We start from the raw sequence: 57,671 nt of genomic DNA, 5'->3' as shown, positions 1-57,671 counted from the left end.
TCCAATTCTAGTTTGCAGGCGCTACCGCCTCGAAGGTCGGGACATAGGGTGCAAACCTTGCGCCGGACAGTGCGCGTTACGCGCGGCGCAACGGGCCTGTCCTGCCTCATCAGCCGCACCCACAATGCCTCGAAAAAATGGACATTATGCGGCTTCTTCCCGACGCTGATGCGACCGGACGAATTCCTGCAGCATATCGAAGATCGGGCCCTTCATATCCTCCCGCGCCAGCGCGAAAGCGATATTGGCCTGGATAAAGCCCTCCTTCGAACCGCAGTCGAACATGCGGCCGTCGAAAGGCTGGGCGAAGAAGGCTTGCGTCTGTGCGAGGCGCACCATCGCGTCGGTCAGTTGGATCTCGTTGCCGGCGCCGCGTTGCTGGCTGCCCAGCAGCGAGAATATCTCGGGCTGCAGGATGTAGCGGCCGTTGATGTAAAAGTTCGACGGGGCGTTGGCCGGAGCCGGCTTTTCGACCATGGCCGTCACCTCGAAGCCAGTGCCGACATCCGCGCCGCGGCCGACAATGCCGTACTTGCTGGTCTCGGTCGGATCGCAACGCTCGACGGCAATGACGTTTGCGCCGGTCTGTGCATAAAGATCGGCGACTTCGGCGAGACAGCCGCGCCCGCCAAAGGACACCATGTCCGGCAAAAGCAATGCAAAGGGCTCGTCGCCGATGACTTCGCGCGCGCACCACACGGCATGGCCGAGGCCCTGCGGCGACTGCTGGCGGATGAAACTTGTCGCGCCGGCGACGGGAAGCAGGCTTTCGAGCGCTTCAAGCTGCTCCTTCTTGCCGCTCTGCTCCAGGGTTCCGATCAGTTCAGGATGCAGGTCGAAATAGTCCTCGATCACCGCCTTGTTGCGGCCGGTAACGAAGACGATGTGCTCGATGCCTGCCTCGAACGCCTCATCCACCGCATATTGCACGACAGGCCTGTCGACCACCGGCAGCATTTCCTTCGGCATGGATTTGGTCGCCGGCAGGAACCGCGTTCCAAGCCCTGCCACCGGTATGACTGCCTTCCTGACTTTTTTCATTGCATATTCCTTCTGATCGATTTCAACCCGTCGCAGGCGGCGAAAACTGTCTTCATTCGCCCGCAGCCCTTCACCTCCCCGCCACTACGGCAAACTGTGCCGCCACCCTTCGCAGCCGGACGGCGATCGGCATGCTCATATGCCGAACCGCCGCCGGATCGCTGAGCGCCGTCCATATCGCCTTGAGTGGGGACCGCGCCTTGATGTGCTGAACCAGCGACAGGAATGACGCCGCCCGCCGCAGGCTGCGAGCGCGCCTGGCAAACGCCGCCGCGGCCGCAGCATCCATGGAATGGGTTCCGGCGAATATGGCATCGGCCCTTCGCATCGCCTCGACGTGATGAAGCTCCAGCACCCGGGAAATGGAGCCGGTGCGGATGTGGTAGACATAGCCTGTCGTCGGTTCGACCACGCATTTGCCGCCTTTGGCCAGAGCATTGGCCAGGAGGATATAGTCTTCGCCGATGATCAAGCTTTCATCGTAGCGGAGCCCGTTTTCGTTCAGGAACCGGCGCTGGAAGATTGGCTTGAGATAGCCGAGATTGAATCTCGATTCGAAGACCACATTGCCTGCGATGTAATCCGCCAGCGAGATTTCACCGAGCCCTTCCAGATAGTCGGCCGGGAACATCGTCTCATCGGCAACGCCGTCCTCGCGAACGACCTGCAGATTGTCGACCGCGATCTCGGCGCCCGCCTTCTCCGCGCGTTCGATCATGGTGCAGCTTCGCCCGGGATAGACCGCGTCGTCGGAATCGAGGACCGCGACCCATCTGCCGCGGGCAAGTTCAAGGCCGGCGTTCCTGGCGCCGCCGGGGCCACGGTTTTGCTCAAGCGCGACCACGCGTACGATGCCTTTGGGGTAGGATCTCGCCAGATCGAGCGTCCGGTCGGCCGACCCGTCGTCGACGACGATGACCTCGACACTGACATTGCGCTGGGCAATGGCGCTGGCGATCGCCCGATCGATGGTCGCCTCGGCATTGTAGGCGGCAATCACGAAGCTCACGTCAGGCTGCACGCTTGCCCCCTTGCTGCGGCGAAGACAGGCCGTATTGGCGGATTTCACGAACCCCGACGAGGCCGCTGACGACGCCGACATGCATAATGCCGCGAAGCAGGCTGCGGTTCCGGCGCACGGGGTCGATGGCGACCGGAATTGCCGACAGGAAGCTGTAGGCGGCCTTTGCCGCGGCAATGCCGACCTGCTTGAGCCGGGCAAGGCCGTGTACGTTGCGCCCCAGAAGATGACCGTGCGTCTGCCCGACGCGGAACCGGCGGCGGCCGAGCCAGTCGAATGCCGCCCTGGCAGGTGGCACCGTTTCGTCGACCCAAGCCTCCGGCGAAAAGGCGATGCGGCCGCCGGCCTTGACCATCTGGTCGAAGAATTCCGTATCTTCGCCGCCGGTCTGGCCACGTGCCAGGCTGAAACGCCGGCCGCGCAGGCTCTCAGCCCCAATCCTGAGCAGGACGTTGCAGGTATAGCCGGTGCGGATCTCGCCGCGGACCCAGACCGGTAGGGTCGAGTGGAAATCACCCTTGCGCATCCAGGCGGGCGCATCCGCCCGGTAACGGGCTTGCACCGGCCCGAGAACGGCCGCAGCACCAGTAGCTTCCGCCGTCGCCACCAGTTCGGCAAGCCAGCCGGCGGTGGCCGTCTCGTCGTCGTCGATAAAGGCGACGAAATCCCTCGCACTGGCATCGAGGCAAGCGTTGCGCGCGATCGAGATGTTGCGGGCCGGGGCGTGCCGGTAGGTCACCGGCAGCTTCAACTCGGCCGCCAGCCTGGCGACCAGCGTTTCGGCCGTCGGCGTATCGTCGTTGTCCGCAATGATGACACCGACGTCGAATCCCACGGGCATATCCATGGCCGCTATGGAGCGAAGCGTGTCGGCCAGCTCCGGCCGGCGAAATGTGCAGATGCAGATATCGATGCTTCGATTTTTTCTGACCGGCTCCATCACGCTACCTCGCGCTGCGGTCGCGGTGCGAGCAGTTGCAGCCAGAAACCGACCGACCAGCCGAAATGCATAACCATTGCCGAGACCCCGGCAAGCGCAATGTCGGGTTTGCGCTGGCTGACGGCGGTCCAAAAGCCGTAGCCGAGGCAGACCGACGCCCATAGCAAAAGCGGCACGGCCGCCAGCCAGTGGACGAAGGAAAAGGCGGCGAGAAGAACCACGGGGAACACCAGAAGCGGCACCATTTGCCGGATCTTCGGGATCATGCGGTGCTTGAGAACGTTCTTCGCCCGGCCACGGCCATAGCCGAGATACTGAAAATAGAGGCCCTTCAGCGAGGAGCGCGGGTAGTAGACCATCTGCGTCTTGCCGGTCATCCAGATGCGGTAGCCGGCCTGGCGGAGCCGATAGTCGAGTTCGGCATCCTCATTGTGGCTGAACGTCTCGTCATAGCCGCCGACCGCGGTGAAGGCCGATATCCGCATCAGCGCATGGTGGCCATGATCGACCCATTCCCCCGCCGAAAGGTGCCGGTGCTTGGAGCCGCCGGTGCCGAGCCTGGAATTCTGCGCCGCTGCCGCTGCTTTCTGAACCATGCCGCTGCCACTGGTCAGCATCGAGACGACCACCGAATCCGCGCCGGTGGCCTGCGCTTCTTCGATCAGCCGGTCGCAATAATCCGCGGGATAGCCGCCGTGCGCATCGATGCGAATGAGATAGTCGACGCCTTCCCCGAATCTGGCGACGGCGAGATTGATCGCCGCGCTCTGCAAGCGCTTTTCATTGTGCAGCAGGGTAACCCGCTGATCTTTTGCGGCGATATCCGCGACGATCGTCCGGGTGCCGTCCGTACTGCCGCCATCGGCAACGATGATCACGGCGCCCAGCCTCTCGGCCGCAGGGCGAAGCTCTCGAAGCAATGCGCCGATATGGGCCGCTTCGTTCAGGCACGGAACCACGATCATGCAGGATGGAATGTCGGTTTGCGTCATCGGCAGTCCTTCTATGCCAATGCTTCGGCAGCATATGGACCGGGAGCCACAGTCAGCCCGCGGAGCTTTTCGACAAACGCCCGGCAATCGGCGCGATCGTGGCTCCAGGTGCGCGGATTGCGGGCGAGAACACGCGCCCTCAATGTCTCGAACCGATGCTGCTCCATCGTGCCGACGGCGGCTTCGAGCGCCTCGGGCGTGGCATCTGACAATAGAACCCCGATGCCTTGCCGGTCGAGGAACCGGCCGGTTTCGGTGGTTCCCATCGAAATCGGCACAGCTCCGAAGCGGCAGCCTTCATAGAGCCGGTTGGGCAGCAGCCATTCGGAGTTCAGGCCCTGCTCAAAAAAGTCGATGGCCCAGGAAAAGTGAACCTCGTGGTAGATCGCCGCCATATCCTCGGGATTGCGGTAGGGCCCGCCAAACGACAGCCAGGGTTCCGATTGAACAAAACCATGGAAATCGGGAAATTCGGACAGCGCCGGCCGGCCTCTGAGGACGATTTCAAAGCGGCCGTCGAGGCGGCGCGAAAATTCGGCCAGAAGCTCCAGGGAGCGACGGCAGCGGAGCGCACCGAACCAGCCGATTCGCCACGGCGGCGCAACGGGATTCTCCGCCGTAATGCGGTCATCCAGCGAAGCTGCGGCCGGCTCGAAATGCTTGTTTTCGAGCAGTTCGACCGGGGCGGCAACCTGTCCGAACGGCTTGAAATAGTTGGCGATGAAGGCCGGAGAGCTAGTCACCAGAAGCTTCACATCCCTGGCCAGGAAGCGTTCCGCACCGCGCATCGCCCAGCCCAGCGGATCGTCGCGAAGCAGCAGGCGATGGATGTCCAGGCACTCGTAGACGATCGGCACTGTTGCCTGGAAAGCCGACCTGGCGCGGCGGGCAAGCGCCAGCATTTCCAGATTGCGCGCGATAATGAGGTCGGGCCGTGGCATTGAGCCCAGCTTCGAGCCGGTCGAGACCACCGCCTTCATGATCGCGGCCAGACGTTGGGCGAATCGGCCATCACGAGTCGGGCCGAGATCGACCGGCTGCAAGCCCTCGACATCAGCAACTGCGCTTGCCGTACGACGAAAGCCCGCCAGCGTAACCTGGGCGCCGCCGGCCTTGAGCATTATGATCCGCCGGCGCACTGCCGGGTCGGAGACGTCGTGTACCAAGTACAAGACATGCAGCATGAAAACTCGACCGCTGTTGGCCCGCCCGCGACGATGCTAGTACACCTCTTGCTGCATCGCAACATTTTTGGTTGCAGCGTAGCAAAGATCCACGTTTTTTGTTGCACTGCAAAATCGATGGGTTAATCTCGCTCTGCTTGGGCCGCATGGACCGCGCGCTGGCCTGCCATCGGACTGCGCGCCAATAATCACGACGCGAGGACCATCCTTGGCGTGCAGCATTTTCGGCCAACCCGCCTGCAATTCGCCCCTTCGCGCCCGTCGATGGAAGCACGGGACTACTCACGAAATGAGGTCATTCCATGAAGATCGCGGTTGAAAACACCGTCTGCCTGAATACCGGGGATGCAGCGATTCTCCTGGCGATTCGCCATGTTTTCAAGACGATCGTGCAGGACGACATCCAGTTCTACGTCTTCGACAGCCAGCCGGAGGTGGCGGCGAGGCTCTACACGAAGAAGGACTATCCGGACCTCGAATTCCACAAGCTGCTGTCGGAATCGCTGTTCCGCTACAAATACGGCAGCGGGCTGAAGAACCTGTTCAAGCCGATCTACAATCGGCTCGTCCTCAATGCCCTGCGGCGGTTCGGCATCCGCGGCCTTGTTGGGCGTTTGTTCAGCTCAAGCAATCGCCGTGGTCTCGAGATCTACAAAGACGCCGATCTCGTGGTCACGACAGGCGGAACCTATCTCGTCGAGACCTACAATCTGGAGCGGCGCCTCAATCAATTCAGGATCGACGCGATTCTGGGCAAGGACCCGGTCTTCTTCACACAATCGCTCGGCCCGTTCAACAAAAGTTACAATCGCCAGGAGTTGAGCCCGATCTTCGACCGGAGCCCGCTCATCCTGCTGCGCGACGAACGTTCGCGGGGCCACATTGTGGACATGGTGAAAGACCCCGGCAAATGCCACGTCGTGGCCGACGCCGTCTTTGCCCTGGCCGATACTGACAGGATCGGAACAATTCTGGCCTCCGGCCAGTCGGCGACCGTCACCGGCCGCGTCGCCATTTCCGTCCGTCACTGGAACTATGTCAGCGACGGCGAGGGCGGCATGCGCCGCTACATCGACTCGATCCGCGAGATCGCGACTATCCTGGTCAGGGACCACGCCAAGGAGGTCACCTTCGTCTCCACCTGCCAGGGCGTGCCGGAATACGCCCATGACGATTCCAAGACGGCGAGGGCGATCGTTGCCGAACTCGATCCGGAGATCGCCAAGCATGTCAGCGTGGACGCTTCGTTCCACACGCCGGAGCAATTGATGGCCCTGGTGAAAGGCTTCGACTTTGTCGTCGCAACACGCATGCATATGATGATCATGTCGCTCTGCGTCGGCACGCCGGTGCTGCCGATCGCCTATGAATTCAAGACCAAGGAGCTTGCCAAGCGGATCGGCGTCGCCGACCTGCTGCTCGACATCGATACGGTGACGCCCGAGGAAGCGAGCGAGAAGCTCGGCAGACTTACCGCCAATCTCGACCTCTATCGCAGGACGAGCCTTCAGGCAGTGCTTGAGGAGCATGCGTCGGCGATGTCGGCAGGTGAGCTTTTGAGGCCGGTGATCGCTCGCCTAGCGGGCGTTGCGCATGGCGCTGGAAAGCGTGGTGAACAGGGCGCTGCGCGACTGGCGAAGGGCAAGCATGAGGATCAGGCCGATCGAATAGTTGAGGGCAACCGCCAGGACCACCGCGAGCAGGTCTGATTGGCCGGTCAGCGATGCCGGCAACTCGCGGTACACGGACCAGGCAAGCAGCGACGATACGATGAAAAGCCCCTGCATGATCAGGAAGTCGGCTGCGGTCACCGGGCCGACCCGGTGGACCAGGACGGCAAGCACCGGGACGCGCAGCACATAGCCGCTGATTGCATAGGCCGCCGCGACACCGACGGCCCCCCAGTGCAATCCGATGATGAAGGCGGCGACCGTCGTCAGCGACGAGTAGATGCCCCAGTGGAACATGGTCTTGGTCTTGCCCTGGCAGATGAAGATCCATCCCGTGGTGCTCGAGACGGACTGGATCAGGCTGGCGATGCCCAGCCAGGCGAAAATCGGCGCCACCGCTGCCCAGCGCTCGCCGAAGAGAAGCCCCACCACCTGGTCCGACGTCAGCGTCAGCGCCGCGATGCCGGGCATGGTGACGGCCGCCAGCATCCAGTTGGTTCGCACATAGATGTCGCGAAACCGCGCCTTGTCCTCATGGATGCGGCTCAGCAGCGGCACCATCACGCGTGTCAGCGGCTGGTTGATGTTCTGCAGCGGGAACAGCAGGAGCTTATAGGCGCGGTCATAATAGCCGAGCTCGATCGCGCCCGAATATTTTCCGATCAGGATGTTGTCGAGATTGCGCGAGAAGAAGTTGGCCAGATTGAAGCCGGTCAGATTGGCGCCGAAGGACAATATGTCGGTGTCGACCTTCAGGTCCGGCCGCGACGGCGTCCAGCGCGCCACCTGCCATGCCGCGGCCAGCGCGACAACAGCCGATACCGCCGGGCCGATGACCAGCGACCAATAGCCCAGTCCCGCATAGGCGGCGATTGCGGTAGTCGCAAGTCCGGCAGCGGCGGTAATCACGTCGTTCAGCGCGAGCTGGCCAAAGCGCAAGTGACGGTTCATCAGCGCCAGCGGCACCGCGGCGAGGCTGCCAAGCAGCAGCGGCAAGGCAGAGCCGATGGTGATCCCGACCATGCGTTGATCGCCGTAGAAGGCGGCGATGGCGGGCGCCAGGCATGCCACCATCGCGGCACTGCCCAGCCCAACCAACGCACTGATCCAGAATACCTGGTTGAGCTGCTCCGTGCTGATATCCTTGCGCTGGACCACAGCCTGCTGCAGGCCAAGGTTTTGAAGCAGCCCCACAAAGGCCACGATCGGACCGACGGAAGCCACCAGGCCGAAATCCTCGGGCACGAGCAGACGCGCAAGCACGATGACGGAGAGAAACTGGATCGCCATCTTGAAGCCTTGCGCGCCGATCGTCACCACGCCGCCGCGCAGGGCGACACGACCGAACTGGGGGGGCGGGTTGGCGTTCATGCCGGGCGCCTGGCTTCGGCCAGCTGGACAACGATCTGCGCAAAACGTTCGTTGAGCACGTCCGCGTTGAAATCCTGCTCGATCTTACGGCGCGCCGCACGTGCGATGCGCTCGCATTTGTCCGGGTTCTCGGCCACCCAGACAAGCTTGCGGGCCAACGCCGTAACGTCTCGCTCCGGCGCGAGGAAGCCTGTCTCCTGATCTTCGATCAGTTCGGGAATGCCCGAGTGATAGGTACTGACGACGATCAGCCCGGCGGCCATAGCCTCCATCAACGCCACCGGAATACCCTCGAGATCGCCGTCTCGCGCGGCAACGCTCGGCAACAGGAATACGTGGGCGTCGCGCAGGCGCTGCTTGACCTCGGCGTGCGGACGCGGCCCGAGGAAAGTCACCCGGTCGGCAATGCCGAGATTTGCGGCGAGCTTCTTCAACTCTTCCAGCAATTCGCCGCCGCCAATCACCGAATAGACCCAGTCGCGCCGCGGCAGGCTGGCGAGCGCCCGAAGGGCGAATTCGATGCCCTTCTTTTCGGTCAGCCGGCAGACCGAGATGAAGGACAGTGTGTCCCGTTCCCAGGAACGCCAATGGTAGCCGATCTCACCGGGCCGCACGCCCATATGGTGAACCATGACTTGCGCCGGGGGTGCTCCGACGCCGATCAGGGCATCGCGGAAAAACGCGTTCACCGGGAGCTGGAGAACGCCCTTGTCGAAGACAACCTTATAGCGCGTGAGCGTGTTGTCATGCAGCGGTTCCCCCACGTCGCGGCCGTGGAATATGGTCACCAAAGGAGCGGAAATCCGGCCTCGTTTCATGGCGCGGGCGACGCGCATGCCGTTATTGCCGAAATGCGCGACGATCACATCGGCGTTCTGCAATTTGCGCGCAAAAGCGATGTCGACAGCGGTCGAGAGCTTATCCCAGAACCTGCCCGACCATTTCCTGAGCGTCGGGCGAAAGCGCCCCAGCCCGCCCCACCAGCAGACGACCTTGCCAGGGAGAGCCTGCCAGTGGCGATCGTCGGTGTTGCTGTCCTTGCCGAAGGACGTCTCGTTGCAGACGACGCCGACTAGCATGCCGCGCTCGAGGCACCCTTCTATCTGGTCAAGGACGAAGGTCTCCGACAAAGAGGGGAACTTATCAACTACGAAGCAAATCTTCATCGAATGGACGATCTTTCGAGGCCGGTCGGCGATCTGCTCGCACGGATGAGGGCTGACGCCCGTCGCCGCCGTGCGAGGCGCTTCAAGCGTCTGGTGTTGTGCATGTTGTTGTCCCAAAGCCGCTCACACCCCGGTCAGGCGCAAAAGCGGGCTGTTGGGCGACATAAACGATTTTGGACGAAATGCATCAGGCGGCACGCTCCAGCGCGCCTTGCCTGGCGTTGTCGAGAACGCCGAGGAAGGTCGTGAACTGACTGTCGGGGTTCATTTGCGGCCGCTCCGAAAACAGCTGCGCCGCCGCCGACAGCCGATCGTACTCGGCCTCGTCGCTCCATAGTCGCCTGACCGCGGCGACCCAGTCGTCGAGCGGTGCGTCATAGTCGAGCACAACGCCGCCGGCGCCAATCGCTTCCGGCAGGCCGCCGCGGCGGGATCCGACGACTGGAATGCCGCTGCAATGGGCCTCGGATGCCACCCGCCCCCAAGCTTCTTCCCATTTGCTGGGCGCCAGCAGGATCTTGGTGCGGCCATAGACGGTCTTCATGTCGCTGGTGCGGCTTTCCAGCCTGACGTTGCGTAGCGGCGCGATGATCCGTTCGATCTGCGCCCGGTGGTCGTCGTCGAGCTTCCAGCTTTCGACGAACAGGAACGGGATTTCGGGGCATTGGCCGGCGATGCGCACGGCGAGTTCGAACCCTTTTTCATTGTAAGGATTGATCAGCGTGACGAATTCGCCGGTGGTCGGCGTGCTGTAGAGCCCGGGATTGATGGTCGGCGGGATTACGGTCGAGTCGATGCCGAACTTTTCCTTATAGGTGCGCGCGGTGAATTCGGAGTTGGCGATATAAAGCGCCGAATGCAATTCGCGCAGGTCGCCGGCCAATTCGTGGAATTCGACGTTCCGCAGATAGACCACCAGCGGCACGCCGAGCGCCTGCAGCGCCTTTCCGATCGGCACCGATTTGTGGCACTGCACGACGGCGACATCGGGATCGAGCCGTTCGACGGCGAAGCGGGCCGCCTCCCAGGGAAACCACGCCCGCACGACAGGATAGCCGGGATAGCTGTCGATGACCGCGCGCTGGCGAAGGAGCTTCATCTTGGCGCGCGCCTTGAAACCGAACATGCCGTCACCGAATAGCGCCGCCAGCACCGAGGCGTCATGACCGTGCTCGCGCAGCTGCTCGACCAGATGGTGCGTGCTCGACTGAACGCCACCGCTGAACTGCGGTGTGTAGCCGTTGCCGCCTGCAAACAGAACTTTCATGGACCTGGCTCCTTGCTGGACCGCCCTGGCGTCACGCCGCCATTCTGCCGATGCTGTGGTATTCGATGCCGTGGCGGGCAATGACCTTGGGGTCGTAGAGATTGCGTCCGTCGAAGATGACGGGCCTGGTCAGCGCGTTCTTCAATGCATCGAAGGACGGCGCGCTGAAACTCTTCCACTCGGTCACGATCAAGAGCGCGTCGGCGCCTCGCAGCGCGGCCTCCTTGGTGCCGCACAGTTGCAGGTCGTCGCGCAGCCCGTAGATCGCCTGGCATTCCTGCATCGCCTCCGGATCATAGGCCTGGACATTGGCACCGGCGGCCCAGAGCGCTTCCATCAGCGTGCGGGCCGGGGCCTCGCGCATATCGTCGGTATTGGGTTTGAAGGCCAGGCCCCACAGCGCAAAGGTCTTGCCTTTGAGATTGCCCTTGAAATAGCGGTGCACCTTCTCGAACAGGACCGACTTCTGCTGGTTGTTGCGCTCCTCGACGGCACGCAGCAGCTTGGCGTCGAACTTGACGGCCTCGGCGGTCTTGATCAGGGCACGCACATCCTTCGGGAAGCACGAGCCGCCATAGCCGAGGCCCGGATAGATGAAGTGGTAGCCGATCCGCGGGTCGCTGCCGATGCCCTTGCGGACCTCCTCGATGTCGGCGCCCAGTTGCTCGGCCAGGTTGGCCATTTCATTCATGAAGCTTATCTTGGTCGCCAGCATGCAATTGGCCGCGTATTTGGTGAACTCGGCACTGCGCACGTCCATCACGATCATCTTTTCGTGGTTGCGGTTGAACGGCGCGTAGAGCTCGCGCATCACCGCCTCGGTGTCCTCGTTGCTGGTGCCGACGATAATGCGGTCGGGCTTCATGCAGTCGCTCACAGCGGACCCTTCCTTGAGGAATTCCGGATTGGAGGCGACGTCGAAAACCAGATCCTCGCGCCCGCGCGCCTTCAGCGTCTCGGCGATCCTGGCCTTTATTCTTTCGCAGGTGCCGACCGGCACGGTCGACTTGCCGACGACGATCTTGGGCGCGTCCATCTCACGACCGATGGCCTCGGCGACGGCCAGCACATATTTGAGGTCTGCCGAACCATCCTCGCCCGGCGGCGTGCCGACGGCGATCATCTGGATCTGTCCATGTTTGATCGCCGCCGCGGCGTCGGTGGTGAACTTGATGCGGCCGGCGGCATGGTTCTCCTTGACCATGTTTTCGAGCCCGGGCTCGAAAATCGGGACATGGCCCTGGTTGAGCCGTTCGACCTTTTTTGCATCGATGTCGACACAGACCACCTGATGGCCGACTTCGGCAAGCACCGCCGCCTGTACAAGACCGACATAGCCGATTCCAAAGACAGTCAAATTCATTCGGTTTCATTCCTGTTCAAGGCTTCGGGCCTGTTCAAGCTTCGGTTTTCCGACCACCTTCGGCCCGGCCGGTTCAGATGCGCTTCTAGTTTGTGTTGCATGCCAGCGATTCCGGGAATTGGCAGGGCTGGCCGAGTGCGGTGAACGCAACGCGATCCACCTGCATGGTGAGCTTGCGGCCCGGATCCGAGAACGGCCCCATCCAGCCCTTCATCGTATCGCTGCCCCACAGGCTGAAATAGATCCTTTGCGAATGGGTGGGCAGCTTCGCCGGATCGGTGATCTCGTGGACAAGCTTGCCGTTGACGTACCAGCGCAGCCGGTCCTTTTCCCAGACGAAGGCGTAGTCATTGAAGGCCTTGTCGGTGCCACCGGCGACGTCGACCAGTTTCTCGTTCTTGCCTTTGCCGGCTATGTAGGCGTTGACCTGAACCTTGGACGTGTCCTTGGTCAGCACCTCGAAGTCGATTTCATCATGCGGCTGCTTGTCGGCATCGCCGACGAAGCTGAAGAATGCCGCGTTGACGCCGGAGCCCGTGTCGGTCTTCATCCGCGCCTCGTAGGTGCCGTAGCCGAAGCGCTGCTTGGTCTGGATCTCGGCGCAGGCGAATTCGCGATCCTTCAGCTTGCGCTTCTCGAAACCGAGCGTCAGCATGCCGTCGGAAAGCCCGATCAGGTTTTTGGACCAGGTGCAGTTCTGATGCTTGCCGTTCGTCCAGCCGTCGGAAATGTACCAGCGCGCGCGACTGAGGCTGGTGAAATCATCGACAAAAGACGGCGCGGTTGGCAGGTCCTGGGCACGGACGGGCACCAGGCCCGCAACCAGGCTGACGAGAACGATCAGCAGAAACGCGCCGTCTGAACGGAGCGGCCGCAGCTTGCCTGAGATCGGGCGCGTGAACGGGGTGCCGCGGGGTGCCGGGGCGGACGTGCTTTTAAGATCTGCATTCATATCAAAACTCACCTTGTGCTGTGCGCCCCCAAAGCGATCGTTCGAACCGTGACGAAACAACCTGATCTTGACCTCTGTCGCTCCCAAGCTCCGTGTTGTGCCTAAACCATTGCGCCGACCCAGGGTGTTCGCTCAGCCCGTGCCGGAATCGGCGGGCTTCACAAAATCAGTCCTCATGTCGGGACCGTTCTGCCGCTTCGGCTCGAAGATTTCATCCAGCGAATGACGGAGATCCTTCATCATCTGCATCTGGCGCGACAGCGCTGCGATGCGCCGCTCGCAATTCAGAATCGACCTGGTCAGTTCGCCGACTTCGGAAGACCTGCGCGAGGAGACCGAACCGTTCTCCATCGCCTCGACCAGAAAGGCGGCATTGGTGGCCGTTGTCCTGTAGCGGTTCTCAAGTCCGCTCTTCTCCGCCTCGACTTCGGCCGCGATCTGGTCCAGCAGCTTTGCCAAGCGATCGAGGCGCGAGGTGTCGGTCTGCGTGTCGCGCGCCGGATCTCTCGATCGGAAGCGAAAGATCGAGGCCATGTAGTCAGCGCCCCGTCATCGTCGAGTTGGTGAACGGCCTTAGAGCCCGTCCACATTCAAAAGACATTTCTTGCATCGTCCAGCTCCTCCGACAGGGTATGTCTCGGGCCAGTTCGGTTGGCCGTCCAAAATTGCTGCACCGCAACATAGATTGCCATTCCCGGCGCCCATAGGCAACCACCTAGATCGTAAACTCATGAATCTCGTTGAAATGGTGCGAGCCGACCTAAGGGTAACGCAGTGGCTACCGCCATCGCATGTTGACGGGCCTAGCTATCGCTGGCCGTGCTGGTTCCGGCCATGAGGAAGCGCAGCGGCGGCAGATGCTGACGCTTCGCGGCGAGGCCAGCGCGGCGAAACAGCGCATCCAGCTTGTCGGAGGCGACGCCGCGGACAACGGCTGTGAGGTTGGACGAGTCGGCCAAGGCGTAGGCCGCGGCCGGTGCCAACCCGCGCTCAGCCTTCACGTCTAAAAACTTCCGCAACCGGTATTTGTCGCGGATGTGCCGCTCGTGCCTTCTCAGCGCAGCCTTCGATGCCTCCGGCAAACTGTCGATCGCAAGCAGTGCCAGGTCGGCATCGGCCAGATGCTTCAGGTCCTGGGTCTTGTGCCGTCCGCTCAGCGAATCGGCGCGCACGATCGCGCCGTAGCCACAGGATTTGATGACCTTGAAGCGCGCGCCATGGGCAACCGCGCGCGCATAGAGTTCATAGTCTTCACCCAGGCGCAGCTTCTCGTCGTAGCGCAGCCCATGCCGATCGAGGAAGGCGCGGCTGATCACTGGCTTGAGGAAGCCCAGTTCCCCGCGTTGCACGCGGCGCCTGGAGATATTGCCGTCGACGAAGCCCTCGAAATCGAGGAATTCCGGCTCGGGCGAGAACGGTGGAGCAACAATTTTCGAAACGTCGGTTGCCGCGTCATCCCTGACAAGCATGATGTTGTCTGCGGCGAAATCCCACTCGGTGCTGGCGAACAGTCTGTGAAACCTGCCTTCGAAAAAGAAATCATCAGCGTCCAGAATGCTGATGAACGGCGACCTGGAACCGGCTATCGCGGCGTTGCGTGCAAAGGAGGGGCCGCGATTGACGTCAAAGCGGATTACGGAAAGGCGGCCGGTGCCGTCGCCGGCTGCGTGGGCGACTTTCGCCGTATCGTCGGTGGACGCGTCATCGACGACGACAACTTCCGCAACCTCAGGTTCGCGTAATGCCGACGCAATGGCAGCCGGGATTGTCCGCGCCGCATTGCGTGCGGCGATGATCACGCAGACCTGGAATGATGTCATGGACATGCCTCTCGTTTGCAGAAGTCGTTGCGGATTTCCTCGCCCCGTCAGCTCAATGCCACACCGCCATTCTGAAATGCATCGGCCCAAACGCCTATGCTGCAAGTGCGAAGCAAGCATCGCCAAAATCATCGGCGCCGTCCAGTTTTTCATTTTGCTGGGTGTCATGGCCCGGCTGGGCAGGCGGCGAGCCTCAATCGGGATGGCTCCAGAAATGCGCCGCTTGGCAGAGCCGTTCCTACACGCTCCATCAGAGCGCTCGACTGGCGGAAAACCAGTTGCTGGTCCTGGCCGACCGGACTGCGGCGGGGCGGAGCGAGCGCGTCGAGGCCCGCAGTGTCAAGGAAACGAAAGAACAGGAATGCCGACTGCCGGTGTTGTTGAGGCGAGCAATTCGTCAGAGGCCCGGCAAGCTTAACCACAGGTCACATGGACATCGCAGACCCGGCCAGGGCCGAAATCAGTGAAGGCCTCTCCTTGCGCTGAACTTCTCGCCTTCGGCCGCCTCGTTCGAACTCAGCTTTCGTTCAGCGTCGCGAATTTTGTCGGCCGGGGTCGGGGCATTTCTGGCGACCATGGCAAAGACCAGTAGAAAATAACCCATTTGGATGACTATGGCACAGCCGATGACGCGAAACAGCGTCGTGCCGAGCGAGGCGCCGCCCAAATAGGACCAGACGATCACGATCGCCAGCGCAAAACACATTCCGATAATGAACTTTGGCAGTGACATACCCGATAGCCCACCCACCGGCTCGGGAAAAAATGTCGACAAGCCCACCCCGAGCACCTCCCTTAAACTCTGCGAGCTTATTTAGGTTGCCCGCTTCTGGCCGGTTGCTTCCGGCCTAGCCCAATCTGTCTAGTCCGACAGAAACAATTTGCAACTCTATTGAGCCGCGCAATAGCCGGCAAGGGCAGCTGCGGAATAAATTTTAAACGAATCCTCGGGATCGACTCTGCCATGGTGCAATGCACACGTCGGCATCACCACTGATTGCCGGAATATCGACTCGCTCCAGTAAAATTTACGATATCGACTAGTATTTTATTGCAACATCAGTCGTTACTTTGAAATTCTAAATGACGACAAAGCTCCACAGCAGGGTATAATGAGCGATTCGCCTAAAATCAGCCTCAAAATTGGACTAGCTTTTCCAAAATCGCCCATAATCCGTCTCTTTTGCGACATAAAGGCGAAATTTTGTGCAGGACGAGTTTATTATTTAGTCAGTTCATGACGCGACTATTACAGCCGTCTGGGAAATTGTGTGTTGCGCTGCAGCATTTTTTTGGTATCGTGCGGTAAACCATCCGTTCAACGTATGGAGTTTACGCATGAGGGACGTAGCCAAGCCGGCCGATGCGGATTTTTCGCAGGCCGGTGTCGATTTTCCGCCACCGATCGGCGGCCTGCTCAAACGCAGCTTCGATATTGCCGGTTCGCTGATCGGCCTGGTCGCTCTCAGCCCGCTGTTCGTGATGATAGCGCTGCTTGTCAAGTTTTCCGATGGCGGGCCGATTTTCTATGGTCATAGCCGGATCGGCCGCGGAGGACGGATTTTTCCGTGCCTCAAGTTCCGCACCATGGTTCCAGACGGCGAGCGGGTGCTTGCTGCCTATCTCGCCGCGAATCCGGAGGCCAGCGCCGAATGGATCGCGACCCGCAAGCTGAAGAACGACCCGCGGATCACGCGCGTCGGAGCGGTGCTGAGGAAGCTCAGCCTCGATGAGTTGCCGCAGATCATCAACATCCTGCAAGGGGATATGAGCCTGGTCGGGCCTCGTCCCGTGGTGCGCGATGAGCTGGAGATCTATGGCAATTCGGCCGTCTATTACCTGAAATCGCGCCCCGGCCTGACCGGGCTATGGCAGGTCAGCGGACGCAACGACGTTTCCTACGACAGCCGCGTCGCGTTCGACAGGCACTATGTCGAGAACTGGTCGATGTTCGAAGACATTCGCATCATCATCAAGACCGTACCTGCGGTCTGGATGTCGCGAGGCTGCTACTGACGGCCGCTTGCTGGCCGTGCATCGAGGAGCAACTGTCCAGAATTCGGGCCCGGAACTCAGGCCCCTAACTCAGGCATCGGCAGCTCATCGGGCGGGGCAAACCAGATCGGAAACGCTCAGTTGAAAGCAGATATAATCGATATTTTTTGCACCGGCATTCTCTCCAGACGCATGCGGCGAGTACGACTTTTGACGACTTGCCTTACAGTGGCGACCGGCCTGACGCTGTCGCTGGCCCTGCCACAGTTTGCCTTCGCCGACGACTATCGGCTTGGAGCACAGGACAAGCTGACCATCCGCGTGGCGGAATGGCAGACCGTCGAAGGCACGTTCCGCGACTGGTCGGCCATCAATGGAGAATACACGGTCGGGCCCGCTGGAACCTTGTCGGTTCCCTTCGTCGGCGAGATGCCCGCATCCGGCAAGACGACTTCGGAGATCGCCGCATCGCTCGGCGAGGCGCTGCAGCGCAAGCTCGCTCTGGCCGACAGGCCGGAGGCTTCCGTCGAAATGGCGCAGTACCGGCCATTCTACATCTCCGGCGAGGTGCAAGCGCCTGGCCAGTATCCTTGTGTGCCTGGGTTGACCGTGCTGAAAGCGATGAGCATTGCCGGCGGAGCCCGGCGGACCCCGGAGAGCGGACAGCGCTACGATCGCGACCTGATCAACGCCAAGGGCAATTTCGACGTACTACAAGACCAATTGGTCAGGCTGACCGTCAAGCGCGCCCGCATCGAGGCGGAACTGGCGGACAAGCCGACATTCGCGGTGCCGAAAGAGGTGGCCGACGATCCGAAGCTGCCCAGCATCGTTGCCGATGAGACGGCGATCCTGGCGGCCGACCAGAAGAAACTCAAGCTGCGCTTGCAGGCGCTCGACGATTTGAAGGCGCTGCTGCAGAGCGAGATCGACTCGCTGCAGAAAAAGATCATCAACCAGCAGAAGCAGGTTGATCTGGCGAAGGAGCAGCTCAACGGCATCGGCTCGCTGGCGCAAAAGGGCCTGGTCGTCAACACGCGGGTTTTGAACTCGCAGCAAACCATCGCCGACCTTGAGGGCCAGATCCTGGATTACGAAACGGCGATTCTCACGGCCAAGCAGTCGATCAGCAAGGCCACCCAGGACGCCATCGATCTCGAGAACACCCAGAACTCCAGCCTCGCGACCGACCGGCAACAGACGGAAGCCGATCTCAACGAGGTGACGCTGAAGCTGAACATGGAAAAGGCCCTGATGTCCGAAGCCTTGTCGGGCAGCCCCATGCCGCAATTCTATGGCAACAACGAACCAGCGGCCTTGTCTTTTTCCCTGGTGCGGGTGGTCGACGGCAAGACCAGCGAAATCACCGCCGATGAAGACACGCCGGTGCTGCCAGGGGACGTGATCAAGGTCAAACCGGCGCCCCTGGCCATCCAGTAGCTTCTTTCCACCGGAGCGAAGCACCAACCCCGTGGGCAGCGGTCTGCGGGGTTTTTTGCCGTTTGGGATCGGCCCGCTCTAGCCTCGCACGGCGTCCGGTTCCTCCAGATGATTCACGGCGTTCCACCGGGAAGGAGCGACGGCCGGCACCCTCACCAGCTTGAAGTAGCTATAGTACAGCAGGAACGATCCCATGATGTAGGGATTGAGGGTCTCGACCTCGACGAAGGATCGGATGAACAGAAGCACCATGACGCCGGCAAGAATCACGGAGTCGGCTTGCCATGTCCTGAATATCAGCGCCGAGACGTGACCCCAGAGCGTGCGCAGGATAATCAGCGAAAGCAGTGTCGCGCCGACGAAGCCGAGTTCCACCAAGGTCTCGATGTAGGTGTTGTGGAAGTGGAAGCCGCTTCGCGCGGCGATGTAGAATTCGTTCCACAGCCGCTCGGCCTCGGAGAAGCCCTGCACCCAATAGGCCGCGTAGCCGACGCCGAGCACGGGCGATTGCTGCGCGGCATTCCAGCCCTGCTGCCAGAGGTAGGTTCGTCCGGTGAGCGTCGAATCCTTGCCGAAAAGACCAAGGACAAAGTCCATCAGCCCGAGATTCAGCGCAATCACGGTGCAGGCGACCAGCCCGCCCGCACCGATCATGAAAATCACCCGGCGATGGCGGAGCGAAAGCACCTTGCCGATGGAAAGCAGGGCGACCAGAGCGAGAACCGCCGGGGTCGATGCCATCGAAGTGGCCGAATGCGACACGACCAGTAGATAGCCCGATAGAAGGACAATCGGTACGATCAACAAAAAGCTTGTCCGGCCCCGCCTGAGAAAGGCGAGGTAGACAACGCAGAAATAGATGCCAAGCGATGCGACAAAGCCGATCTGGTTCTTGGAGCTGAACGCGCCGACGAAATTGTACGTCCCATCGAGAACGTCGTAGGAATAACTCGCGACCTTGAGCGAGTAGAGCAGGACGACGAAAATCCCGATCAGGGCGCCTATGGTCAAGGTCCGAACGCTGACGGTGCGTGCGGCAATGTAGGCGCAGGCGATATGGGAACAATATTGGACGGCCGTCCTTGCCGTGGTGCCGGGGGCTGCCGACCAGAACACCGAAAAGCAGACATAGGTTGCAAAGGCCAGCGGAAGCCAGGCGCTGGAAGCGTGCCTTAATATCTTGCGGTAGTCGACCAGGATGAGCGGCAGCCAAACTGCATAGTAGGCCAGGATCATGGCCTGGCCGAAAATGGTCGAGTAGGAGAACGCCCAGATCGAGACGGCAACGGCAAAGCTGCCATAAACCGTGTTCTTGTCCGGATCGATCAACAGAGATTTTGGAATCTTCATCTCGGTATCGGTTTTCCGTCCTTGCAGCTCAATGCCGATTCATGGGCCGATTTCATGGGCGATTCATCGGATCGATGGGAGCCTCGCCTGCAGGCGCTCGCATTGTGCAGTGCAATATAACGCATCCGGCACCGCCTGTCACCCAAATGCCAACTGGGCGCGTCGCTCCTGCAGTTCTCGCAATACCGGACGAGACGATTTGGCCAGGAGGCAGTGCCGTCCAATTGCCCGGTGCTGGCCCATCACAAGCTGTTCTAAGGCTGCGAGTCCGTGCTTGAACTTGTCCGCCGTTGACTTCACATTCGCCGCCGATTGGGAGGAGGACGAACATGTCGATGAGTTTCGCGGGACGATTTGCCGGACGATCTGCTGTTATCACCGGCGGCGCCTCAGGCATCGGCCTGGCCGTCGCGCAAAGGATCACTGACGAAGGCGGACGTGTTTCGGTCTGGGATCGCGATGCCGCCCAGATCGAACAGGCCAAGGCCATTGTTCCAGGCCTGCACAGCGTCACCCTCGACGTCGCCGACCCCATAGCGGTCGAAGCCGCCGCCGGAGAGACTATCGAAGCGCTGGGCGCGGTCGATATCCTTGTCACCAGTGCTGCCATCACCGGGCCTAACATGACGACCTGGGAGTATTCCGTAGAGGATTGGCGCCGGGTCATCGACATCAACATCAACGGCGTCTTCTTCTGCAACAGGGCGCTGGTCCCGCATATGCTCGAACGCAATTACGGCAGGATCGTCAACATCGCCTCGATTGCCGGCAAGGAAGGTAACCCGAACGCCTCGGCCTACAGCACCTCCAAGGCGGCGGTGATCGGCATGACCAAATCGCTCGGCAAGGAACTGGCCAAGACCAAGGTGACGGTGAACTGCGTCACGCCGGCGGCTGTGCGCACCGCGATCTTCCAGCAGATGAGCCAGCAGCACATCGACTTCATGCTGTCCAAAATACCGATGGCGCGATTCGGCGAGGTCGGGGAGGTGGCGGCGCTGATTTGCTGGATCGCCTCCGAGGAATGCTCGTTCACGACGGCTGCCGTCTTCGACGTCTCCGGCGGCCGGGCGACCTACTGAGACCGGCCCGACGCAAACCGCCCGACCGCATCGCGGCGCCTCAGTCGTGAAGCTCCCGCGAGATCGGCGGGCCGATCGAAAAATCGCTGAATGTCACTTCGAAACCCTCGCGCTGCGGCGAACAGCACATCATGCCGACATCGACCGTTTTCGACGGCGGGAAATAGGCAAGCCGCACCGGTTTCCAGTGCTTGTCGGACGCGTCCAGATACTGGACGCGGATCGTCTCGGCATGGCGGGTCAGGCGGATCCTGACCCCGTCGGGGTCGGCGGGAATGCTGGCCAGCGACCAGTCGGAGGCATCGTTGGTGACGACGACGGAAAAATACATCAGCCCGTCGGTGTATTCGATGCCGGCCTTGATCCAGTGCGTCTCGCTCAGGCGGACCATAAGCCCGGCCTGATCGTAAAGCACCTCATAGTGCCCCTTGACCGTGACTTCGGCGCTGAAATCGCCCTCGACCTCACGATAGAGGAAATGGCCATTGTCGCGCCAGAAGCCGTAGAACGTCTCGCGCCAGAAGTCGGTCTCCTTGCCGGTCCGTACATGCACCGTATTGTTGCCGAAGGCGTGGTGCGGCGGCGGATTGAGCCAGGTCAGGGCCGTATTCTCAGATGTCATCGATTTGCTCGCCTGCCTGGCTGGTCTGCCGTCTTTTCTTAGCCGGCAAACGTGTAAGCGGTCTTCACCGTGGTGTAGAACTCTGCGGCATAGCGGCCCTGCTCGCGCGGGCCGTAGCTCGATCCCTTGCGTCCGCCGAAAGGCACGTGGAAGTCGACGCCGGCCGTCGGCAGGTTGACCATGACCATGCCGGCTTCCGAATTGCGCTTGAAGTGCGTGGCATGCTTGAGGCTCGAGGTGCAGATACCGGAGGTCAGGCCGAACGGCGTGTCGTTGGCCACCGCCAGCGCCTCGTCATAATCCTTGACGCGGATGACGTTGGCGACCGGTCCGAAAATCTCCTCGCGCGAGATGCGCATGGCGTTGGTGGTTTCGGTGAACAGCGCCGGCTGCAAATAGAAGCCGCGGGTTTCACGATCGAGCCGCTCGCCACCGAAGGCAAGGTCCGCACCTTCCTGACGGCCGATGGCGATATAGTCTTCGTCCTGTTTGAGCTGGCTCTGGTCGACAACCGGCCCGATCTGGGTCTTGGCATCGAGAGCGTCGCCGACGACCAGCTTGGCCATGCGGTCCTTGAGCGCCTCGACGAAGCGGTCGTGGATGCCGTCCGTCACCACCAGCCGGGACGACGCCGTGCAGCGCTGGCCGGTCGAGAAGTAGGCACCGTTGATAGCGCAGTCGACGGCGACGGCAAGGTCGGCATCGTCGAGCACTACAAGCGGGTTCTTGCCGCCCATTTCGAGCTGGAACTTGCGCATGTGCTCGACGCTGGCGGCGGCGACGCGCTTGCCGGTGCCGACCGATCCGGTGAAGGTGATCGCGTTGAGGTCAGGACTGTCGAGCATGGCCTGGCCGACCACCGAACCTTTGCCCATGACCAGATTGAGCACACCCTTGGGCAGCCCGGCGCGGTGCAGGATGTCGACAATGGTCCAGGCGCTCTCCGGAACGAGTTCCGCCGGCTTGAAGACGATGGTGTTGCCGTAGGCCAGCGCCGGAGCGATTTTCCAAGCCGGAATGGCGATCGGGAAATTCCACGGCGTGATGATGCCGACGACGCCGACCGCTTCGCGGGTGATCTCGACGCCGACGCCGGGCCGCACGCTCGGCACCAGCTCGCCCGAAAGACGCAGCGTCTCGCCGGCGAAAAAATCGAATATCTGGGCGGCCCGCACGGTCTCGCCGATGCCCTCGACCAGCGTCTTGCCTTCTTCGCGCGCCAAGGCCCGGCCGATTTCATCTTTCCGCGCGGTGATCTCGTCCGACGTCTTCCTCAGCACCGCATGGCGGGCCAGCAGGCCCGATCGAGACCACGCCGGAAATGCCGCTTTCGCCGCCGCGATGGCCTGCCGAGCGTGCTCCGCGCCCCCCGATGCATATTCGCCGACCACGTCGTCGAGATTGGACGGGTTGATGTTGCGGGAGCCGGCATCGCCTACCCACTCGCCATCGATGAGGTTCTTTCGAAACGGGATCATGTCGCTGTCTTCCTTGTCGTCTTTCGATCGCCGTCTATCTGGACCACCGACCGCCGCACCGCAAGGCCGAAGAAGGCAAACTTCTCCTTCTCGACAGGCATGTGATAGGTGTCGGGGCGGGAAAAGACGATTCTAGTATGGTGCGACGCGGATCGCACGGGAGGTGAAGTATCATGTCCGACAGCGCCTTGCCCCTGGTGATCAGCGCACCCGAACCGCGCACGCTCGACCTGATCTTCACGCCGGCCGCGCTGGCGAACTTTCGATCGAAATACCGCATCGTCGAAACATCGCCCGAAGCGGTGGCGGCGCTGCCGGCCGATATCCTTGGCGAGGCGCGCTACATCGTCGGCCAGCCACCTATCGCGCCGGAGACGCTGGAAAAAATGAAGGCGCTGCGCTGCATCTTCAATGTCGAGAGCAACCTCATCAACAACATGCCCTACGAGACGCTGTTTTCGCGCGGCATCCATGTCGTCACCACCGGGCTGGTGTTTGCAGAACCGGTGGCCGAACTCGGCCTTGCCATGGCGCTCAACCTCGCCCGTGACATCGTCGACGCCGACCTCGCCTTTCGACAGGGCAAGGAGCGTTGGGGCGGCGACGGCAACCGGACGGCGCGGCTTCTTTCCGGCGCGGACGTCGGCATTATCGGCTTCGGCGATCTTGGCCGTGCGCTCAACCGGCTGCTGTCAGGCTTTCGCACGCGGACAAAAGCCTTCGACCCGTGGCTGCCGCCGTCGATCCTGATCGAAAACGGCGTTGAGCCGGCCTCTCTCGACGACGTTCTGTCGAACAGCGATTTCGTCTTCGTCGTCGCTTCGGTGACTAGCGAAAACCAGGGCTTCCTCGGCGCCGAGGCGTTTGCCAGGATGCGCAAGGGAGCCGCTTTCATCCTGCTCAGCCGAGCGGGCGTGGTCGATTTCCCGGCACTGATGGACGCCGTCCGCAGCGGCCATATCGTCGCCGCCAGCGATGTTTTTCCTGAGGAGCCGCTTGCCCAGGATCACCCGGTCCGCACATTGCCGGGGTTCCTGCGCTCCGCCCACCGGGCCGGTGCGCTCGACATCGCTTTCAAGCGGATGGGCGACATGGTGCTGGAAGACATGGACCTGGTCGACCGCGGCCTGCCGCCGATGCGTTCGAAGCGGGCCGAGCGTGAGACCGTTTCGCGCATGCGTTCGAAGCCGGTCGACAAGAATTAGGCCGTCTGCCCGACGGGTCGCACATGCTCAGACGGTGAAGGACCAAAACAGGCAGGCCAGTGTCGCTACGGCGAAGACGACGAAGAACAGGCTTCGCAACAGGATGTTGCGGCGCAGCTCGTTGATGAAGAGATTGCATCCGACGATGGCTGCGACAAACAGGAACCGCCAGTTCAGCAGTGCCGGGAGCACATCGCGCTGACCGAAAGCAAACCTCGCGGCGAGACATCCAACGATGACCGCAAACAACACGATGACCGTCCAGAAGATCGCATCGGCGGCATGTGTCAGGACGATGCCGGCGAGCCTGATCGGCAGAACCATCATCAGGAGTGCGCTGAAAAAATAGACCGCCGCGAGCGGAATGAACGTCCCCGCATCGGCAACGTCGCTCAGGCGCTTGGCGCCGATCGCGCCATAGGGATAGCCATGCCTGGCCACCGTCAGGCTGAGCGCCATCAGCAAGGCCGTCAGCACGGCGGCAAGCGCGAATGAGGTCAGGGCTTTGCTCATGAGGCTCCCGTTCCGAGCGAATCGAAGTCAGAACGTTGGTAGCCCATGGCTTGTAAATTGCTAGTAAGCATCATGCAGCGGCGCGGCAGAGTTCCTCGGCGCATCACTCCGCAGCTTGCAGACGCCGCCCGTCGATAATGGTCTTGATCTCGGCGCGGCAAGAGCCGCAATTGGTGCCGGCGTGAAGGGCGGCGCCGATTGCCGCGACGCTGGTACAGCCGCCGCGTACCGCTTCCGCGATCTGGTTGGCACCGACCCCGAAACAGGCGCAGACGATGGCACCGCGGTCGACGCTGTTGCCGCCCGGCCGCCCGGCGACAATCGCCAGCCGCGCCTGCCGATCGGCATGGTCAGCACCAAGTTGTTCGACCGCCCAGCCGCGCGACACCGCTACCGGCGTAGGCGCAAGATAGAGCGCGCCGACCAGCCGATTGCCTGCGAAACGGGCGAAGCGATGGTGCCCGCCGGCGATGTCGTGATAGGCGAGCGTCTCGCCTTCCATGCCTAACAGCGCGGCGGCCAACCCGGTCCAGTCGCGGCTGTCCTGCAGCGCAATTTCAAGCCGCCAGCCGGCGGGGCTGCGGGCGAGGCTCCAGTAATCGGCGTCGATCGATGCGGGCCGTTCGGCAAGCACGGCGAAGCCGAAGGCTGTGGCGGCGAACCGCTCGATGCGAGCGGCAACATTCTTTGAGGCCGGTTGGCCTGAAATCGCATCGGTCGTCGGCGCGACCAACGCATCGACACGCGCGCGGGCGGAGAACTGATCGGTCCAGTGCATCGGTACGAATACAGAGCCTTGGCGTTGACGCGCCGTCACCAGGGCGCGGACCAGCACCTCGCCATGGGCAGTCGAGACGCGGACGATCTCGGCATCGCCGATGTCGAAGTGCTGCGCATCCGACGGGTGGATTTCGACGAACGGTTCGGCCATGTGCTGCGACAAGCGCGTGCTCCTGCCGGTCCGCGTCATGGTGTGCCAATGGTCGCGCACGCGCCCGGTGTTGAGCACCAACGGGTAGTCCAGGCTGGTGCGGGTCTGTGCGGCTGGGCGGATGGCAATGAAGCGCGCCTTGCGGTCGGGCGTGTAGAAATTGCCGTTGGCGAAGAAGCGGGTGGTAAGTGAGGCTCGTCTTGCCTGAACCCCCAAGTCTTTTTCACTTTCAGCCTGAGCACCCCCCTCTGGCCTGCCGGCCATCTCCCCCGCAAGGGGGGAGATTGGCAGCTTTGGCGCCGGCTCTCCCCTTGCGGCATTGGAGATTAGCGAAGGCCGTGATGATAGCCGATCTCCCCCCTTGCGGGGGAGATGGCCGGCAGGCCAGAGGGGGGTGGCTTGGCTCGGCGCTGGCCACTGGAATGGCGCCAACTCCTCATAGGTCTCTGCATCCACATCGGCATAAGCGCCGATGTCGAAATCGCGAGCACTATCATTCTCGAATGCCGACAACGCCGCGTGCTCGGCGAAGATGTCGGCCGGCGACACATGCGAAAACGCCTCGCCAAAACCCATCCGCTTGGCCACTTCGGCGATGATCCACCAGTCGGCTCTTGCCTCGCCGGGCGTGGTCAAAAAGGCGCGCTGGCGCGAGATGCGGCGTTCCGAATTGGTGACGGTGCCGTCCTTCTCGCCCCATGCCGCCGCCGGCAGCCGGACATGGGCGTGGCGGACCGTGTCGGTCTCGCCCAGCACGTCCGACACCACGACAAACGGGCAGGCCTTGATCGCCGCTTCGACGGCATCGGCATCCGGCATCGAATCGACTGGGTTGGTCGCCATGATCCACAGCGCCTTGATGCGTCCGTCCGCCACCGCCTCGAACATCTCGACCGCCTTCAGGCCGGGTTTTTCGGCGACAGCCGGCGCGTTCCAGAAGCGCTGCACGCGGTTCCGGTGCTCGGGGTTTTCGAGCTCCATGTGGGCGGCCAGCATGTTGGCCATGCCGCCGACCTCACGGCCGCCCATGGCGTTGGGCTGGCCGGTCACCGAGAATGGCCCGGCGCCGGGCTTGCCGATGCTGCCGGTGGCTAGATGACAGTTGATGATAGCGTTGACCTTGTCGGTGCCCGAAGACGACTGGTTCACGCCCTGGCTGTAGACGGTCACCGTCTTCGCCGTCGCGGCAAACAGACTGTAGAAGCGGCCCAGTTCATCCTCGCCAAGGCCGGTGGCTGCGGCGATGCCGGCCAGGTCGAGCGCCGAGGCGGCGAAAAGCGCTTGCCCGAAGCCGGTGGTGTGCGCCGTGATATAGGTGCGGTCCAACGCGTTGTGCTGGCCGAGATAGGCGAGCAGGCCGGTGAACAAAGCAACGTCGCCATCGGGCGCGATCGCCAGATGCATGTCGGCGATGTCCGACGTCATGGTGCGGCGTGGGTCGATCAGCACCACCTTCATCTCGGGCCGCTTTTCCCGGGCCGCCGCGATGCGCTGGTAGAGCACCGGATGGCACCAGGCGAGATTGGAGCCGACCAGCACGATCAGGTCGGCAAGTTCCAGATCATCGTAATTTCCCGGAACGGTGTCCGAGCCAAAGGCGCGGCGGTGGCCGGCGACGGACGATGCCATGCACAGGCGCGAATTGGTGTCGATATTGGCCGAGCCGATGAAACCTTTCATCAGCTTGTTGGCGACGTAATAGTCCTCGGTCAGCAACTGGCCGGAGACGTAGAGGGCGACCGAATCGGGGCCGTGTTCGGCAATGGTTTGCGAGAAAGTCGAAGCGACAAGGTCGAGCGCTTCGTCCCAGCCGGCGCGGCGACCGTGGATTTCCGGATGAAGCAGCCTGCCTTCGAGATCGGTGGTCTCGGCCAGCGCCGAGCCTTTGGAGCAGAGCCGGCCGAAATTCGCCGGGTGGTCCGGGTCGCCACGAACGGTTATTTCACCGTCCGCGGCGACCTTCGCCAGCACGCCGCAACCCACCCCACAATAGGGACAGGTGGTCCTCACCTCGCGCGCTTCATTAATCTGCATGGTTCACGCCGCGCGGCTGGCCAGCGCTTCCAGCGCAATGAACAGCCGCTCGCCGTCGATCCGCACCGCGATGGTGCGCACCGCGCCCTCGTCGGCGCCAAGCGCCTTGCCTGTCTCCAGCGAGATCACCCAATTGTGCAAGGGACAGGTCACAGCCGTGCCATGGACGATGCCCTGGCTGAGCGGCCCACCTTTGTGCGGGCAATGGTCATCGATGGCAAAGACCTGATCGTCAGCCGTACGAAAGACGGCGATCTTGCCTTCGGGCGTTGCCACGCAGCGCGCACCGCGACGCGGAATGTCAGACAGGGAGCCGATCGATACCCAATTCATGTGGCCATTCCTCTTTTGCGCGTATTCTTGTCCGAAAACCGCATTCCACTTTTCGGGGACACGCGCCTACTCCGCCGCCTGCGCAAAACCGACCGAAGCCATCGGCCGGAATTCATGCTTGTCCTTGCCGGAAGCACGTTCCGACCACGGGTCGACCTGCGCGAATTTCTGCGAAAAGACGAATCGGTCGAAATAGGCCTTGCGCTTCTCGCCATCGTCCATGATCTGACGCTTGATCTCGGCGATGCCGATGCGCTTGGCCCATTTGTAGATGCGCTCGAGATAGCGGCCCTGCTCGCGATACATCTGCGTCAGCGCCACGATATGCTCCAGCGCCTCGTCCTCGGTCTTGACCAGGCCAAGCACTTCGGTGCCCTTGATGTCGAGGCCGGCGGCGCCGGCGAAATGGATCTCATAGCCGCTGTCGACGCAGATCACGCCGACATCCTTGCAGGTCGCCTCGGCACAGTTTCGGGGACAGCCCGACACCGCCATCTTGACCTTGGCCGGCGTCCAAGAGCCCCACATGAATTTTTCGATACGGATGCCCAAGCCGGTCGAATCCTGCGTGCCGAAGCGGCACCAGTCCGAGCCGACGCAGGTCTTCACCGTGCGCAGTCCCTTGGCATAGGCGTGGCCGGAGACGAAGCCGGCCTGACCGAGATCGGCCCACACTGCCGGCAGGTCTTCCTTGCGGATGCCGAGCATGTCAATGCGCTGGCCGCCGGTGACCTTGACCATCGGAATGTCGAACTTGTCGACGACATCGGCGATGGCGCGCAATTCGGCGGCGTTGGTGACGCCGCCCCACATGCGCGGCACTACCGAATAGGTGCCGTCCTTCTGGATGTTGGCGTGGACGCGCTCGTTGATGAAGCGCGACTGGTAATCGTCGGCGTATTCGTCGGGCCAGTCGCAGACGAGATAATAGTTGAGCGCCGGCCGGCATTTGGCGCAGCCGCAAGAGGTCTTCCACTCCAGCTCCTGCATGACGGCGGGAATGGTCTTCAGGCCCTTGGCCTTGATCAGCCGGCGGACCTCGTCATGGCCAAGCGAGGTACAGCTGCACATCGGCTGGACCGCCGCGGGGTTGTATTTGTCGCCGATGGTCAGCACCATGAGCTTTTCGACCAGCCCGGTGCAGGAACCGCAGGACGCCGACGCCTTGGTGTGGGCGCGCACATCGTCGAGCGAGGTCAAGCCCTTGGCCGTGATCGCGCCGGTGATCTTTCCCTTGCATACGCCGTTGCAGCCGCAGATTTCCGCATCATCCGGCAAGGCTGCAACGGCCGCCATAGGGTCCAGGGGGGCGCCTCCCTGGTAGGACTGGCCGAAGATGAGCGTGTCGCGCATCTCGGATATGTCGGTCTGCTTCTTCTTGAGGTCGTTGAACCAGGCGCCGTCCGCCGTCTCGCCATAAAGCACGGTGCCGATGATGCGGTCGTCCTTCAGCACCAGGCGTTTGTAGACGCCGGCGGCGGCATCGCGCAGCACGATCTCCTGGCGGTCCTCGCCCTCGGCGAAGTCGCCGAGCGAGAACAGGTCGATGCCGGTGACCTTGAGCTTGGTCGGCGTGTCCATATGGACGAAAGCCGCCGTCTCGTTACCAGCCAGCTGGCTGGCGGCGACGCGCGCCATCTCATAGAGAGGCGCGACCAGCCCGTAGACCTGGCCGTTGACCTCGGCGCATTCGCCGATTGCGTAGATGTCCGGGTCGTTGCTGCGCATGCCGGCGTCGACGACGATGCCGCGATTGACGGCAATGCCGGCTTCCTTCGCCAGCACCGCGTTCGGCCTGATACCCACCGCCATGACGACGAGCGTTGCGGGAATGACGGTGCCGTCGGCAAGCTCCACCCGCTCGACCTTGCCGTTGCCGGTGATCGCCTGCGTGTTGGCCTTGGTGATGACCTTGATGCCGCGCTGCTCGACGGCACGCTGCAGGAGATAGCCTGCGGCCGGATCGAGCTGACGCTCCATCAGCGTCGGCATGACGTGCAGCACGGTGACGTCCATGCCTTGCGAGTTCAAGCCCGCTGCCGCCTCGAGCCCGAGCAGGCCGCCCCCAATGACGACAGCCTTGGCCCGCGACTGGGCGGCAAGCATCATGGCCCGGACGTCGTCCAGATCGCGATAGGTGAGCACGCCCGGCAGGTCATGGCCGGGCACCGGAATGATAAACGGCACCGAGCCGGTGGCGATGACGAGTTTGTCATAAGGTTCGGTCACGCCATGATCGGAGGTGACGGTCTTTGCCTGCCGGTCGATGGCGACGATCTTGTGGCCCTTGTAGAGGGTGATGCCGTGCTTGATGTACCAGCCGTCGCCATGGATGATGATCTCCTCATAGGCCTTTTCGCCCGACAGAACCGGCGACAGCATGATGCGGTCGTAGTTCACGCGCGGCTCGGCGTTGAAGATGGTGACCTGGTAGCGCCCAGGCGCCTTTTCCAGGAGATGCTCCAGCATGCGCCCGGGGGCCATGCCGTTGCCGATGATGACAAGTTTTTCGGTCATGTCCTGATCCACTCCGCTCTCACTCAGCCGCGTAGGAAAGGCCTGAAGCTTCGGCAGACGCCGTGCGCTCCATCCGCCGGATGGAAAAATGCATCCAGGCAAAGCAGGTGGCGACGATGACGAAGAGCAGCATGAAGCAGCTCGACCAGACGCCGGTGAGGTCGTTGAGCACGCCGAAGGCGATTGGCAGGATAAAGCCGCCGAGCCCGCCAATCATGCCGACAACGCCGCCGACCGCGCCGACACTCTGCGGATAGTAAACCGGGATGTGCTTGTAGACGGCGGCCTTGCCGAGGCTCATGAAGAAGCCGAGCACACAGGCCACGGCTATGAAGGCGAGCGGGCCGATCTCGAAATGGAAGGCGATCGGCCCGCTGATACCGCGCACGACGTAGTCTGCCGAGGGGAGAGACAGAACGAGAGTCGCGACGGCACTGACAGCGAAGGTGCAGTAGAGCACGGTGCGGGCGCCGATCCGGTCGGAAAGCACGCCGCCATAGGCGCGGAAAATACTTGCCGGAATTGAATAGGCCGCGCCGATCATGCCGGCGGTCGCAAGCCCGAAGCCGTAGACGCCGATCAGGTAGCGGGGCAGCCACAGCGACAGCGCCACGAATGCACCGAAAGCGAAGAAATAATACAAGGCGAAACGCCAGACCTGCAGGTTCTTGAGCGGCGCGAATTCCTGCAAGAAGCTTCTCGCGGGCGCTGCCTTGCCGGCGCGGCGCTCGCGAATGACCGGATCGTCGCCGGTCGTGACCCAGAAGACGGCGGCCATAACGACGAGCGCTGCCGCCCAGATCAGCGCGACCGACTGCCAGCCCCAGGAGAGAAGCACGAACGGTGCCAGGAACTTGGTGACCGCGGCGCCGACATTGCCGACACCGAAAATGCCAAGCGCCGTACCCTGCTTGCCGGCCGGGAAGAAGCGCGAGACATAGGCGACACCGACGGCGAAGGAACCCCCGGCGAGCCCAACGCCTAGCGCGGCGACCAGCATCTGCCCGTAGGTGTGCGCAAACGCGAGCAGGAAGGTCGCGACTGCCGCCGCGAGCATGGTCGCGGTGTATACCAGCCGACCGCCAAAACGGTCGGTCCAGACACCGAGCACCATACGCACGAGCGAGCCGGTGAGGATCGGCGTGCCGACGAGCAGGCCGAACTCCGTCTCGTTCAGCCCCAGCTCCTGCTTTATGCGCACGCCGATGATTGAAAAGATCGTCCACACCGCGAAGCAGACGGTGAAGGCGATGGTGGACATCACAAGCGCCTGCCGGGGGGCAGTGTCCTGGCTGCGCGCGGCTGGGAGATTTGCGGTCATTTTCTGGCTCCGGTCTGCGGCGAGGGAGGCACCGCCCTTGGCTGTTCGTTCGCGACTGTCAGCGGCGCGGCATCGGCGAACTGGTTGAAACCGAGCTGTGCACGGTCACTTCGACCTTTGCCGTCAGTCTTGACGCCAGCGGGAAAGAGGACGAGCGCGGCGGTGAACAGCGCGCTGCTGGCCAGAAAAATGGCGGCGCGTGAATTCGGCGAGGCACGCGCCAGTTCCGATCCGTTTCGTCATCGTCGTCTCCGGTTGGCGCCGCTTGGGACCAGCGCCGTCGATTGCGTCAAAACAAAAAAGCCGCCGGCCAGGTCTTCGCGTCCGGGATTCCGGGAGCGCGTGTGGACCTGAGCGGCAGCTTTGCCTGTGGCGCCCGCCATTGGACGCCGTGTCACTTGGCCCTTACGGGCCCTACATTTTGGAAAGCAGGAAGCGTGCCAATTCGACAGCGCTCTTAATTATCGAATGAAATCAATGTGAACCGCAGCCGCGCGACTTTTGACCAAGCTCGGCAGCGGATCAAAGATTAGTCAAAATGCCTTGCACAGCAGCATAATATTTGTGCAATGCGGTAGATTGCCCATTGCCGATGCAGATTGCCAATGATGATGACGCGTTTTCCCGTTATGGCCTCACTCCGCGGCTTCGACGAAGCGGTGGCGTTCGTAGAGGAATTTCAGCACCGCCTCGCGGCAGCGCAGGAAGGTGCGGTCGGAGGAAAGCTCGATGCGCCGACGCGGCCGGGCCAGCGGCACGGGAAGAACCTCGCCGATGGTGGCCGCCGGCCCGTTGGTCATCATGACGATGCGGTCGGACAACAGCACCGCCTCGTCGACATCGTGAGTGATCATGATCGTCGTCGAGCCGAGTCTGGAATGGATATCCATCACCGCGTCCTGCAGATGCGCACGGGTCAGCGCGTCGAGCGCCCCGAACGGCTCGTCGAGCAAAAGAATCTTCGGCTCCATGGCGAGCGCGCGCGCAATGCCGACGCGCTGCTTCATGCCGCCCGAAATCTCCGCTGGGCGCTTGTCTTTCGCATGCGCCATCTGCACGAGATCGAGATTGCGCATGATCCAGTCATGCCGTTCGGCCCGGCTCTTTTTGCCGCCGAAGACCTTGGATACCGCGAGGTTGATGTTTTCGTAGACGGTCAGCCATGGCAGCAGGCTGTGGTTCTGGAACACCACGGCGCGTTCGGGACCGGGGCTGTCGACCTCCTTGTCCTCCAACAGAACCGCGCCGGCGGAGACCTTGGCCAGCCCGGCGATTAGATTGAGCAAGGTCGACTTACCGCAGCCGGAATGGCCGATGATCGAGACGAATTCGCCCTTGTCGATGGTCAGTCTTATGTCCTTCAGGACGTCGCTGACCTGGCCGCCGCGCATGAAGGATTTATCGATATGGTCGAGTTTCAGATAGGCCGTCATCGTCCATCTCCTCACTTTGCCGTTGTGCCGCGGGTGACGAAGACGCCGACCGCCGCGACCAGGCGGTCGAGGCAAAAGCCGGTGACGCCGATATAGGCGAGTGCGACGATGATGTCGGGCAGCCGCGACGAATTCCAGGCATCCCAGATGAAGAAGCCGATACCGACGCCGCCGGTCAGCATTTCGGCGGCGACGATGGCGAGCCAGGACAGACCGATCCCGATGCGCAAGCCGGTGAAGATGTAAGGTGCCGCGGCCGGCACCATGATCTTCACGAAGAATTCGAGCTGGTTGAGCCTGAGGATGCGGGAGACGTTGCGATAGTCCTCTGGAATGTTGCGGACGCCGACGGCGGTGTTGATGATCACCGGCCAGATCGAGGTGATGAAGATGACGAAGATTGCCGACGGGCTGGAATCGCGGAACGCCGCCAACGACAGCGGCAGCCAGGCGAGCGGCGGTACCGTGCGCAGGATCTGGAACACCGGATCAAGGCCGCGCATCGCCCAGATCGACTGGCCGACCAGAGCGCCGAGCGCGACGCCGACGACCGCCGCAAGGCCAAAGCCGATGGCGACGCGCTGCAGCGAGATCAGCACCCGCCAGGCGAGCCCAATGTCCTGCGGGCCATTGTTGAAGAACGGATGGGCGATCAGGTCATAGGCCTCGTTCCAAACCTGGCTTGGCGGCGGCAGGCTGGCCGTCGGCGACGAACAGGCGATCTGCCAGACGACGAGCATGATGGCGACGACGATGACCGGCGGCACCAGCGTGCTGGCCAGCTTGCCTGAGATTGCGGCCGGGTCGAAGCGACGCCGCGCCCTGGCGGTGAAGGCGATGATTTCGGCGGGCTTGGAAGGCGCGGGGAACGGCTTCACCTTGCGGTCCTTGATGGCTTGGATAGACATTTCTCGAACGTTCCTTTGGCATTTGACGACAAGGGCGCCGTTGCGCTTGCGGCGACAAACGGCGCGAGCGCCGTTTGCACCGTTCAGGCCGATGCCTTGATCTTCAGGCTGTCGAGATAGGCGGACGGGTTCTCCGGATCGAACACCTTGCCGTCGAAGAAGGTCTCGACGCCGCGCGATGAAGACGCCGGGATATCGGCCGCGGCGACACCAAGATCCTTGGCCGCTTCGCGCCACAGATCCTCGCGATTGACCTGGGCGACCAGCGCCTTGATGTCGGTGGTCGGCGCGAACTTGCCCCAGCGGATGTTTTCGGCGAGGAACCAGCTGTCGTGGCTCTTGAAGGGATAGGACACGCCGCCCTGCCAGAACTTCATGTAGAGATCTGTGCCGTTGGCGACGCGGCCATTGCCGTAATTGATGTCGCCCTTGAGGCGGCCGATGATGTCGGCGGTCGGCACGTTCATCCATTGCCGCTTGCCGATGATGGCGGCCATCTCGTCCTTGTTTTCCTTGGCTTCGCACCATTGCTGGGCTTCCATGACGGCCATCAGGATCGCCTTGGTGGCGTTCGGATACTTGTCGATGAAGGCGGCGCGCAGGCCGAGCGCCTTTTCCGGATGGCCCTTCCATAGCTCGCCAGTGGTAGCGGCGGTGAAGCCGACGCCCTGGTGAACGAGCTGCTCGTTCCACGGCTCGCCGACACAGAACACGTCCATGTTGCCGACTTTCATGTTGGCGACCATCTGCGGCGGCGGCACGACGATGGTCGAGACGTCCTTGTCGGGATCGATGCCGCCGGCGGCCAGCCAGTAGCGCAGCCAGAGGTCGTGCGTGCCGCCCGGGAAGGTCATGGCGGCCTTGACCTCCTTGCCAGCGGCCTGTTGGGCGGCGAAGGCATCCTTCAGCCTGGAGGCGTCGAGGGCGACGCCGGTGGCGGCATATTCCTGGGCAACGGAAATGCCCTGGCAGTCGTAGTTGAGGCGCGCCACGATCGCCATCGGCAGCGGCTGCTTGTTTTGCGTCACCTTGCCGGTGTGCATCAGATAAGGCATCGGCGTCAGGATATGGGCGCCGTCAATGCCGTTGGCTTCGCCGCCGAGCACCAGATTATCGCGCGTCGCCCCCCAGGAGGCCTGCTTGAGCACCTCGACATCGGGCATGCCGAATTTCTCGAACAGGCCTTTCTCCTTGGCGATCATCAACGGTGCTGCATCAGTCAATGCGATGAAGCCGAGCTTGGCGCCCGTGACTTCCGGTACGGCGGTAGCCGCATAGGCGCCGGAGGGCAGCAGCGCACGCGCCGCGGCCAGCGTTGCCGCGGTGGCCGCGCTGATCCTCAGGAAATCGCGGCGGCTGATCGCCGTTTGGGCGGAATGGCTATTGGTGCTTTTCGTCATCGTCATCTCCGGTTGGGCGCGGCTTGGGATCGGCGCCGTCGATTGCGTGTTCGACCAAAACAAAAAAGCCGCCGGCCAGGCCTCGCGCGTCCGTCCATCCGGGATCGCGTGTTGACCTGAGCGGCAGCTTTGCCTGTAGCGCCCGCCATTGGACGCCTATTCCGTGACCCCGAGAAGAGTCTGCCTATTGCAACGCAGGAACCGTGCCAGTTTCGGAATGGATGATAAGCATCAATGAGATCAACGGCCTGCCAAAATCGTCGGCGCCCCGGCCCGCCGGGCGAGCAAGCCAAAGATTGTTCATTAGCGCAGTTGCACGCACATTTTTTGTGCAGTGCACAAGAATGGCGCCGAAATGATCAGACTTCGGCGCGCGCCAATTTCTGGCCGGCAATGTAGGCGTCGATCTCGTCGGGATCGAAGATCTGACCGTCGAAGAAACCATCGGGACCGAGCACCAGGCTTGCCCCCGCCGAACCGACCGGAGTCGCGGCCTTCAGCGCGCCCTCGACCTTGGCATTGGCACCGGGAAGCGCCACGCCAAGCGGCTTCAACGCCGAGCGGTAGAGATCGGGGCGGTAGCAGTCGCGGGCAATAGCGAGGTTTTCCGGCGTGTGCGCGACATGCCCCCAGCGCACCATCTGCGTGTAGAACCACAGCGCATGGCTCTTCCACGGGAAGTTCGCCGCCTTGTCGAAGGGCAGAAAGAAGTCGCCGACGCTCAGTTCGGCGCCGCCGCCGAGCGCCAGATGCCCGCTGAGGATCGGCATCTGCAGCGCCGGCGCCAGGCCGAGGAAGGCTGGCTGCGCCATCAGGGCCGCGAGTTCGCCACGATTTGCCGGGTCCTGGCACCAGCGCGCCGCATGATGCAGCGCGCGCAGCAGAGCCGAAAGCGCGTCCGGCTCTCTTTCGGCCCATGCCTTGCGCACGCCGACGACTTTCTCCGGGCTGGTCTTCCAGATGGCCGCCTTGACCGTGGCGATATGGCCGGTGCCGGCGACGACCGCGGCGCTGTTCCAGGGTTCGCCGACGCAGTAGCCGTCGATCCTGCCGGCGGCGAGCGCGTCGGCCATGAATGGCGGGGGCACGATGACGATTTCGATTTCACGCGACGGGTCGATGCCGCAGGCGGCGAGCCAGTAGCGCAGTTCGTAGTTGTGCCCGGAGTGCGGATGGACGACGGCGAAGCGCAGCGGATCGCCGCCGCCATTCGCCCGTTCACGGATCAGCGCTCGCAACGCCTTACCGGCCCGCGCCGGATCGAGATCGGGCCGGGCGCCGTGCGCGGCCATGCCGGCCCAGACCGCGTTCGAAACCGTCACGCAATTGCCGCCGAGGCCGAGCGAGAACGGCACGACGGTGTCGGAGGCGAGCGGCGTCAGCCCCAGATTGCAGGCGATCGGCATCGGCCCCAGCATATGCGCCAGGTCGAAATGGCCGATGGCGATGCGGTCGCGGATGTTGGCCCAGGACGTTTCCCGGTTGAGCGTCAGGTCGATGCCTTCACGCAAGGCGAAGCCGATTTCCTTCGCCGCGACAAGGACGGCGCTGTCGAAGAGCGGCATGAAGCCAACATTGATCCGGTGCTCGGCCGCCATTCTCAACTCTCCTCGGGATCCAGAAGCCCTGCCGCCGTCACCAGGCTCTGCGCGATTTCGGCGATCTTGCAGTTCTGGTTCATGGCTGTCTTGCGCAACAGCGTGTAGGCCGCGTCCTCCGACAGGCCGCGCGACTTCATCAGGATGCCCTTGGCGCGATCGATCACCTTGCGGCTCTCCAACTCGCTGCGGGCTTCTTCCAGTTCGCGCGCCATGCGCGAAAACGCATTGAAGCGGCTGATCGCCATGTCGAGGATCGGCTTGACCCGCTCCTGGCGCAGGCCGTCGACGACATAGGCCGACACCCCGGCTTCCACCGCTGCCTCGATCGACGCCTGGTCCGAACGGTCGACGAACATGGCGATCGGCCGCTTCACCACGCGCGAAAGCTGGAACATGTTTTCGAGCATGTCGCGGTTGGGATTTTCGAGATCGATGACGATGACGTCGGGTTCGATCTCGGCGATCCGCCGCGCTATGCCGGCGACGTCGTGGATGACCGTGACCTGCTGATGCCCGGCCTCCCGCAGTCCCGCTTCGATTATGGAAGCGCGGATGTGGTTTTCATCGATCACCAGGACAGTGAGGGATTTGCGGATCATGCCGCATTTTGCGCAGGCGAGGCGATTGTGCAATGCGGCATAGCGAGATTCACGGAAACAAAGCCGGCGCGCCGCCTGAGGTACTGGACGCGACGGCCGCCGCGACGGACTTGATGCCGCGGGCGCCGGCACCCGCCTGACCGGCACCAGCTGCCTGCAGGTCTATCAGCGCAGGTGATCGCCTCAGGCGCCAAGATCCCGGCCCTTCCTGGCCTGGCTCGGCACCGGCCTGACCTATGGCGTGCCCAACGCGTGCGCGATTCCGACCTCAGCGAACGAGTTATGACACGCCATTCCAGTGTATGATGGCTTCGCCAAATTGGGTGTGCGCTGCAATAGCAGCCCGAGACAGCCGCGCTTGCCGAAGGGGCTGTCGGCTCTGACGGGATTGGCGTAAGCTACTGACAGAGGATGCACGCATGCACCGCATCATCGCCATAGCGATCGCAGTTCTCGCGGCCGTATTCAGTTCCGCGCGGGCGGAGGTGCTGGTCGGGGTCTCGGCTGCGATGACAGGACGGCTTGCCTGGATCGGCGAGCAGGGACAGCGCGGCGCGGAGATGGCAGTGGCCGACGTCAACACGGCGGGCGGCGTGCTCGGCCAGAAGGTGAGGCTCATCTCGGTCGACGACTTCTGCGATCCCGAGCAAGCTGTGGCGGCCGCCAAGAAGCTGGTGGCTGACGGGGTCGTGCTCGTCGTCGGGCATTATTGCTCCGGGGCCTCGATCCCCGCATCAAAAGTGTACGAGGAGGCGGGCGTCGTTGAGATATCCCCAGGCTCGACCAATCCGCAGCTGACCGAACAGGGCCGTGCCAATGTCTTTCGCACCATTGGCCGCGACGACGCGCAAGGCTTCATCGCCGGCAACTACCTTGCCGATCGCTGGGGCAACAAGAAGATTGCGATCCTCCACGACAACTCGACCTATGGGAAGGGTCTCGCCGACGAGACCAGGAAGCAGCTGAACAAGCGGGGCGTGACTAAGGTCGTTTACGACGCATACATTCCCGGGAAGGACGACTATTCGGCCGAGGTCGCTGCGTTGCGGACCGCCGGCGTCTCCGCCTTATATGTGGGTGGGTATCATGCCGAGGTTGCGCTGATTGCTCGCGCTGCACACGACAGTGGCTACACGGTTCAGCTCATATCCGGAGATGCTTTGGCGACTGAGGAATTTGCCCTGATCGCCGGCCCCGCGGCGGAGGGGACCCTCTTCACGTTCCCGGCGGACCCGAGGCGAAGCCCCGAAGCGGCCGCGGTCGTTGAGCAGTTCCGTGCGGAGAATTTCGAACCCGCCGGCTACACGCTGTTGAGCTACTGCGCGGTCCAGGTTTGGGCCCAGGCAGTCTCGAAGGCAGGTTCGCTGGAGCCGAAGGCCGTCATTGCGGCACTGCACGAACAGGAATTCGATACTGTCATCGGCCGGGTCGATTTCGACGACAAGGGCGACCTCACGAAGCAGAGCTGGGTTTGGTACGTCTGGCGCGGCGGGGAATACGTGCCGGTTGAATAGGGTTCGCTGATCGCCGGCGTGCCGGCTGAGATGTCTAGTCTGATGCAGACCAGTGTGGCCGGACTGTTCCGACTCGCCGAGATGCTTGAACGCCTCGGCATACGCGGCCGGCTGTTGCTCGCCTTTTTCGGGATCAGCGCCCTTGCGGTGCTGGCAACCGCTGCGGCGCTTTATGCCTTCCTCCAGGTTGGCGACGTCGTCGACCGAATTACCACGGATCGAGTGCCGTCGGCGCTCGCCTCCCTCCAGCTGTCGCGTCAGGCCGAACGGGTCGCTGCTGCCGCGCCATCGGTGCTGGCAGCGACAAGCAGGGCCCAGCACAGCGAGGTGTCGGCTGCCGTCGCGCTCGAGATGTCCCGCCTCGAGGCCCTGCGCACGGACCTCCGGGATGCCACGCTGGGCACAGTGCATTTGGCCGAGATCGAGGAAGCCGCGATTGTTCTGAGGCGCAACCTGAAGGAGCTCGACTCTCTTGTTGTCGCCCGGCTCGACGTGGTCGCCCGCAAGGAGGAGCTCCTGAACCGCCTCGCCGCGACGACGACCGGAGCCCAGCGCCTTGTCGCCACCGGCATCCTAGTAATGGATTCCAGGCTCCCGCAATGGCGGGCGGTCGCGGCCGATACGTCGCTGTCGCCCGATCGACGCGCAGCGGCGATGGCCGAGCTGGTCCAGGCGATTGCGGCCTACATCCCCCAGCAGAAGGCGCAGCTGGAGATCTCGGCGGTCAACGACGCGCTGGTAAAGGTCGCGAACACGCCGACGCCGGGCGACCTGGCGTTGATCCTTTTTCCGCTACGCCGTTCGCTCACTGCTCTTGAAAAGGTTTCCACGGAGATCGACGAAAAGCTGCGGACCCGCTTCCGGCAGCGTGTCGACGAGTTCAAGGGTTTGACCGACGGCGAGGACAGCATCCCCAAGGCGCGGGAGGACGAGTTTGCTGTCCTGGCACAGGGCGAAAGGCTTCTGGCCGAGAACAATCGACTGTCGCGCAATCTCACCGCTGGCGTCGATCGCCTGGTCGCCATGGCAGACCAGGAGATCGCTGCGTCCGGTCGCGAAGCTGCGCTCGTCCAGCGCTACGGCACCGCGGTTGTGCTCGGCTCCGCCTTCCTCAGCCTCCTGAGTTCGGTTCTGGTTGTCTGGCTCTATGTCGACCGCAGCCTCCTCGCCCGACTGGGGGCCGTGAGCCAAGGCATGCTCGCGATTGCGGGGGGCAACCTTCATGCGCCGCTGCCGGCGGCGGGCAGCGACGAAATCGGGCGCATGGCCCAAGCGCTGAGGCTCTTCCGGGATACTGCTGTCGAGGTCGAGGAAAAGAACCTGCGCGACGTTGCAGAAGCGCGTCAGCGGCTAGTCGATGCTATCGAAAGCATTTCCGAAGGTTTCGCTCTCTATGACAGAGAGGACCGGCTTGTCCTCAGCAACAGCCGCTACCGCGAACTGCTTTACGCTGGCCTGGAGACCGAGCTAACCCCTGGCACAGCATTCGAGGAGATCATTCGCCGATCCGCCGAGCGCGGCTACATCAGGGACGCCGAGGGGCGGGTCGAGGAGTGGGTTGCCGAGCGCCTGTGGCGACACCGCAATCCTGGCGAACCATGGGTGCAGCGGCGAGGCGACGGCCGATGGATCATGATCAGCGAGCGGCGGATCAGCGCCGGCGGCACGGTCGCCGTCTATTCGGACATCACCGAGCTGAAGCAAAGGGAGGAGAACCTCGCCGAGAAGTCCGCGGCCCTAGAGGCGCTTTCCAGCAAGCTGGCCAAATACCTGGCGCCGCAAGTGTACAGCTCGATATTCGCCGGCCGCCAAGACGTTAGAATCGCCAGCCAGCGGAAGAAACTGACAATATGCTTCTCCGATATCGCCGGCTTTACCGAGACCACTGACAAAATGGAATCCGAGGATCTCACCCAGCTCCTCAATCACTATCTGACGGAAATGTCGAAAATTGCTTCGGATCACGGCGCGACGATCGACAAATATGTCGGCGACGCGATTCTGATGTTTTTCGGCGACCCTGAGACGCGCGGCGTCAAGGAGGACGCGCTGGCGTGTGTGCAGATGGCTCTCACCATGCAAAAGCGGATGAGCGAACTTGCCGAAATCTGGCGTGACATTGGAATTGAGACACCGCTGCGCTGCCGCATCGGCATCCATACCGACTACTGCACTGTCGGTAACTTCGGCAGCGAGGACCGGATGGATTACACGATAATCGGCGGCGCCGTGAATCTCGCCTCGCGCCTGGAACAGGAGGCGCCACCGGGGACCGTCCTCATTTCCTACGAGACGTTTGCGCAAGTGAAGGACATGATCGACTGTGAGGAGATGGGGCACGTCCAGGTCAAGGGGATCGCCTATCCCGTCGCCACCTACCGCGTCATCGATCTGAAGGCCAATCTAGCGGGCGCTTGTGGCGCCGTTCGAACCGAGCTGCCGCACTTCAGGCTGGAACTTGAACCGGAGCTGATGTCCGCTGACGAGCGTGGCGATGCCGCCACTGCGCTTCGAGACGCGCTGGATCGGCTTTCCCACAAGCCCGGGCAGTAGGGCTTGGTTCACAACGACCCTCCCATGGACGCAAGGGGTAGGATGTGGGACGCAGCTTATCGGCGCTGTCGATGCGAAGGCCACAGAACGGTCGCAGTCAGTCTTTGAACTCGGGCGGAACGTCCGCATCGGAGCCGAGACTTAGCATTCACAGCATCACTGGCAAGGTCCGGATATGGCGCTTTGCTGATGTTGAGCGACGTCAGTTTTCGCCTAAACCACCCCAATCCAAGAGGCGAGAGGCAGAACCTTGGCCGCCGCTTGAGCAGGCCGTGAGCAGCGATGAAGCGGGTCGGGCGCCGGCAAAGGTCGTCCTCAGGAGGGGATAGCTAAGCGGTCGGCCAGCCGGTGTCGCGCTTGCCTTGCCACGAAACATGCCGTCCGTCAGGCCTCTCCACAGCGTTAATCATCGCGCACGTTCCCCCTGATCAGCGCGAAAATCAGCGTGGAGCGATCTCTGCGACGAGATCGTTCGTCGTCTTGACCCCCGCCATGAAGCCGGCGGCATTGAATTCGTTCATGACGAAGAAAGCGCCGACGCCGCGTGTCGGTGCAATCGCAACATAGAGAAACATCCCTTGCAGGCCGCCGCTCTTCTGGAGGATGAGCGGGCGATGCTCGTTGGGGAGCATGATGACCCATCCGAGACCCATGGCGTCCATCGGGCCGCCGTCATCCAGCCCCACCACCGACGCGAGCCCGTCCCGGTACAAAAAAGCCGCGTGGTTCAAAAGGCGGAACTCGGCGTCGGCCGCGGAAGGCTTGTTGTCGACATGCCAGTTCATCCAGCGCAGCAGGTCGTCCGCGGTCGAGTACAATCCACCGGCGCACTCCATGGCTGTGCTCGTCGGCACGATGGGCATGGCGCTGCCGTCGAAGTTATGGCCCTGCATCAGGCGCGGCTGGTCCTCCGGTCTTGGGTTGAAAGCCGTGTCTTTCATGCCGAGAGGATCGAGGACACGCTCCCGCAGGACCTCGGCATAAGGCTTTCCAGAGACATTCGCGAGCGCCGCTCCGAGGAGGTCGTATCCGAAGTTCGAATAGAGAACGGCGGTGCCCGGCGCGAAGAGCAGCGGATTGTCCTTGAGGGCGGCAATCTGCGCCTCTTTGGTGTTCGTAGAGAAGGGGTCGGAGGGGGGCGGCTCGGCCACTGGCACCTCCCGCGGAAGGCCGGAAGCTTGCGCGACGAGATCGATCAGGCGGAGGGCGCGGCCATCCTTCTCCGGGAGCGTGACGTCCCAGCCAAGGCGATCCTGCAGCCGGTCGGTGAGCTGTACCTTGCCGTCGATCGCCAGCGAGGAAAGCACGCTGCCGCAGAACACTTTGCTCACGGACGCGATGCGGAACATTGTGTCGCCGTCGGGCACTTTTTCACTCCCGTCGGCAATCTTGCCGAAACCGGCCAAGGCCGTCTCGCCGTTGCGCACGGCGCCGAAGATCAGGCCAGGCACCTTGGTGGAGAGATACAGGATCGTACCGTTGAACTGCACCGCTTCCGTCAGCAGCTTGTCCTCGGCATGCCCATGAGAGGGAACGGCTGCAATTGCCGTCAAGGCGATGGCCATAAGTCGGCGCGATCGAGACAAACGCATTGCCCACTCCTTTGATAAAGCTGCAGAATAAAATCTTCGGAAAAAAGGGCCGCCGCGTAGTATCTTACCATCTCTCCAGAAGCAGGATATGTCAACAGAACGCACCGAAGGGGGTAATCGGCGGCGGCAGCATAGTTTCTGCGGATATTTGCGCTATAGTCCTGCCGTATTTCTTGTTCTTCGTCAGTTGATCGGGGCTGATCTCTTCATTAGAAAACCGACCCGCGGGTGATTTACAAGATATGTAAAGCGCCGTCGGCAGGAGTGCTGTAGCGTCGAACAACTTACAATAGGCGTATCTGCGTCGCGCCAATCGTCGTCGTGTGATGAAGACCGGGCAGAAGAGCTGTGGCGGGCCGGCGAGGCCCTATCTGCGCAAAAAAAGACTCGGCGCTGTACCTGCCGCTTAGTCATACATCGCCTTGATGCGTGGCATTCCCCTTGCGCGCTCGGCCGCCGCCTCACAGCGCCAAACTGCCCTGCTCCGCCTCCTCGGCATTCGGATCGCCCGGCGCCGTCGCCCAGGCCAGTTCGACAAGCGTCACCGTCCGCCGGCCAACCCCATCCAGCTGGCAGACGATCAGCCCCTGCTCCTCGATATAGGTCAGCAGGCGCCGGGCGCGGCGCAGCGAGTGCGAGCCATAGGCGCGGGCGATCGCCGCGTCGCTCGGGCAGGGCCACCCCTCCTTGGCCGCGCGGGCGATCATCATGAACACGCCCTGCATATCCTCGGGCAGCAGCGAGGCGCGCGCCGAGACATCTTGCCAGGCGTCATCGTCGGCCATGTCGGAGCCGAGGCCGGCGCGGGCGCGCGTCAGCATGCGGCGGAACGCGGGCAGGTCCGGCACGACCGAGGCGAGGCCCTCTATGCGGCAGCGGACCACGAACTCCTGATAGAGCACGCCGATGACACGGAAGCCCGCGTCGGGTTGCGCCAGCACAGCGCGCAGCACCCGGTCGACACGCTCGCGCCGCTCCGCCAAGTCCTCGGCGCTGATCGGCGGCTCCACCGCTTCGGGGCGGATTTCCAGCGCCGCCGATTTTGCCGCCATCAGCTGATCGAGCAGGTCCGGCGACGACCGGCGCTGCGGCCGGACGGTTTCGGGCGGCGGGGCCGCCAGGATGATCGCGCGCGCGTCCTCCAGTCCCGATTCCGGCAGCGGCATCAGGCGCGGCGTCGCGTTGCGCGGGCTTGTATCGGTCGGGCCGATGCGCAAGCCGAGCGGACGGCGCGACAGCGCCGGGCCGAGCGCCATGAACTGCCCGCGCTCGAGGTCGCGAAAGGCTTCCGCCTGGCGCCGCTCCATGCCGAGCAGGTCGGCGGCGCGCGCCATGTCGATATCGAGAAAGGTCCGGCCCATGAGGAAATTGGAAGCCTCGGCGGCGACGTTCTTGGCAAGCTTGGCCAGCCGCTGGGTGGCGATGATCCCGGCCAGCCCGCGTTTGCGGCCACGGCACATCAGGTTGGTCATGGCGCCGAGAGAGAGCTTGCGCGCCTCGTCCGAAACCTCGCCGGCAACCGCCGGCGCGAACAGCTGCGCCTCGTCCACCACCACCAGCATCGGATACCAGTGATCGCGGGCGACCTCGAAAAGTCCGCCGAGGAAGGCGGCGGCGCGCCGCATCTGGTTCTCGGCGTCGAGCCCCTCGAGATTAAGCACCGTGGAGACGCGGTGGATGCGCGCCCGCTCGCCGGCGCTCTGCAGGCCGCGCTCGGTATGCTCCTCGGCGTCGATCACCAGATGGCCAAAACGGTCGCCCAGTGTCACGAAGTCGCCTTCGGGATCGATGATCGTCTGCTGCACCCAGGGCGCACTCTGCTCCAAGAGCCGGCGCAGCAGGTGGGACTTGCCGGAGCCAGAATTGCCCTGCACCAAAAGGCGCGTCGCCAGCAGCTCCTCAAGATCCAGTGCCGCCGGGGCGCCTGCGCTCGTGTGGCCCATCTCGATCGCAACCGTCATGTCTTCGACTCTCCTTAAGGAGAGGGCTTATCAACGGGGTGGCAGCCCGTCGAGCGCCCATGGCAGAGCGCTCCGTGTTGCGCACAGGCTGGATGCTGCTCACGATCAAGGATCGTAGAGGATTGGAATGAAACGGGCCGTTTCGATTCGATAAGGAGGCGGTGCGGATGTTTCGCAGAGCACTCGCCGCCAGCGAGATCGACCTCGGCGTGCTGCATCCCCGCTCTCGCCCCGGAGCTGATCGTCCATGGCCTGCCCGACGAGCCGCTGGTGCTGGCGCTTCCGGCAACACACCGGCTTGCGGCACGCCTTTTACCCACTGTCGTGGCGCCATTCACGAAACGACGAACAACAAAGCTCTCATAATGACTGTATCGATCACTATTTCTGTCGAACGGAACATCCTGGAAAAACTCTCGTTGGGTATAGATCGCGATCCAGCGATGCAACTCGATGGAGACACTAAGATGATGAAAATTCTCTCTGCATCCCTACTTGCTATCGGCCTGGCCACATCTGCCATGGCACAATCAACCGGTTCGGGAACTGGCGGAACTGGTATGAACGGCAATACCGGCGTCGACACGGGCACCGCCGGCAACAGCGGCAACAACGGGACCAGTACCACTACGCCGAACCAGATCGATCCGAATGCAACGAACGCCACCACGCCGCAGACAAACGGTATGGGGGACCGCTGCAAGGATACGGCAGGCAACGACGCCGACAACAACACCCCAAGCGGCGCCATGACGTCGGATATGCAGAACTGCAACAAGTAACGGAGTTTGGCTCAGCGGTCGTTTCAGCCCGCTGCCTGGTCCAGACCGGGCACGGGCTCACCATTTCAGATGGACGGCGAGCCGAGGTCGGCTAGCCATACATTTTGTCTCAGCTAGGTCGGCGACAGATGGCGGCCAGCCCGGGACCGGCGGCCGTTCTGCTGATTTTCGCGGAGAGAACTGGTGGAGCCAATCGGAATCGAACCGACGACCTCTTGAATGCCATTCAAGCGCTCTCCCAACTGAGCTATGGCCCCACTCCGGCAGTTCGCCGGCGCCGTTTCCGGCGAAGAGATCCGGCGCGGGTTCTAGACCGCGCCATTAGTGCAGGCGGCTTCTAACCCCGCCTTCAGTCAATATCAAGCCTTCAACGACCGCTTTTTCTAGGCGGCGCGGCGAAAGCCGGCGAATGCGGTTCGCTCAGACTTCGTCGTCCTCGTCGCCGACGCCGATCATGTCGGCAACGTCGTCGTCTTCTTCCTCCTCGTCGGCAAGGAACGTGTCATCCTCATCATCGCCAAGGTCAACGTCGTCCTCGTCATCGGCGAGATCGGGAAGCTCGTCGGCCTTCGCGTCCTCGTCCGCCTCTTCGAGCGAGACGACCTCGACGCCCTCTTCCTCCTCGGCGTCCACTTCCTTTTCGGCAACTTCCTCTTCTTCCTCGAGGGCGGCGATCTTGCCTTCTTCGAAATAGGAGCGCGGATAGCTCTTGCCCGTATAAGGCGAGACGATCGGGTCCTTGTTCAAGTCATAGAATTTTCGACCCGTCTCCGGGTCGATGCGTTTGGTGCCAAGTTCGGGTTTTGCCACAGCAAGCCTCGTCGATGAAAGTTTGGTCCCCTTAACCAGAGTTTACGGCGCTGTCAAAGCGAAAAGCCGGCGTCCCAAAAAGCGTGAATTCGAAGGCCTGCGTACCAAGGGGATGACCATTTCGGTCCGCCATGATAGGAGACCGCGCAAACCAGAAGAAAATAGCCGGGCGCCGGCGTTTCCAGGAAAGAACCATGTCGCACGCTGCTGCCCCGAAACAGGCCACCGCCCGCAAATCATCTGGCCTTTCAGGTGCGGCACGGGTGCCGGGCGACAAGTCGATCTCGCACCGCTCGTTCATGTTCGGTGGCCTGGCCTCTGGCGAAACCCGCATCACCGGACTGCTGGAAGGCGAGGACGTAATGCGTACGGGCGCTGCCATGAAGGCGATGGGCGCTCATATCGAGAAGCATGGCACCGAGTGGGTGATCCGCGGCACCGGCAATGGCGCGCTGCTGCAGCCGGAAGGCCCACTCGATTTCGGCAATGCCGGCACGGGCTCCCGCCTCACCATGGGCCTGGTCGGCACCTATGACATGGAAACCACCTTCATCGGCGACGCCTCGCTGTCCGGCCGGCCGATGGGCCGCGTGCTCGAGCCGCTGCGCCAGATGGGCGTGCAGGTGCTGAAGGCGACGCCTGGCGACCGCATGCCGATCACGCTGCACGGGCCCAAACCCGCCGCGCCGATCACCTACCGCGTGCCGATGGCATCGGCACAAGTCAAGTCGGCGGTGCTGCTGGCTGGGCTGAACACGCCGGGCATCACCACCGTCATCGAGCCGGTGATGACGCGCGATCACACCGAAAAGATGCTCAAGGGATTCGGCGCCAATCTGTCGGTCGAGACCGACGAGCGCGGCGTGCGCCACATTTTCATCGAAGGCCAGGGCAAGCTCACCGGGCAGACCATCGCGGTGCCAGGCGACCCCTCCTCGGCGGGCTTTCCACTGGTGGCGGCGCTGATCGTGCCGGGCTCGGACATTACAATCGAAAACGTGCTGATGAACCCGACCCGCACCGGACTTCTGTTGACGCTGCAGGAAATGGGCGCGCGCATCGATATAATCGACCCGCGCAACGAAGGCGGCGAGGACGTCGCCGACCTGCGCGTGCGCTATTCCGAGCTGAAGGGCGTCACCGTGCCGCCCGAACGAGCGCCGACCATGATCGACGAGTATCCGGTGCTTGCCGTGGCGGCCAGCTTCGCCGAGGGCGAAACGCTGATGCTCGGGCTGGAAGAGCTTCGGGTGAAGGAATCCGACCGGCTGTCGGCGGTTGCCAACGGGCTAACGCTCAACGGCGTCGACTGCACCGAGGGCGAGGCTTCGCTCGCGGTGCGCGGAAAACCCGGCGGCAAGGGCCTCGGCCAACACCCCAACGGGAAGGGCACCATCGTCCAGACCCATCTCGACCACCGCATCGCCATGAGTTTTCTGGTGATGGGGCTGGCGACGGAAAAACCTGTGACCATCGACGACCAGGCGATGATTGCTACGAGCTTTCCGGAATTCATGGGGCTGATGAAGGGGCTGGGGGCGGAGATCGAGTGACAGTTGATGGCAATCGCAAACCTTGGAGATTGGGCGCCAACATCCTTCCCTTCGTCATCCTGGGGCGAAGCAAGGAGCGAAGCGACGCGGCGAAGACCCCAGGATCCATGCCGTGACGTCAGAGCATCGCAACGGTTCAGAATTCTGGCCCGCCGCATCCCTCGGTACATGTCACGGCATGGATCCCAGGGTCTCCGCGACGGAGCTTCGCTCCTGCTCCGCCCTGGGATGACGAAGGCGCGAGGGCTGGTCCACTGCCAATGAGCATCCCTTTTACCATCGCCATCGACGGCCCCGCCGGCGCCGGCAAGGGCACGCTCGCCCGCAGGCTCGCCGATCACTACCGGCTAAACCTGCTCGACACCGGCCTTACCTATCGCGCGGTGGCCCATGCGCTGCTCCGGCTCGGCCTGCCGCTCGACAATGTTTCGGCCGCTGAAACCGCGGCCCGGCAGGTCGATCCGGCAAAGCTCGACCGCGCAGTGCTTTCGGCACACGCCGTTGGCGAGGCTGCGTCGAAAGTGGCAGTGATCCCGTCGGTGCGGCGCATCCTGGTCGAGAAACAGCGTGACTTCGCAAGAACACCGCCTGGCGCGGTGCTCGACGGCCGCGACATCGGCACCGTCGTCTGTCCCGATGCCGACGTAAAGCTCTATGTCACGGCCAGTGCCGAGGTGCGGGCAAAGCGGCGGCTGGATGAAATCGAGAGCATCGGCGGCACCGCCAATTTCGACGAAATCCTTGCCGATATCGTGCGCCGCGACGAGCGCGACATGGGCCGAGTGGACTCGCCATTGAAGCCGGCCGTCGACGCGCACTTGCTCGACACGTCGGAAATGGCTATAGAGGCCGCGTTTCTGGCAGCTCAGGCGATCATCGACGACGTCCTGGCTAAGAGAAACGAAGCCTGAGCTGGGTTTTCCTGCCGCCGCCGATTGCCGGCGACCAAAGAATTCCCATATTGGGCGTGAACCAGCCTGCCAGCATTCTTCATGCGCCGGAATTGCCGCTCAAGGGCGGCCAAGGGCTTTTTGCCCGGAACGCCGGCAGGCCAACGCAACGCTAACCCACGGCGCCCGCCCCGCGACAGATGCGAGGCATTCCAGGAGAAACTATGTCAGTTGCAAACCCCACTCGCGATGATTTCGCGAGCCTGCTCGAAGAATCATTTTCCGCCGGCCATTCCGGCGAAGGCCAGGTCGTCAAGGGCATCATCACCGCCATTGAGAAGGACATGGCCATCATCGACGTCGGCCTCAAGGTCGAAGGCCGCGTGCCGCTGAAGGAATTCGGCGTCAAGGGCAAGGATACGACGCTCAAGGTCGGCGACACGGTCGAGGTCTATGTCGAGCGTATCGAGAACGCGCTTGGCGAAGCCATGCTGTCGCGTGAAAAGGCCCGCCGCGAAGAGAGCTGGGTCCGTCTCGAAGAGAAGTTCACCAAGGGCGAACGCGTCGAAGGCGTCATCTTCAACCAGGTCAAGGGCGGCTTCACCGTCGACCTCGACGGTGCCGTGGCTTTCCTGCCGCGCAGCCAGGTCGACATCCGCCCGATCCGCGACGTCTCGCCGCTGATGCACAACCCGCAGCCCTTCGAGATCCTCAAGATGGATCGCCGCCGCGGCAACATCGTGGTATCGCGCCGCACCGTGCTCGAGGAAAGCCGCGCCGAACAGCGTTCGGAAATCGTGCAGAACCTCGAAGAAGGCCAGGTGGTCGAAGGCGTCGTCAAGAACATCACCGACTATGGTGCGTTCGTCGACCTCGGCGGCATCGACGGCCTGCTGCACGTCACCGACATGGCATGGCGCCGTGTCAACCATCCGACCGAAATCCTCAATATCGGCCAGACGGTCAAGGTGCAGATCATCCGCATCAACCAGGAAACCCACCGCATCTCGCTCGGCATGAAGCAGCTCGAGAGCGATCCGTGGTCCGAGATCGGCACCAAGTTCCCGATCGGCAAGAAGATCAAGGGTACCGTCACCAACATCACCGACTACGGCGCGTTCGTCGAGCTGGAGCCGGGCATCGAAGGCCTCATCCACGTTTCGGAAATGTCGTGGACCAAGAAGAACGTGCATCCCGGCAAGATCCTGTCGACAACGCAGGAAGTCGACGTTGTGGTGCTCGAAGTCGATCCGGCCAAGCGCCGCATCTCGCTCGGCCTCAAGCAGACGCTGGAAAACCCGTGGGAAGCCTTCGCGCGCAGCCATCCGGTCGGCAGCCAGGTTGAGGGCGAGGTCAAGAACAAGACCGAGTTCGGCCTGTTTATCGGCCTCGAAGGCGACGTCGACGGCATGGTCCACCTTTCCGACCTCGACTGGACCCGTCCGGGCGAGCAGGTGATCGAGGAGTACAATCGCGGCGACATGGTCAAGGCGCAGGTGCTCGACGTCGACATCGACAAGGAGCGCATCTCGCTCGGCATCAAGCAGCTGGCCAAGGACACGGTCGGCGAAGCCGCGACGTCAGGCGAACTGCGCAAGAACGCAGTCGTCACCTGCGAGGTTATCGGCGTGAAAGATGGCGGTCTGGAAGTGCGGCTGGTCGACAGCGGCATCGAGACCTTCATCAAGCGCTCCGATCTCAGCCGTGACCGCGACGAGCAGCGCCCCGAGCGCTTCACCGTCGGCCAGAAGGTCGACGCCCGCGTCATCGCCTTCGACAAGAAGACCCGCAAACTGCAGGTCTCCATCAAGGCGCTGGAAATCGCCGAAGAGAAGGAAGCGGTCGCCCAATACGGTTCGACCGACTCAGGTGCTTCGCTGGGCGACATCCTTGGCGCCGCGCTGAAGAAGCAGGGCAGCTAAGCCAACACCGCGCTTCGCGTCGGTTATAAACGAAACAAAAGAGCCCCGCCGGAACAATCCGGCGGGGCTTTTGCTTGTGACCTTTTGCTTGTGACGAGCCGCAGGCTCAGGCCCTGCCGTAAAGCGGCACCAGCGTGCCGCTGATGGCCATGTTGGCCGGCGAGGCGAGATAGGCAATGGCCTCGGCGGCCGCTTCAAGGCTGACCCATCTGCTGAAATCTGCGTTCGGCATGTCAGCCCGGTTGGCCGGCGTGTCGAGCGTCGAGGGCGCCACGGCGTTGACCAGGATGCCGTTGCCCTTCAGCTCTTCGGCCATTGCCACGGTCATCGCGGCGACTGCCGCCTTGGCGGCGGCGTAGGCCACCTTGCCGGAGCCGCGCCGCGGGTCGAGCCCGGCTCGCGCGGTGACATTGACGATGCGGCCCGGCACGGAAGATTCCAGCATCGAGCGTATCGCCGCGCGGCAGCACAGGAAGGTGGTGCGGGCGTTGGTGTCCATCATCTCGGCGAAGGAGGCGGGCTCGATCTTCTCGACCGGCGCGGCGGTGAAGCCGCCGGCCAGATGCACCGATGCCCATAAATTCGGAACGCTGGCATAGAAGGCGTCGACCTTGGCAGGGTCGGCGAGGTCGACGTTATGCGCCAGCCTGACGCGGTCATGCGCCGGGAAGGGGAAATGTGCAGGCGCGGCAGCGTGAGCGTTGGGCACATGGCAGATCGCGCCCTGCTCCAGCAGTTTCCCTACGACCGCGCCGCCAAGGGCACCGGTGCCGCCGGTCACCACGATATGTCTGCCGTCCAGTGTTTCCGTCATATTCGACCGCTCCGTCATTGCGCGCCGCCGATCCGGAAGGTCGCGCCTTTCGCGCGATCACTCAACCGAAATCTCTATGACGTAAGGTCGTCCAGTCGCCCGCGCGCGCCCAAGCGCGTCCGCCAAGCCGCCGGCGCCGGAAATCCGCTCGGCGGCAATGCCGTAGGCTTCGGCCAATTTGCAGAAATCCGGCGGTGCCGGGGAGACGCCGACCGGCTCGACGCCGACGTCGAGCATCGAGGTTTCGATCTCGCGGTAGCCGCGATTGTTCCAGACGGCGAAGATCACCGGCGCCGCAGCGTCGAGCGCGGCGCCCAGTTCCGGCAGGGTGAACTGGAAGCCGCCGTCGCCGGTGAGGCAAACGACCGGCGCCTCAGGCCTGGCAAGGACGGCGCCGATCGCCGCCGCCGGCCCATAGCCGAGCGCGCCGAAGCCGGTGGCCGCGTTGAACCAGCCGCCCGGCCGGTCATGATCGTAATAGAGGTTGGCGGCGTAGACCGGCTGGGTCGAATCGCCGACGATGATCGCGCCAGGCAGCGCATCGCGGATCGTCTCGACGGCGCGCAGTTGCGCCTGCATAGCCGGGCCGATCTCGGCAAAGGCCGCTTGCCGCGTCGCGGCGGCGCGAGCGGCGCCGTCGACCGATTGCGCCTGGCCCGTGCCGAGTTCGGCACCCAGCGCCTCGAGCGCTGCACCGCAATCGGCCTGGATCGAAATCCGGGCCGGCCGGCGGGCAAGCTGGTCGGCGCCGATGTCGATGCGGATCAGGTTGGCAGGCAGGACAAAACCGCCGTCGCCATAGCCATCATAGTCGGTCGGACCGAATTCGGTGCCGGCGGCAATGACCAGATCGGCGCCGGCCATCAGCGCACGCACCGCCTTCAGGCTGGGGCTGGCCGGCACGCCAAGCGGATGGCGATAGAGCAGGCCGCGCGCATTGGCGGTCTGGACGACCGGCGCTCCCAACCTCTCGGCAAGGCGCTGCAACGGCGCTTCGGCCGCTTTGGCGCCGCCGCCGGCCAGGATAAGCGGCCGGCGGGCAGACGCGCACAGCCTTGCCGCCCGGGCAATTGCCGCCACATCCGGCTCGGGCGGCGCTGAATTCCGCAGCAGCGGCACGATGCCGTTGGCAGGCAGGCTCATGACATCGGTCGGGATCTCGATATGCACCGGACCCGGACGCGAGGATGAAAACAGCGCAAAGGCGCGGGCGAGCACGCCGGGCAGCTCGCCGGCGTCGGTGACACGGTGCGAATACAGCGCCACCTTCTCCGTCATGCCGCGCTGGTCTGGCAGTTCATGCAGATGGCCAAGGCCTTTGCCCAGCGTCGGTGTGGCGTTGACGCCCGAGATTACCAGCATCGGCACCGAATCGGCGCGCGCCTGGCCCATGGCGGTGATGGTGTTGGTCAGCCCCGGCCCGGTGATGACGAAGACGATGCCCGGCCTGCCGCTGGCGCGCGCATAGCCATCAGCCATGAAACCGGCGCCCTGCTCGTGGCGCGGCGTGACGTGACGGATCTTCGATCGCGCAAGCCCGCGATAGAGCTCGACCGTGTGTACGCCGGGAATGCCGAAGACTGTGTCGACGCCGTGCGCTTCGAGCAAGGTGATGAGCGCTTCGCCGATGGTCGTCATTGTCTTAGCACCGGGCGTGTGAGGCAGGTCGGGCCGCCCTCGCAGGCAATGCACAGCGCATCGGCCTCGAATGTCGAGACCGTACAGCCAGCGGTCTGCATGGCAGCCGCCGTCTTCGGAAAACCGGCAACGGCGATAACCTGGCGCGGCGCGGTCGGCAGGACGTTGAGGCTGAGCCCATTCGAGGCGAAGAATTCGTCGGCGTCGCCCTCGACCAGCCGAATGCCGCGTTCGCGCAGCATCTGGTGGAAGGCGACCGGCAGGAGGGGCGCATAGACCAGCGCCAGATCGTCGGCGAGCGGGCTGATCACCGACATCAGGTGCAGGCAGGCCTCCTCGCCTTGCCAGAGCGGCAGGTCGAAGCCGTAGACCTGGATACCCTTGGGCGAAAGCAGGTTGGAGAGCTGCTGGATGCCGAGCTGATTGGTGCGCACGCCGCGGCCGACGGCCAGCGTGTTTGCATCCACCCACACGCAGTCGCCGCCCTCGACCTGGCCGGGAGCCTCGATACGACCGAGGATGGGGATGCCCATGCGCCCATAGGCTGCCTCGTGCAGGTCTGGCTCGGGCCGGCGCAGCGCCTTGCCCATGGCGAGGATAACCGCGCCGTGGTCGGTCATCAGCGAGGGATCGTGGGTGAAGACCGAATCGGCAAGCCCGTCATCGGCGTCGCTCAGCCATTCGATTTCGGCGCCTGAGACAGAAATCAGCGTGGCCAGCGCATCATGCTGGGCCGCCGCTTTTTGCGGATCGAAGCCGGGGCCATAGTGCCAATCCAGCGCTTCGGCCCGACGCATGGCGCTGGCGGCGGAGCGCATCAGCACGCGCTGCAGCGTCCCGGCCATCGACTGCGACCCGTATGCTTTGCCCACTAAATTCTCCTGAAACGCGCCCCTCCTGCCAATAGCCACTCGGCAGGCGGTGATCAATGGTCCAAAAACTGCGGTTGACGGAGGCAAGCGGAACGGTCCATCTTGAGAATCGGAACGCTGTCCAGTGACGGGTAATGGGTAAAAAATTCCAGCAAGGACTGCCTCGGTTGCTCCGCGGGGCGCCGCGACGATGACAGCGCCCGTCACCGCCCTGAAGCATCCGGCGCAGAACGGCGCTGCCGAAGCCATCCACGTCGAGAACCTGCACAAGAATTTCGGCAACCTGCACGTACTGAAGGGCGTTTCGCTGTCGGCGCGCGACGGCGAGGTGATCGCGATCATCGGCGGCTCAGGCTCGGGCAAATCCACGCTGCTGCGCTGCATCAACTGCCTGGAGAACCCGACCAGCGGCATCATCCGGGTCAATGGCGAGCAGATCCGGTTGAAGGCCGACAGCCACGGCCACACCGTGCCCGCCGACCGCAAGCAGATCGAACGCATCCGCTCCAAGCTCGGCATGGTCTTCCAGAACTTCAATCTGTGGAGCCACATGACGTTGATCGAGAACGTCATCGAGGTTCCCGTGCATGTGCTCGGCGTCAAGCGCGATGTGGCGATCGGCGAGGCGGAAAAGCTGCTCGCCCGCGTCGGCCTTGCCGAAAAACGCGACGTCTATCCCGCCTATCTGTCGGGCGGCCAACAACAGCGCGCCGCGATCGCCAGGGCGCTGGCCATCAATCCGCGCGTCATGCTGTTCGATGAGCCGACCTCGGCGCTCGACCCGGAGCTGGTCGGTGAGGTGCTGAAGGTGATCGGCGACCTGGCGCGCGAAGGCCGCACCATGGTGCTGGTCACCCATGAGATGAAGTTTGCCCGCGAGGTCGCGACGCGTGTCGTCTACCTCCATAACGGGCTGGTCGAGGAAGAAGGGCCGCCGGAACAGATCTTCGGCGCACCAAAATCCGAAAGGCTGAAGCAGTTTCTGCGCAATGTTGGATGACTTGCGAGAAAGCAGACGGGAACGTCAAAGCAAAAAACGGGAGAACTGAAAGAAATGAAACCTTTTCTCAAAACGGTGCTCGCGGCCACGCTGATCGCATTGTCGGGTGCATTTTCGGCAAGCGCCGAACAGATCAAGGTGGGATTTTCGCCTGAAGCCTATCCGCCGTTTTACTCGCAGGATGCCTCCGGCAAGTGGGGCGGCTGGGAAGTCGACATCGTCAACGCCATCTGCGGCGAAGCCAAGCTGGATTGCGTATTGACGCCAGTCCCATGGGACGGCCTTATCCCGGCGCTTAAAACCAAGAAGATCGATGCAATCATGAATTCGATGTCCATTACCGACGAACGCAAGAAGGAAATCGACTTCTCCGACAAATATTATAACACACCGACCGCGGTGATCGGCGCCAAGGATCAGAAATTCGATGCGACGCCAGAGGGGCTGAAGGGCAAGATAGTCGGCGTTCAGGCCTCCACGGTGCACGCCGCCTACGCCAAGAAGCACTTCACCGACGCTGCGGAAATCAAGGAATACCAGACGCAGGACGAGGCAAATCAGGATCTCGCCGCCGGCCGGATCGATGCCACCCAGGCCGATTCGATCGCGCTCGACGCATTTTTGAAGTCGGATCAAGGCAAAGCGTGCTGCGACCTCAAGGGTTATGTCGCACCGGACCTGGAAGTGCTCGGGCCTGGCGTCGGCGCCGGCCTACGCCAAGGCGACACCGAGCTCAAGGATAAGCTCAATGCCGCAATCAAGGCTATCCGAGCCAATGGCAAGTATGCCGAAATCACCAAGAAGTACTTCGACTTCGACATCTACGGCGGCGAGTCGCAGTCCAACTGACGGCAGCGGCATCAAGCCGGGCAGGCCTAGCCGCCATCGTCGCGATGGCACGTCCGGCTTGATACATCATTGGCGCCTCAACCCGGAAGTCCAGGGGGACATAAGCTGAGCGACGTTCTCGCCACCATGTTCGGAGCCAGTTCGCTGGAATTGCTGTCCTTCGAACCGCCGAACGGCAGGGGTCTCAGCCTTCTGCACGGGCTGGCAAACTCGGTCGGAATTGCCTTCGGTTCCTTTGGGGTCGGTCTTGTGATCGGTGTCGGCGGCGCCTATGGCAAGCTCTATGGCGGGCCGGTGGTCCGTGACCTGCTGGAAGTCTACACCACAGTGGTCCGCGCCGTGCCCGAATTGGTCCTGATCCTGCTGCTTTATTTCGCTGGTACCGACCTCATCAACCAATTGCTTACCGCGCTCGGCTATGCCGCGATCGATATCAACGGGGTTGTCGCCGGCATAGGTGTGCTCGGTGTCGTGCAGGGCGCCTACTCCACCGAAGTCTTGCGCGGCGCGATCCGCGCCATTCCGCAAGGCCAGATCGAAGCCGCCCGGGCGTATGGAATGCCTCCCGGCCTGCTTCTCAGGCGCATTACGCTGCCGGCGATGCTGCCCTTCGCCATTCCGGGCTTGGCAAATCTGTGGCTGATCGCCACCAAGGACACCGCGCTTCTCGCGATCGTCGGCGTTAATGAACTGACCCAAACCACACGGACGGCAGCCGGCGCGACGAAGGCTTATTTCACCTTCTTCATGGCGGCGGGCGCGCTCTATCTCGTCCTGACGCTCGTCTCCAACATCGCTATCGGGCGCGTTGAGCGCTGGGCACGACGCGGCATGCCTTCGATCGCGGGATCGCATTGATGGCCGCCGAAACTCCGGTCATTGACGCCGCCGCACGGGCCTCGCTGTGGATGCAGCCGCACCGCATAGCGCTGATCCTGATCGCGCTGGTTGTCGTAGTGGCATCGATTTTCCTCATGCGCTGGGATTGGCTGCCCGCCTATCTGCCGCTGGCTTTGCAAGGCATATGGCGGACCATCTGGCTGCTTGTGGTAACGTCGGTGCTGGGCATCGCGCTGGCCATTCCCCTCGGCCTTGCGCAGGTGATCGGCCCGCCGATCTTGAGTGTGCCGGCCAAAATGTTCTGCACGATTATTCGCGGCACGCCGCTGCTGCTCCAGCTCTGGCTGCTCTACTACGGACTGGGTTCGCTGTTTCCGCAATTTCCTTGGATACGCGAGTCGTTCCTCTGGCCCATTCTAAGGCAGGCATGGCCCTACGCCGTTCTTTCTCTGACGATCTCGTATGCAGCCGATTAAATCGAAATTTTTCGGTGCGCCGTAAAATACGGCCTAAGAGCTGGAGAATATAAAAA

The 57,671-nt window shown here is 62.9% G+C and carries 46 protein-coding genes, 1 tRNA gene and 2 pseudogenes; 16 read left to right on the top strand and 33 right to left on the bottom strand.

The window, feature by feature from the left end; genetic code table 11:
* Positions 1 to 144 precede the first annotated feature (144 nt).
* The 5 genes from NKI79_RS05050 to NKI79_RS05030 form a co-directional block, all read right to left on the bottom strand.
* The gene (locus NKI79_RS05050; RefSeq protein WP_352800235.1) at positions 145 to 1,041 is read right to left on the bottom strand and encodes a UTP--glucose-1-phosphate uridylyltransferase; all 897 of its coding nucleotides are present in this window, start codon (positions 1,039 to 1,041) and stop codon (positions 145 to 147) included.
* 70 nt (positions 1,042 to 1,111) lie between these two features.
* Positions 1,112 to 2,062, bottom strand: coding sequence for a glycosyltransferase family 2 protein (locus tag NKI79_RS05045; protein ID WP_352800234.1), 951 nt, complete (start codon positions 2,060 to 2,062; stop codon positions 1,112 to 1,114).
* Positions 2,052 to 3,002, bottom strand: a complete 951-nt coding sequence (locus tag NKI79_RS05040) for a glycosyltransferase family 2 protein (protein ID WP_352800232.1) — start codon at positions 3,000 to 3,002, stop codon at positions 2,052 to 2,054. The genes NKI79_RS05045 and NKI79_RS05040 overlap by 11 nt, the downstream gene beginning before the upstream one ends.
* Complete coding sequence (locus tag NKI79_RS05035) at positions 3,002 to 3,994, bottom strand: glycosyltransferase family 2 protein (protein WP_254816099.1); 993 nt, start codon at positions 3,992 to 3,994, stop codon at positions 3,002 to 3,004. Before NKI79_RS05035 ends, NKI79_RS05040 begins: the two co-directional genes overlap by 1 nt.
* Positions 3,995 to 4,005: 11 nt before the next feature.
* Positions 4,006 to 5,178, bottom strand: coding sequence for a glycosyltransferase family protein (locus NKI79_RS05030; RefSeq protein WP_352800231.1), 1,173 nt, complete (start codon positions 5,176 to 5,178; stop codon positions 4,006 to 4,008).
* 302 nt (positions 5,179 to 5,480) lie between these two features.
* Here NKI79_RS05030 and NKI79_RS05025 point away from each other — a divergent pair.
* A pseudogene (locus tag NKI79_RS05025) lies at positions 5,481 to 6,533 on the top strand (polysaccharide pyruvyl transferase family protein); the annotation flags it as partial.
* A gap of 222 nt (positions 6,534 to 6,755) precedes the next feature.
* On the opposite strand, the gene NKI79_RS05020 reads toward NKI79_RS05025, so the two are convergent.
* The 8 genes from NKI79_RS05020 to NKI79_RS04985 all read right to left on the bottom strand — a co-directional run bounded on the left by NKI79_RS05020 (position 6,756) and on the right by NKI79_RS04985 (position 15,577).
* Positions 6,756 to 8,219 (bottom strand): lipopolysaccharide biosynthesis protein, encoded by a 1,464-nt coding sequence (locus NKI79_RS05020; RefSeq protein WP_352800229.1) that lies wholly within the window; start codon positions 8,217 to 8,219, stop codon positions 6,756 to 6,758.
* Positions 8,216 to 9,385, bottom strand: a complete 1,170-nt coding sequence (locus NKI79_RS05015; protein ID WP_352800227.1) for a glycosyltransferase — start codon at positions 9,383 to 9,385, stop codon at positions 8,216 to 8,218. The genes NKI79_RS05020 and NKI79_RS05015 overlap by 4 nt, the downstream gene beginning before the upstream one ends.
* A gap of 187 nt (positions 9,386 to 9,572) precedes the next feature.
* On the bottom strand, positions 9,573 to 10,652 hold the full coding sequence (locus NKI79_RS05010; protein ID WP_352800225.1) for a glycosyltransferase: 1,080 nt from the start codon (positions 10,650 to 10,652) through the stop codon (positions 9,573 to 9,575).
* Between the two features lie 31 nt (positions 10,653 to 10,683).
* Positions 10,684 to 12,015 (bottom strand): UDP-glucose dehydrogenase family protein, encoded by a 1,332-nt coding sequence (locus NKI79_RS05005; protein WP_254816094.1) that lies wholly within the window; start codon positions 12,013 to 12,015, stop codon positions 10,684 to 10,686.
* Positions 12,016 to 12,100: 85 nt separating this feature from the next.
* On the bottom strand, positions 12,101 to 12,967 hold the full coding sequence (exoK, locus tag NKI79_RS05000) for an endo-1,3-1,4-beta-glycanase ExoK (RefSeq protein WP_352479829.1): 867 nt from the start codon (positions 12,965 to 12,967) through the stop codon (positions 12,101 to 12,103).
* 132 nt (positions 12,968 to 13,099) lie between these two features.
* Entirely contained in the window at positions 13,100 to 13,501 is a 402-nt protein-coding gene (locus tag NKI79_RS04995) for a hypothetical protein (RefSeq protein ID WP_254816092.1), read from the bottom strand.
* A gap of 269 nt (positions 13,502 to 13,770) precedes the next feature.
* The gene (locus tag NKI79_RS04990; RefSeq protein WP_352800599.1) at positions 13,771 to 14,793 is read right to left on the bottom strand and encodes a glycosyltransferase family 2 protein; all 1,023 of its coding nucleotides are present in this window, start codon (positions 14,791 to 14,793) and stop codon (positions 13,771 to 13,773) included.
* A gap of 454 nt (positions 14,794 to 15,247) precedes the next feature.
* Entirely contained in the window at positions 15,248 to 15,577 is a 330-nt protein-coding gene (locus NKI79_RS04985) for an exopolysaccharide production repressor protein (protein ID WP_352800223.1), read from the bottom strand.
* Between the two features lie 548 nt (positions 15,578 to 16,125).
* Here NKI79_RS04985 and NKI79_RS04980 point away from each other — a divergent pair.
* The gene (locus tag NKI79_RS04980; RefSeq protein WP_352479827.1) at positions 16,126 to 16,803 is read left to right on the top strand and encodes a sugar transferase; all 678 of its coding nucleotides are present in this window, start codon (positions 16,126 to 16,128) and stop codon (positions 16,801 to 16,803) included.
* Between the two features lie 171 nt (positions 16,804 to 16,974).
* On the top strand, positions 16,975 to 18,222 hold the full coding sequence (locus NKI79_RS04975) for a polysaccharide biosynthesis/export family protein (protein WP_352800597.1): 1,248 nt from the start codon (positions 16,975 to 16,977) through the stop codon (positions 18,220 to 18,222).
* A gap of 78 nt (positions 18,223 to 18,300) precedes the next feature.
* On the opposite strand, the gene NKI79_RS04970 is transcribed toward NKI79_RS04975, so the two are convergent.
* A complete protein-coding gene (locus tag NKI79_RS04970; RefSeq protein ID WP_352800221.1) occupies positions 18,301 to 19,572 on the bottom strand; it encodes an O-antigen ligase family protein in 1,272 nt (423 codons plus the stop codon).
* A gap of 329 nt (positions 19,573 to 19,901) precedes the next feature.
* Here NKI79_RS04970 and NKI79_RS04965 point away from each other — a divergent pair, with 329 nt between their 5' ends.
* A complete protein-coding gene (locus tag NKI79_RS04965; protein ID WP_352649793.1) occupies positions 19,902 to 20,654 on the top strand; it encodes an SDR family NAD(P)-dependent oxidoreductase in 753 nt (250 codons plus the stop codon).
* Between the two features lie 40 nt (positions 20,655 to 20,694).
* Here the strand turns inward: NKI79_RS04965 and NKI79_RS04960 are convergent, their stop codons facing one another.
* Both NKI79_RS04960 and NKI79_RS04955 read right to left on the bottom strand, forming a co-directional pair.
* On the bottom strand, positions 20,695 to 21,276 hold the full coding sequence (locus NKI79_RS04960; RefSeq protein ID WP_352649794.1) for a DUF1349 domain-containing protein: 582 nt from the start codon (positions 21,274 to 21,276) through the stop codon (positions 20,695 to 20,697).
* Between the two features lie 38 nt (positions 21,277 to 21,314).
* Positions 21,315 to 22,751 (bottom strand): aldehyde dehydrogenase family protein, encoded by a 1,437-nt coding sequence (locus NKI79_RS04955; RefSeq protein ID WP_254816386.1) that lies wholly within the window; start codon positions 22,749 to 22,751, stop codon positions 21,315 to 21,317.
* 176 nt (positions 22,752 to 22,927) lie between these two features.
* Here NKI79_RS04955 and NKI79_RS04950 point away from each other — a divergent pair, with 176 nt between their 5' ends.
* Entirely contained in the window at positions 22,928 to 23,959 is a 1,032-nt protein-coding gene (locus NKI79_RS04950) for a hydroxyacid dehydrogenase (protein ID WP_352800219.1), read from the top strand.
* A gap of 27 nt (positions 23,960 to 23,986) precedes the next feature.
* Here NKI79_RS04950 and NKI79_RS04945 read toward each other — a convergent pair whose 3' ends face one another.
* The 5 genes from NKI79_RS04945 to NKI79_RS04925 all read right to left on the bottom strand — a co-directional run bounded on the left by NKI79_RS04945 (position 23,987) and on the right by NKI79_RS04925 (position 31,608).
* Positions 23,987 to 24,472, bottom strand: a complete 486-nt coding sequence (locus tag NKI79_RS04945; protein ID WP_352800217.1) for a hypothetical protein — start codon at positions 24,470 to 24,472, stop codon at positions 23,987 to 23,989.
* A gap of 103 nt (positions 24,473 to 24,575) precedes the next feature.
* Complete coding sequence (locus tag NKI79_RS04940) at positions 24,576 to 27,437, bottom strand: nitrate reductase (RefSeq protein ID WP_352800216.1); 2,862 nt, start codon at positions 27,435 to 27,437, stop codon at positions 24,576 to 24,578.
* A gap of 3 nt (positions 27,438 to 27,440) precedes the next feature.
* The gene (gene nirD / locus NKI79_RS04935) at positions 27,441 to 27,770 is read right to left on the bottom strand and encodes a nitrite reductase small subunit NirD (RefSeq protein ID WP_254816082.1); all 330 of its coding nucleotides are present in this window, start codon (positions 27,768 to 27,770) and stop codon (positions 27,441 to 27,443) included.
* A gap of 66 nt (positions 27,771 to 27,836) precedes the next feature.
* Positions 27,837 to 30,287 (bottom strand): nitrite reductase large subunit NirB, encoded by a 2,451-nt coding sequence (gene nirB / locus NKI79_RS04930; RefSeq protein WP_352800215.1) that lies wholly within the window; start codon positions 30,285 to 30,287, stop codon positions 27,837 to 27,839.
* Positions 30,288 to 30,306: 19 nt separating this feature from the next.
* A complete protein-coding gene (locus NKI79_RS04925) occupies positions 30,307 to 31,608 on the bottom strand; it encodes an MFS transporter (protein WP_352800214.1) in 1,302 nt (433 codons plus the stop codon).
* 162 nt (positions 31,609 to 31,770) lie between these two features.
* Between NKI79_RS04925 and NKI79_RS04920 the strand changes: the two genes are divergently transcribed.
* Positions 31,771 to 31,962 (top strand): hypothetical protein, encoded by a 192-nt coding sequence (locus NKI79_RS04920; protein ID WP_352800213.1) that lies wholly within the window; start codon positions 31,771 to 31,773, stop codon positions 31,960 to 31,962.
* A 281-nt stretch (positions 31,963 to 32,243) separates the two neighbouring features.
* Here the strand turns inward: NKI79_RS04920 and NKI79_RS04915 are convergent, their stop codons facing one another.
* From NKI79_RS04915 to NKI79_RS04895, 5 genes are all read right to left on the bottom strand, one after another.
* Positions 32,244 to 33,041 (bottom strand): ABC transporter ATP-binding protein, encoded by a 798-nt coding sequence (locus NKI79_RS04915; protein ID WP_254816079.1) that lies wholly within the window; start codon positions 33,039 to 33,041, stop codon positions 32,244 to 32,246.
* A gap of 11 nt (positions 33,042 to 33,052) precedes the next feature.
* Positions 33,053 to 33,949, bottom strand: a complete 897-nt coding sequence (gene ntrB / locus NKI79_RS04910; protein WP_352800211.1) for a nitrate ABC transporter permease — start codon at positions 33,947 to 33,949, stop codon at positions 33,053 to 33,055.
* Between the two features lie 83 nt (positions 33,950 to 34,032).
* Positions 34,033 to 35,349 carry a CmpA/NrtA family ABC transporter substrate-binding protein gene (locus NKI79_RS04905; RefSeq protein WP_352800210.1) on the bottom strand — a complete coding sequence of 439 codons (1,317 nt, stop codon included), beginning with the start codon at positions 35,347 to 35,349 and terminating at the stop codon, positions 34,033 to 34,035.
* 359 nt (positions 35,350 to 35,708) lie between these two features.
* Positions 35,709 to 36,947 (bottom strand): CmpA/NrtA family ABC transporter substrate-binding protein, encoded by a 1,239-nt coding sequence (locus NKI79_RS04900; RefSeq protein ID WP_352800208.1) that lies wholly within the window; start codon positions 36,945 to 36,947, stop codon positions 35,709 to 35,711.
* Between the two features lie 2 nt (positions 36,948 to 36,949).
* Positions 36,950 to 37,549 carry an ANTAR domain-containing response regulator gene (locus NKI79_RS04895; protein WP_352800207.1) on the bottom strand — a complete coding sequence of 200 codons (600 nt, stop codon included), beginning with the start codon at positions 37,547 to 37,549 and terminating at the stop codon, positions 36,950 to 36,952.
* Positions 37,550 to 37,968: 419 nt separating this feature from the next.
* On the opposite strand from NKI79_RS04895, the gene NKI79_RS04890 reads away from it, so the two are divergent.
* Positions 37,969 to 39,063, top strand: coding sequence for a branched-chain amino acid ABC transporter substrate-binding protein (locus NKI79_RS04890; protein ID WP_352800205.1), 1,095 nt, complete (start codon positions 37,969 to 37,971; stop codon positions 39,061 to 39,063).
* A gap of 81 nt (positions 39,064 to 39,144) precedes the next feature.
* Positions 39,145 to 41,616 (top strand): PAS-domain containing protein, encoded by a 2,472-nt coding sequence (locus NKI79_RS04885; protein ID WP_352800595.1) that lies wholly within the window; start codon positions 39,145 to 39,147, stop codon positions 41,614 to 41,616.
* Positions 41,617 to 42,056: 440 nt separating this feature from the next.
* On the opposite strand, the gene ampH is transcribed toward NKI79_RS04885, so the two are convergent.
* Both ampH and NKI79_RS04875 read right to left on the bottom strand, forming a co-directional pair.
* Entirely contained in the window at positions 42,057 to 43,181 is a 1,125-nt protein-coding gene (ampH, locus tag NKI79_RS04880) for a D-alanyl-D-alanine-carboxypeptidase/endopeptidase AmpH (RefSeq protein WP_352800204.1), read from the bottom strand.
* 488 nt (positions 43,182 to 43,669) lie between these two features.
* Positions 43,670 to 45,169 (bottom strand): helicase HerA domain-containing protein, encoded by a 1,500-nt coding sequence (locus tag NKI79_RS04875; RefSeq protein ID WP_352649807.1) that lies wholly within the window; start codon positions 45,167 to 45,169, stop codon positions 43,670 to 43,672.
* Positions 45,170 to 45,336: 167 nt separating this feature from the next.
* Between NKI79_RS04875 and NKI79_RS04870 the strand changes: the two genes are divergently transcribed.
* A complete protein-coding gene (locus NKI79_RS04870; protein ID WP_352800201.1) occupies positions 45,337 to 45,951 on the top strand; it encodes a hypothetical protein in 615 nt (204 codons plus the stop codon).
* Between the two features lie 181 nt (positions 45,952 to 46,132).
* Here NKI79_RS04870 and NKI79_RS04865 read toward each other — a convergent pair.
* Both NKI79_RS04865 and NKI79_RS04860 read right to left on the bottom strand, forming a co-directional pair.
* Positions 46,133 to 46,208, bottom strand: a tRNA-Ala gene (locus tag NKI79_RS04865).
* A gap of 163 nt (positions 46,209 to 46,371) precedes the next feature.
* On the bottom strand, positions 46,372 to 46,761 hold the full coding sequence (locus NKI79_RS04860; protein ID WP_352800199.1) for a TIGR02300 family protein: 390 nt from the start codon (positions 46,759 to 46,761) through the stop codon (positions 46,372 to 46,374).
* 194 nt (positions 46,762 to 46,955) lie between these two features.
* On the opposite strand from NKI79_RS04860, the gene aroA reads away from it, so the two are divergent.
* The 3 genes from aroA to rpsA all read left to right on the top strand — a co-directional run bounded on the left by aroA (position 46,956) and on the right by rpsA (position 51,126).
* Positions 46,956 to 48,314: a 3-phosphoshikimate 1-carboxyvinyltransferase gene (gene aroA / locus NKI79_RS04855; protein WP_352800198.1), complete on the top strand. Its 1,359-nt coding sequence runs from the start codon at positions 46,956 to 46,958 to the stop codon at positions 48,312 to 48,314.
* 260 nt (positions 48,315 to 48,574) lie between these two features.
* Entirely contained in the window at positions 48,575 to 49,225 is a 651-nt protein-coding gene (gene cmk / locus NKI79_RS04850; RefSeq protein ID WP_352741064.1) for a (d)CMP kinase, read from the top strand.
* 203 nt (positions 49,226 to 49,428) lie between these two features.
* Entirely contained in the window at positions 49,429 to 51,126 is a 1,698-nt protein-coding gene (rpsA, locus tag NKI79_RS04845) for a 30S ribosomal protein S1 (protein ID WP_023676278.1), read from the top strand.
* 106 nt (positions 51,127 to 51,232) lie between these two features.
* Here rpsA and NKI79_RS04840 read toward each other — a convergent pair whose 3' ends face one another.
* Genes NKI79_RS04840 through NKI79_RS04830 form a run of 3 tightly spaced genes read right to left on the bottom strand, consistent with a single transcriptional unit; the run spans position 51,233 to position 54,423 of the window.
* Entirely contained in the window at positions 51,233 to 51,940 is a 708-nt protein-coding gene (locus NKI79_RS04840; RefSeq protein ID WP_352800196.1) for an SDR family NAD(P)-dependent oxidoreductase, read from the bottom strand.
* 57 nt (positions 51,941 to 51,997) lie between these two features.
* Complete coding sequence (locus NKI79_RS04835; protein WP_352800194.1) at positions 51,998 to 53,578, bottom strand: 5-guanidino-2-oxopentanoate decarboxylase; 1,581 nt, start codon at positions 53,576 to 53,578, stop codon at positions 51,998 to 52,000.
* Positions 53,575 to 54,423, bottom strand: a complete 849-nt coding sequence (locus tag NKI79_RS04830; RefSeq protein ID WP_352800594.1) for a dimethylarginine dimethylaminohydrolase family protein — start codon at positions 54,421 to 54,423, stop codon at positions 53,575 to 53,577. The genes NKI79_RS04835 and NKI79_RS04830 overlap by 4 nt, the downstream gene beginning before the upstream one ends.
* 217 nt (positions 54,424 to 54,640) lie before the next feature.
* On the opposite strand from NKI79_RS04830, the gene NKI79_RS04825 reads away from it, so the two are divergent.
* The 4 genes and pseudogenes from NKI79_RS04825 to NKI79_RS04810 form a co-directional block, all read left to right on the top strand.
* Complete coding sequence (locus tag NKI79_RS04825; protein ID WP_352800192.1) at positions 54,641 to 55,450, top strand: ABC transporter ATP-binding protein; 810 nt, start codon at positions 54,641 to 54,643, stop codon at positions 55,448 to 55,450.
* Between the two features lie 54 nt (positions 55,451 to 55,504).
* A complete protein-coding gene (locus NKI79_RS04820) occupies positions 55,505 to 56,299 on the top strand; it encodes a transporter substrate-binding domain-containing protein (protein ID WP_352800190.1) in 795 nt (264 codons plus the stop codon).
* Between the two features lie 126 nt (positions 56,300 to 56,425).
* Complete coding sequence (locus NKI79_RS04815) at positions 56,426 to 57,157, top strand: ABC transporter permease (protein ID WP_352649813.1); 732 nt, start codon at positions 56,426 to 56,428, stop codon at positions 57,155 to 57,157.
* Positions 57,157 to 57,606: pseudogene (locus NKI79_RS04810) on the top strand (ABC transporter permease subunit); the annotation flags it as partial. The gene NKI79_RS04815 and the pseudogene NKI79_RS04810, both read left to right, overlap by 1 nt.
* Positions 57,607 to 57,671: the final 65 nt, after the last annotated feature.

The sequence above is a fragment of the Mesorhizobium sp. M0340 genome (assembly GCF_040321535.1).
In the GTDB taxonomy this organism is placed as follows: Bacteria; Pseudomonadota; Alphaproteobacteria; order Rhizobiales; family Rhizobiaceae; genus Mesorhizobium.
Note: the sequence above shows the minus strand (reverse complement) of the source record. Positions and strands in the feature narration are given on the sequence as shown.

Excerpts from the sequence above, each read along its gene's own strand:
- aroA (WP_352800198.1), top strand. The coding sequence starts at position 46,956 with ATGTCGCACGCTGCTGCCCCGAAACAGGCCACCGCCCGCAAATCATCT.
- NKI79_RS04925 (WP_352800214.1), bottom strand. The coding sequence starts at position 31,608 with ATGACCGCAAATCTCCCAGCCGCGCGCAGCCAGGACACTGCCCCCCGG.
- NKI79_RS04915 (WP_254816079.1), bottom strand. The coding sequence starts at position 33,041 with ATGACGGCCTATCTGAAACTCGACCATATCGATAAATCCTTCATGCGC.
- NKI79_RS04835 (WP_352800194.1), bottom strand. The coding sequence starts at position 53,578 with ATGACGACCATCGGCGAAGCGCTCATCACCTTGCTCGAAGCGCACGGC.
- NKI79_RS04820 (WP_352800190.1), top strand. The coding sequence starts at position 55,505 with ATGAAACCTTTTCTCAAAACGGTGCTCGCGGCCACGCTGATCGCATTG.
- NKI79_RS04875 (WP_352649807.1), bottom strand. The coding sequence starts at position 45,169 with ATGACGGTTGCGATCGAGATGGGCCACACGAGCGCAGGCGCCCCGGCG.
- NKI79_RS04895 (WP_352800207.1), bottom strand. The coding sequence starts at position 37,549 with ATGATCCGCAAATCCCTCACTGTCCTGGTGATCGATGAAAACCACATC.
- NKI79_RS05020 (WP_352800229.1), bottom strand. The coding sequence starts at position 8,219 with ATGAACGCCAACCCGCCCCCCCAGTTCGGTCGTGTCGCCCTGCGCGGC.
- NKI79_RS04830 (WP_352800594.1), bottom strand. The coding sequence starts at position 54,423 with ATGGCCGGGACGCTGCAGCGCGTGCTGATGCGCTCCGCCGCCAGCGCC.
- NKI79_RS04840 (WP_352800196.1), bottom strand. The coding sequence starts at position 51,940 with ATGACGGAAACACTGGACGGCAGACATATCGTGGTGACCGGCGGCACC.
- NKI79_RS04890 (WP_352800205.1), top strand. The coding sequence starts at position 37,969 with ATGCACCGCATCATCGCCATAGCGATCGCAGTTCTCGCGGCCGTATTC.
- NKI79_RS05035 (WP_254816099.1), bottom strand. The coding sequence starts at position 3,994 with ATGACGCAAACCGACATTCCATCCTGCATGATCGTGGTTCCGTGCCTG.
- NKI79_RS04870 (WP_352800201.1), top strand. The coding sequence starts at position 45,337 with ATGTTTCGCAGAGCACTCGCCGCCAGCGAGATCGACCTCGGCGTGCTG.
- NKI79_RS04825 (WP_352800192.1), top strand. The coding sequence starts at position 54,641 with ATGACAGCGCCCGTCACCGCCCTGAAGCATCCGGCGCAGAACGGCGCT.
- NKI79_RS05015 (WP_352800227.1), bottom strand. The coding sequence starts at position 9,385 with ATGAAGATTTGCTTCGTAGTTGATAAGTTCCCCTCTTTGTCGGAGACC.
- NKI79_RS04815 (WP_352649813.1), top strand. The coding sequence starts at position 56,426 with ATGTTCGGAGCCAGTTCGCTGGAATTGCTGTCCTTCGAACCGCCGAAC.
- NKI79_RS05010 (WP_352800225.1), bottom strand. The coding sequence starts at position 10,652 with ATGAAAGTTCTGTTTGCAGGCGGCAACGGCTACACACCGCAGTTCAGC.
- ampH (WP_352800204.1), bottom strand. The coding sequence starts at position 43,181 with ATGGCCATCGCCTTGACGGCAATTGCAGCCGTTCCCTCTCATGGGCAT.
- exoK (WP_352479829.1), bottom strand. The coding sequence starts at position 12,967 with ATGAATGCAGATCTTAAAAGCACGTCCGCCCCGGCACCCCGCGGCACC.
- NKI79_RS04900 (WP_352800208.1), bottom strand. The coding sequence starts at position 36,947 with ATGGCGGCCGAGCACCGGATCAATGTTGGCTTCATGCCGCTCTTCGAC.
- ntrB (WP_352800211.1), bottom strand. The coding sequence starts at position 33,949 with ATGTCTATCCAAGCCATCAAGGACCGCAAGGTGAAGCCGTTCCCCGCG.
- NKI79_RS05040 (WP_352800232.1), bottom strand. The coding sequence starts at position 3,002 with ATGGAGCCGGTCAGAAAAAATCGAAGCATCGATATCTGCATCTGCACA.
- NKI79_RS05030 (WP_352800231.1), bottom strand. The coding sequence starts at position 5,178 with ATGCTGCATGTCTTGTACTTGGTACACGACGTCTCCGACCCGGCAGTG.
- NKI79_RS04945 (WP_352800217.1), bottom strand. The coding sequence starts at position 24,472 with ATGAGCAAAGCCCTGACCTCATTCGCGCTTGCCGCCGTGCTGACGGCC.
- NKI79_RS05050 (WP_352800235.1), bottom strand. The coding sequence starts at position 1,041 with ATGAAAAAAGTCAGGAAGGCAGTCATACCGGTGGCAGGGCTTGGAACG.
- NKI79_RS04975 (WP_352800597.1), top strand. The coding sequence starts at position 16,975 with ATGCGGCGAGTACGACTTTTGACGACTTGCCTTACAGTGGCGACCGGC.
- NKI79_RS04965 (WP_352649793.1), top strand. The coding sequence starts at position 19,902 with ATGTCGATGAGTTTCGCGGGACGATTTGCCGGACGATCTGCTGTTATC.
- NKI79_RS04960 (WP_352649794.1), bottom strand. The coding sequence starts at position 21,276 with ATGACATCTGAGAATACGGCCCTGACCTGGCTCAATCCGCCGCCGCAC.
- NKI79_RS04990 (WP_352800599.1), bottom strand. The coding sequence starts at position 14,793 with ATGTCCATGACATCATTCCAGGTCTGCGTGATCATCGCCGCACGCAAT.
- NKI79_RS04885 (WP_352800595.1), top strand. The coding sequence starts at position 39,145 with ATGCTTGAACGCCTCGGCATACGCGGCCGGCTGTTGCTCGCCTTTTTC.
- NKI79_RS05005 (WP_254816094.1), bottom strand. The coding sequence starts at position 12,015 with ATGAATTTGACTGTCTTTGGAATCGGCTATGTCGGTCTTGTACAGGCG.
- NKI79_RS04905 (WP_352800210.1), bottom strand. The coding sequence starts at position 35,349 with ATGACGAAAAGCACCAATAGCCATTCCGCCCAAACGGCGATCAGCCGC.
- cmk (WP_352741064.1), top strand. The coding sequence starts at position 48,575 with ATGAGCATCCCTTTTACCATCGCCATCGACGGCCCCGCCGGCGCCGGC.
- NKI79_RS04940 (WP_352800216.1), bottom strand. The coding sequence starts at position 27,437 with ATGCAGATTAATGAAGCGCGCGAGGTGAGGACCACCTGTCCCTATTGT.
- rpsA (WP_023676278.1), top strand. The coding sequence starts at position 49,429 with ATGTCAGTTGCAAACCCCACTCGCGATGATTTCGCGAGCCTGCTCGAA.
- NKI79_RS04950 (WP_352800219.1), top strand. The coding sequence starts at position 22,928 with ATGTCCGACAGCGCCTTGCCCCTGGTGATCAGCGCACCCGAACCGCGC.
- NKI79_RS04970 (WP_352800221.1), bottom strand. The coding sequence starts at position 19,572 with ATGAAGATTCCAAAATCTCTGTTGATCGATCCGGACAAGAACACGGTT.
- NKI79_RS04980 (WP_352479827.1), top strand. The coding sequence starts at position 16,126 with ATGAGGGACGTAGCCAAGCCGGCCGATGCGGATTTTTCGCAGGCCGGT.
- nirD (WP_254816082.1), bottom strand. The coding sequence starts at position 27,770 with ATGAATTGGGTATCGATCGGCTCCCTGTCTGACATTCCGCGTCGCGGT.
- NKI79_RS04995 (WP_254816092.1), bottom strand. The coding sequence starts at position 13,501 with ATGGCCTCGATCTTTCGCTTCCGATCGAGAGATCCGGCGCGCGACACG.
- nirB (WP_352800215.1), bottom strand. The coding sequence starts at position 30,287 with ATGACCGAAAAACTTGTCATCATCGGCAACGGCATGGCCCCCGGGCGC.